The organism is Neobacillus citreus (assembly GCF_018343545.2).
Classification (GTDB): Bacteria; Bacillota; Bacilli; order Bacillales; family Cytobacillaceae; genus Neobacillus; species Neobacillus citreus.
On record NZ_JAGYPE020000029.1, the window covers coordinates 23,650 to 65,569 of the forward strand.

At 42.3% G+C, this 41,920-nt stretch carries 39 protein-coding genes and 1 riboswitch; of the genes, 8 read left to right on the top strand and 31 right to left on the bottom strand.

The window, feature by feature from the left end; translation table 11 throughout:
* Window positions 1–95: 95 nt before the first annotated feature.
* Window positions 96–923, bottom strand: a complete 828-nt coding sequence (recX, locus tag KHB02_RS16055) for a recombination regulator RecX (protein ID WP_213146693.1) — start codon at window positions 921–923, stop codon at window positions 96–98.
* 77 nt (window positions 924–1,000) lie between these two features.
* Here recX and KHB02_RS16060 point away from each other — a divergent pair, with 77 nt between their 5' ends.
* The 3 genes from KHB02_RS16060 (at window position 1,001) to KHB02_RS16070 (ending at window position 2,421) form a co-directional block, all read left to right on the top strand.
* The gene (locus KHB02_RS16060) at window positions 1,001–1,900 is read left to right on the top strand and encodes a TIGR01777 family oxidoreductase (protein ID WP_213146692.1); all 900 of its coding nucleotides are present in this window, start codon (window positions 1,001–1,003) and stop codon (window positions 1,898–1,900) included.
* Between the two features lie 95 nt (window positions 1,901–1,995).
* On the top strand, window positions 1,996–2,124 hold the full coding sequence (locus KHB02_RS16065; RefSeq protein ID WP_213118037.1) for a YfhE family protein: 129 nt from the start codon (window positions 1,996–1,998) through the stop codon (window positions 2,122–2,124).
* Between the two features lie 114 nt (window positions 2,125–2,238).
* Window positions 2,239–2,421 carry a YfhD family protein gene (locus tag KHB02_RS16070; protein WP_213118038.1) on the top strand — a complete coding sequence of 61 codons (183 nt, stop codon included), beginning with the start codon at window positions 2,239–2,241 and terminating at the stop codon, window positions 2,419–2,421.
* Window positions 2,422–2,570: 149 nt separating this feature from the next.
* On the opposite strand, the gene KHB02_RS16075 is transcribed toward KHB02_RS16070, so the two are convergent.
* From KHB02_RS16075 to KHB02_RS16180, 22 genes are all read right to left on the bottom strand, one after another.
* Window positions 2,571–3,065: a DoxX family protein gene (locus KHB02_RS16075; protein ID WP_213146778.1), complete on the bottom strand. Its 495-nt coding sequence runs from the start codon at window positions 3,063–3,065 to the stop codon at window positions 2,571–2,573.
* 492 nt (window positions 3,066–3,557) lie between these two features.
* Window positions 3,558–4,793: a homoserine dehydrogenase gene (locus KHB02_RS16080; RefSeq protein WP_213146691.1), complete on the bottom strand. Its 1,236-nt coding sequence runs from the start codon at window positions 4,791–4,793 to the stop codon at window positions 3,558–3,560.
* A 66-nt stretch (window positions 4,794–4,859) separates the two neighbouring features.
* A riboswitch (SAM riboswitch) is annotated at window positions 4,860–4,971 on the bottom strand.
* Window positions 4,972–5,047: 76 nt separating this feature from the next.
* Window positions 5,048–5,719, bottom strand: coding sequence for a GNAT family N-acetyltransferase (locus tag KHB02_RS16085; RefSeq protein ID WP_213146690.1), 672 nt, complete (start codon window positions 5,717–5,719; stop codon window positions 5,048–5,050).
* Between the two features lie 22 nt (window positions 5,720–5,741).
* Window positions 5,742–6,404, bottom strand: coding sequence for a GNAT family N-acetyltransferase (locus KHB02_RS16090; RefSeq protein ID WP_213146689.1), 663 nt, complete (start codon window positions 6,402–6,404; stop codon window positions 5,742–5,744).
* An 18-nt stretch (window positions 6,405–6,422) separates the two neighbouring features.
* Window positions 6,423–7,280, bottom strand: coding sequence for a carbon-nitrogen hydrolase family protein (locus tag KHB02_RS16095; RefSeq protein WP_213146688.1), 858 nt, complete (start codon window positions 7,278–7,280; stop codon window positions 6,423–6,425).
* Between the two features lie 188 nt (window positions 7,281–7,468).
* A complete protein-coding gene (gene argH, locus KHB02_RS16100) occupies window positions 7,469–8,845 on the bottom strand; it encodes an argininosuccinate lyase (RefSeq protein ID WP_213146687.1) in 1,377 nt (458 codons plus the stop codon).
* Between the two features lie 78 nt (window positions 8,846–8,923).
* On the bottom strand, window positions 8,924–10,141 hold the full coding sequence (locus KHB02_RS16105) for an argininosuccinate synthase (RefSeq protein ID WP_213146686.1): 1,218 nt from the start codon (window positions 10,139–10,141) through the stop codon (window positions 8,924–8,926).
* A gap of 79 nt (window positions 10,142–10,220) precedes the next feature.
* Window positions 10,221–11,189: an ornithine carbamoyltransferase gene (gene argF, locus KHB02_RS16110; RefSeq protein ID WP_213146685.1), complete on the bottom strand. Its 969-nt coding sequence runs from the start codon at window positions 11,187–11,189 to the stop codon at window positions 10,221–10,223.
* The gene (gene carB / locus KHB02_RS16115; RefSeq protein ID WP_213146684.1) at window positions 11,173–14,406 is read right to left on the bottom strand and encodes a carbamoyl-phosphate synthase (glutamine-hydrolyzing) large subunit; all 3,234 of its coding nucleotides are present in this window, start codon (window positions 14,404–14,406) and stop codon (window positions 11,173–11,175) included. Before carB ends, argF begins: the two co-directional genes overlap by 17 nt.
* On the bottom strand, window positions 14,393–15,469 hold the full coding sequence (locus KHB02_RS16120; RefSeq protein WP_213146683.1) for a carbamoyl phosphate synthase small subunit: 1,077 nt from the start codon (window positions 15,467–15,469) through the stop codon (window positions 14,393–14,395). The genes carB and KHB02_RS16120 overlap by 14 nt, the downstream gene beginning before the upstream one ends.
* 6 nt (window positions 15,470–15,475) lie before the next feature.
* Complete coding sequence (locus KHB02_RS16125; protein WP_213146682.1) at window positions 15,476–16,675, bottom strand: acetylornithine transaminase; 1,200 nt, start codon at window positions 16,673–16,675, stop codon at window positions 15,476–15,478.
* Window positions 16,675–17,472, bottom strand: a complete 798-nt coding sequence (gene argB, locus KHB02_RS16130; protein WP_213146681.1) for an acetylglutamate kinase — start codon at window positions 17,470–17,472, stop codon at window positions 16,675–16,677. The genes KHB02_RS16125 and argB overlap by 1 nt, the downstream gene beginning before the upstream one ends.
* A 15-nt stretch (window positions 17,473–17,487) precedes the next feature.
* Window positions 17,488–18,723, bottom strand: coding sequence for a bifunctional ornithine acetyltransferase/N-acetylglutamate synthase (gene argJ, locus KHB02_RS16135; protein ID WP_213146680.1), 1,236 nt, complete (start codon window positions 18,721–18,723; stop codon window positions 17,488–17,490).
* Between the two features lie 57 nt (window positions 18,724–18,780).
* On the bottom strand, window positions 18,781–19,818 hold the full coding sequence (gene argC, locus KHB02_RS16140) for an N-acetyl-gamma-glutamyl-phosphate reductase (RefSeq protein WP_213146679.1): 1,038 nt from the start codon (window positions 19,816–19,818) through the stop codon (window positions 18,781–18,783).
* Between the two features lie 213 nt (window positions 19,819–20,031).
* Window positions 20,032–20,784 (bottom strand): type I 3-dehydroquinate dehydratase, encoded by a 753-nt coding sequence (gene aroD / locus KHB02_RS16145; RefSeq protein WP_213146678.1) that lies wholly within the window; start codon window positions 20,782–20,784, stop codon window positions 20,032–20,034.
* 3 nt (window positions 20,785–20,787) lie between these two features.
* The gene (locus tag KHB02_RS16150) at window positions 20,788–21,258 is read right to left on the bottom strand and encodes a shikimate kinase (RefSeq protein ID WP_213146777.1); all 471 of its coding nucleotides are present in this window, start codon (window positions 21,256–21,258) and stop codon (window positions 20,788–20,790) included.
* A 278-nt stretch (window positions 21,259–21,536) separates the two neighbouring features.
* Complete coding sequence (gene nikC / locus KHB02_RS16155) at window positions 21,537–22,436, bottom strand: nickel transporter permease (protein WP_213146677.1); 900 nt, start codon at window positions 22,434–22,436, stop codon at window positions 21,537–21,539.
* Between the two features lie 12 nt (window positions 22,437–22,448).
* Window positions 22,449–23,456: an ABC transporter permease gene (locus KHB02_RS16160; protein ID WP_213146676.1), complete on the bottom strand. Its 1,008-nt coding sequence runs from the start codon at window positions 23,454–23,456 to the stop codon at window positions 22,449–22,451.
* A gap of 229 nt (window positions 23,457–23,685) precedes the next feature.
* Window positions 23,686–25,302, bottom strand: a complete 1,617-nt coding sequence (locus tag KHB02_RS16165; protein WP_213146776.1) for an ABC transporter substrate-binding protein — start codon at window positions 25,300–25,302, stop codon at window positions 23,686–23,688.
* A gap of 51 nt (window positions 25,303–25,353) precedes the next feature.
* Window positions 25,354–26,322, bottom strand: coding sequence for an ABC transporter ATP-binding protein (locus KHB02_RS16170; protein ID WP_213146675.1), 969 nt, complete (start codon window positions 26,320–26,322; stop codon window positions 25,354–25,356).
* The gene (locus KHB02_RS16175) at window positions 26,303–27,316 is read right to left on the bottom strand and encodes an ABC transporter ATP-binding protein (RefSeq protein WP_213146674.1); all 1,014 of its coding nucleotides are present in this window, start codon (window positions 27,314–27,316) and stop codon (window positions 26,303–26,305) included. Before KHB02_RS16175 ends, KHB02_RS16170 begins: the two co-directional genes overlap by 20 nt.
* Before the next feature lie 281 nt (window positions 27,317–27,597).
* Window positions 27,598–28,365, bottom strand: coding sequence for a MerR family transcriptional regulator (locus tag KHB02_RS16180; protein WP_213146673.1), 768 nt, complete (start codon window positions 28,363–28,365; stop codon window positions 27,598–27,600).
* Between the two features lie 188 nt (window positions 28,366–28,553).
* On the opposite strand from KHB02_RS16180, the gene KHB02_RS16185 reads away from it, so the two are divergent.
* Window positions 28,554–28,856, top strand: coding sequence for an EthD family reductase (locus tag KHB02_RS16185; RefSeq protein WP_213146672.1), 303 nt, complete (start codon window positions 28,554–28,556; stop codon window positions 28,854–28,856).
* Between the two features lie 119 nt (window positions 28,857–28,975).
* A complete protein-coding gene (locus tag KHB02_RS16190; protein WP_213146671.1) occupies window positions 28,976–29,338 on the top strand; it encodes a DoxX family protein in 363 nt (120 codons plus the stop codon).
* A gap of 45 nt (window positions 29,339–29,383) precedes the next feature.
* On the opposite strand, the gene KHB02_RS16195 is transcribed toward KHB02_RS16190, so the two are convergent.
* On the bottom strand, window positions 29,384–31,183 hold the full coding sequence (locus KHB02_RS16195; RefSeq protein WP_213146670.1) for a glycosyl hydrolase family 18 protein: 1,800 nt from the start codon (window positions 31,181–31,183) through the stop codon (window positions 29,384–29,386).
* A gap of 155 nt (window positions 31,184–31,338) precedes the next feature.
* Between KHB02_RS16195 and KHB02_RS16200 the strand changes: the two genes are divergently transcribed.
* The 3 genes from KHB02_RS16200 to KHB02_RS16210 all read left to right on the top strand — a co-directional run bounded on the left by KHB02_RS16200 (window position 31,339) and on the right by KHB02_RS16210 (window position 35,813).
* A complete protein-coding gene (locus KHB02_RS16200) occupies window positions 31,339–32,409 on the top strand; it encodes a GIY-YIG nuclease family protein (RefSeq protein WP_213146669.1) in 1,071 nt (356 codons plus the stop codon).
* A gap of 226 nt (window positions 32,410–32,635) precedes the next feature.
* On the top strand, window positions 32,636–34,126 hold the full coding sequence (locus KHB02_RS16205) for a peptide MFS transporter (RefSeq protein WP_213146668.1): 1,491 nt from the start codon (window positions 32,636–32,638) through the stop codon (window positions 34,124–34,126).
* Window positions 34,127–34,397: 271 nt separating this feature from the next.
* The gene (locus KHB02_RS16210) at window positions 34,398–35,813 is read left to right on the top strand and encodes a peptide MFS transporter (protein WP_213146667.1); all 1,416 of its coding nucleotides are present in this window, start codon (window positions 34,398–34,400) and stop codon (window positions 35,811–35,813) included.
* Window positions 35,814–35,878: 65 nt separating this feature from the next.
* Here KHB02_RS16210 and KHB02_RS16215 read toward each other — a convergent pair whose 3' ends face one another.
* The 7 genes from KHB02_RS16215 to KHB02_RS16245 form a co-directional block, all read right to left on the bottom strand.
* Window positions 35,879–36,208 (bottom strand): nitrous oxide-stimulated promoter family protein, encoded by a 330-nt coding sequence (locus KHB02_RS16215; RefSeq protein WP_213146666.1) that lies wholly within the window; start codon window positions 36,206–36,208, stop codon window positions 35,879–35,881.
* Window positions 36,209–36,449: 241 nt separating this feature from the next.
* The gene (pcaC, locus tag KHB02_RS16220) at window positions 36,450–36,830 is read right to left on the bottom strand and encodes a 4-carboxymuconolactone decarboxylase (protein ID WP_213146665.1); all 381 of its coding nucleotides are present in this window, start codon (window positions 36,828–36,830) and stop codon (window positions 36,450–36,452) included.
* 59 nt (window positions 36,831–36,889) lie between these two features.
* Window positions 36,890–37,684 (bottom strand): N-acyl homoserine lactonase family protein, encoded by a 795-nt coding sequence (locus KHB02_RS16225; protein ID WP_213146664.1) that lies wholly within the window; start codon window positions 37,682–37,684, stop codon window positions 36,890–36,892.
* 91 nt (window positions 37,685–37,775) lie between these two features.
* A complete protein-coding gene (locus KHB02_RS16230; RefSeq protein WP_213146663.1) occupies window positions 37,776–38,678 on the bottom strand; it encodes an NAD(P)-dependent oxidoreductase in 903 nt (300 codons plus the stop codon).
* Window positions 38,679–38,712: 34 nt separating this feature from the next.
* Window positions 38,713–39,363, bottom strand: coding sequence for a GntR family transcriptional regulator (locus tag KHB02_RS16235; protein WP_213146662.1), 651 nt, complete (start codon window positions 39,361–39,363; stop codon window positions 38,713–38,715).
* 208 nt (window positions 39,364–39,571) lie between these two features.
* Window positions 39,572–41,134, bottom strand: a complete 1,563-nt coding sequence (locus KHB02_RS16240; RefSeq protein ID WP_213146661.1) for an ATP-binding protein — start codon at window positions 41,132–41,134, stop codon at window positions 39,572–39,574.
* 198 nt (window positions 41,135–41,332) lie between these two features.
* Window positions 41,333–41,920, bottom strand: a 588-nt coding sequence (locus KHB02_RS16245) for an NAD(P)H-hydrate dehydratase (RefSeq protein WP_241113898.1), incomplete at its 5' end; no start/stop codon positions are given.

The window sequence follows — 41,920 nt, forward strand, 5'->3', positions numbered from 1 at the left end:
CTTATTAGACATTTTCATACTCTCCGACGACTATTTTGTCTTTAAAAAGCCTCTTAATAGACATTTTGCTTCTAAAGGAGATAGCATATTGTCTTTTACAACTCAGACAAGTACTTTTCAATCAACTCCATGGAAAAGCCTTTCCGATAAAGTGCCTGTTTCATTTTTTGCTCGAATTCAAAACCGTTATATTGCGAGTATTTCCGAACGGCCTTTTCCCCTTGATAACGGATCGCTTCAAGCTCGCTACCACCATTGCCATCATCGTCAACAGCAGCATCTGCTCTCATCGTACCCGCATCCTCAAGCGCAATCTGAATAACCTCAAACGAATATCCCTTACGAAGCAGCATTTGTTCCAGCTTTTGTTTTTGAATCCGTAGCGAATCCTTAGATCCCTTTTTGAAAAACTTCTCGCAAAGCTTCACGGCCTTTTCGATTTGCTGTTCTCGCGGAAATTCCTTTAGCGCCTCAACCAAAATTACCTCGCTAATCCCCTTTTGTTTCAGTTCCTGCTTGACCACATCTGGGCCTTTATCCGTGGTATTTGCCTGTGTCCGCACATAGGCGAAGGCAAATTCCCTGTCATTTATGTATTTCTGAGCTGTCAGCTTATGAATCACTTCATTTACAACTGGCTCTTCCATTTCTTTTTCAACAAGATAGTCTCGGATTTCTTTCTCCGACCTTATTCGCCTTGCCAGGTAATGAACTGCTAAATTGTAGGCTTTTCGGATGTCGTCTTGATATTGAATTTCTAAAAGAGAAAATTCATCCACTTCCATCCCTTTTTTTAAGCCAAATTTAATCAGAACATCACTGTCAACACTAAAGGCAAACTGTTCACCTTTGCCGTAATCCATAAAAATATTAAAACGGTCTATATTTTTTTGCTGCGTGGTGATTTTTGTAATTATAGCCATCACGGTCACCCCCACTCTAATTTACCATATTGGTCAAAAAATATAATAAAATAAAGGTAATAAGGAGGGCGGAAAAAATGAAAATAGCGATTGCAGGCGGAACAGGCTTTGTTGGTAAAGCACTTGTACATGAATTAACCAAAAACGGCCATCAGGTCATTGTTTTAACGCGAAACTCAAATCAGGATGGCCCCAGCGTTCAATATGTCCAATGGCTGCAAGCAAACTCAAACCCTGCCCCGTCCCTAGCAGGAACAGATATCATCATCAACCTAGCTGGCGAATCCATAAACAGCGGCCGCTGGACCGAACAAAGAAAGCAAACAATCTTGAACAGCCGGCTCGAAGCCGTCCATGAGCTTCTAAAAATTATGAACGAATTAAACCCAAGGCCAAAAGCATTAATCAACGCCAGTGCGGTCGGGTATTACGGGACCTCATTCAAGAAGACTTTTTCAGAAGAAAACAAAGGCAGCAGCGATGACTTCCTGTCATGTACAGTCATGGAATGGGAAAACGAAGCCGCAAAGGCCACAGAAATCGGGATTCGGACTGTTTTTTGCAGATTTGGCATCGTCCTTGATAAAGCAGAAGGTGCCCTGCCAAAAATCGCACTCCCTTATAAATCGTTTATTGGCGGGCCTATCGGCACAGGAAAGCAGTGGATGTCCTGGATTCATATTGACGATGTTGTTAAGGCTATACTCTTTATCATCGAAAATGAAAAAATTCAAGGTCCGGTTAACTTTACAGCCCCAAATCCTGTCACCATGAATGAATTCGGCAAAGTGCTAAGCGAAGTTCTCAAGCGGCCGAACTGGCTTCCAGTGCCTAGCTTTGCCTTAAAAACTCTATTAGGGGAAATGAGCACACTGGTGATCGATGGTCAAAAAGTGCTGCCAGCCAAACTCTTGGAATCCGGCTACACCTTCCAATATCCAGATTTAAAACCTGCGCTGAAAAATATATTTTCCTAAAGACAGTATCTTTCCTCATCGATAAGGCAAAAATGGTGAAGTGTACATTATGTACCATTTTTACCTAATTCAAATAGTTGAAAGGAATGAGCATGATGTCAGAAAATAAGAAGCGCAATAAGGATCGGGAAAGAACTAATTTAACAAGTATGCAGGAGGTCGCGTACGGCCATGAGTTTAAAATGGCGGACCGGGCCGGCGGCTACACGAAACGTAAAAGATAACAACTAAAAACTTTATATAATTTTTCCATTAATGGACCCCTTGCCATTTGCAAATGCTAGTAAAGGGAGCAGGCCTTTTGCTCCACTAGCGATAAAATGAAAGGGGTTTTTTTAATGGGCCGTTCACATGGACATAAGAGTCGTGACAAAAACAAAGCCTCACTTCCTCAAGTACCGAAAAATATGAAATCAGATGGACAAGATGTAGAATTCTCCAAGGAAATGGCTGATGGAGCTGACTTAGAAGCAATGGCGCGCGCAAATGCGGCAAATCAGCGCGTCAGAAATCGCAAATAATAAATGAAAACTCGCCGATTGGCGAGTCCGAGAGGACGGTTCATGAGGCGTAGTTGAATTTATACTTTTAGCTAAAAAAAGAAGAAGCAGGATTCCTGCTTCTTTAATGTATTTAAAGGGGGAGTTAACGATTATTAATTGGTACTGCCTTATTGCGTTTTTACCTCATTTACATGAGCTTTTTTGAAATAGCCTTTGATAAAAGGAACTGCATATCGGTCAAGTCCGAAGTAGTAAGCTCCTGCACCTGCGAATAACAGAATCATTGCGGCTGTATAAAGAATTGGGTTCGTGCTTGTCGTACCTGCCAGCATAAAGTTCAAGTTCATAAATGCACCGGCAATCAAGGCTGGGATTGTGGCTAAACCAACGATTAAACCAAGACCGACTAACATTTCTCCCCAAGGTATTAATGTATTAAAAATTCCCACGTTAGGCATAGCGAATTGCTGTAAGAAATCTGCATACCATGCTTGAACCGCAGGGTGTTCGCCAGTTGCTGCCGCCATTGCTCCTTTTAGGAATCCTGTAGCATCGAAACCACCAGTTAACTTATGATAACCTGCTTCTATCCATTGTAATCCAAGCCAAACACGTAATACTGTCCAAACAACCGCTGCGTAAGGAGTTTTGTACCATCTCATCATAATCATCTCCATAGTTTTATTGTGAAGTATTTCACAAATTTAACTTTAAGTTATTCCCTTATGAAAGGGATTGATCAGCTAGCTGTGTCTTGTAAGGAAGTCTTTGTGAATTGCTTCACTATCTTCTTTACACTTTTAATATACTCTCCTGCTATTGAAAAAACAACGGCTTTCACAGTTTCTTAACATATTAATGTTAGATATATGAAGAGATTGTGAACGCAATACAGCAAGTTCCCCCTCCTCTTTTGTGAACAATGTTTATAATGTAGACAACATCAGCTCCCCCCTTATAAAACCTGATTTTTACAATCAGCTTTTCTGTTAATAACTAACGGTGGATAACCGCTTTCAAAATTGTGGATAATGTGCATAACATTGTGGACTACCTATAAATACAGGATTTTAGATGTGGAAAAAACACTGGATAAATGAATGTCCATTCATAACAAAAGGAGCATCACATAAAAGATGCCCCTCAATCCAACCCTATAATGCCTTCGCTTCCTCAATACCCCTCACCAGGAATTCTTCATTACCCAGAATCGAAAAATATTGAACCGATGGTTGCCTTTGCGCAAGCTGCTCGATATCCTTTTTGGAACCCTTTAGGACAAAGATTCCCTCAGAGATTTCATCCACCAGGGTAATCGCGGGACTGCCATATTTTTGGACCAGACCCTGGACCAGCCAGTACTCCCTCTGGTGTTCATTTTTCAACTCAATGTCCTCCCCTGAGGTTTTCAAATAATTAGACTTCGGCACGTGGCTTTGACATACGTGGACCAAATCCTCGATTATGGCACTAGCCGTTGGGTACATGCCTGCGCCCGGTCCTTGAAGGGTGATTTCACCAACGATATCAGATTTTACATTTACCGCATTCTCCACTCCCTCAACATGGTAAAAAGGGTGCTCAGAGCCGACCAGAACCGGCTTCACCGATGCCTGGATGCGGGTGCCCGACTTCCAGATGCTCGCAATATGTTTAAACCGTAACCCTAAGTTTTGCGCTGCTTCAATCAATTCACTCGTAATAGACGTAATCCCAACCCGTTCAACATCACGCCAGTCAGGCTCTTCTCCAAATGCCAGCCTGCTTAAGATCATTGTTTTATAAAAAGCATCATAGCCTTCCACGTCATTGGTCGGATCCGCCTCGGCATAGCCATTTTCCTGCGCCCGCAACAAGCTTTCGGCAAATGACTGCCGTTTATCCCTCATTTCGGTCAAGATGAAATTGGACGTTCCATTGAGGATTCCCAGGATCCGCTGGACACGATTAATTTTTAAAAGCTGACCGAGCGTTTGAATGACCGGAATCCCTCCAGCCACTGTCGCCTCAAAACCAACCGACACCTGATGCTGTTCTGCCAACTCGATAAGCTCATTCCCGTGGTGGGCAAACATCTCCTTATTCGCTGTAATGATGTGGCAGCCCCGTTGGATTGCTTTTTTCAAGTAGGAAAAAGTCGGGTCTTTATCCACGATGCATTCAATCACGACATCAAGCTTCGGCAATTGCAGAATTTCTTCGAAGTCCGTTGTCAGCAGAACATTCCCGCTAATATCCCGCGGCTTTTGCTTATTTCTAACAAGGACGGCAGCAACCTCTACTTCCTTCCCTAATTCTGCCGCCAGCTCATTGCTATGTGATTGAATGGTCCGATAAACCCCTTCACCTACCGTACCGAACCCGAGAATTGCCACATTAATTACAGACATGTCTGCCACCCCTTTATTTTTTTGAAAAATAAAAACCCTCTTCATAAGAAGAGGGCTCTATTCCTCCTCTTATCTATCAGGCTACAAATAACCTGCAGGAATTAGCACCTTTTCAAGGAATACCTTGAAGGTTGCCGGGCTTCATCGGGCCTAGTCCCTCCGCCGCTCTGGATAAGAGTATTTATTTGATTTTTCATTAAATTTCAAAATATATATAAAAAGTATATTATCTGAATTTTCAAGAGTTGTCAATATTAAAGTGGCAAAAGGGCGACCGTTTCTTTTGCTGCTAATTTCTCAACCATGTCCAGCCATTCCTGTGGTTTATTGGAAAGCACAGAATAATAGGTAGTTAGAAAGTCTTTGACAAGTGATGCCGGTATTTCGGCGATTTCTTCCTTAATCGGCATGAAGCATAGATCCAGCCCGGACACAGCTTCCCCATTGTTTTCCCAAGACGGGTGAACATAGGCAAGGTCAAGACGCTTATAGCCTAAATGTGACAGAACCTCACGGCGCACGTACGGGTCCATGACCTTCACACCGCCAAATTCGTGGTGCTCTACACGGTATGGGTCATAGATTTCGGCAAACATTCCGAACAGCTCCGTACCGTTTTGGGCAGCAAGCTGTTTTAAGTCTTTTAGACGATTTTCAGCTAAAAATCGGCCAAGCGAGAGACCTGGTTTGCTGATGATCGTGAAGTCGGTCATCGCAATATTCCAGTCAGGATAATAGCGGTACTCAGTCGCACCGACGACCTGGTCCTGATCGACGGCAACGAACACGCGGATACTTGGGTCTTCTAACGGTTCTTTCCACAATTCATAATCTAGGACCTCTTCCGGTGGAAAAATCTGTCCCATTAAATCGTGAAGCTTTTTAAAATTGGGGTCTTCGATATTGGTAATGCGTTTAAATTCCATTGGTTCTGATTCCCCTTATAAATTATTTAAACGGGTTCTTCCATTCCATTAATGCCGCATTGTTAAGGGATTCTTCATCCTCTAAATAGTTTCTGGCGACACCGATTGGCACACGTCCGCAGCGAAGGAGAAAGCTGATGACAGGATCCTTCAGCTCGCCCTTTATGACAGCGTCGAGATACTCTTCCGGCGTCATTTTTTCAGCCACTTTATGATAGCCCGGCATCCGCCCGCCGCCAAGAAGACGGTCATACCCTTTTTCAATGACCACATGATACATGGCATGCATCATTAATTTTCCGAGTCCCAGCTTACGGTACTTCGGACGGACGCTGATATCGACAATGTAGAGGGTGTTGCCGTTCGGATTATGGTTGCGGATATAGCCGTGGTCGGTCACTTCTTCCCATGTATGGCTGTGATTAGACGGGTCCAACTCGACACAAACTCCGGTCAGGGAGCCCGCCAATTCTCCATTGATTTCAACGCATAATGCCCCTTCCGGAAACAGTGTCACATGATTCGTTAATTGTTCTTCATTCCACCAAAGCTCGGATGGAAAAGGAGGCGGGAAGCATTCGGACTGGATTTCGATAAGCTGATCAAAGTCCTCCATTGTGTAATTACGTATACAAACCGGCAGCGGCCGGTCCTGATCATAAACGTAAAATTCACTGCGATACATGAAAAGGCCTCCCTCGTTTTAATTCCAATCTGTATATAAATCAGTGCGGCGGTCGCGCCAGGTGGTCACAGAACCACGCTCGCGAACTTCGTATAGCAGTTCCAGGTCAAGATCGGCTGTTACGACCATGTCGTTGTTGATTTCCCCTTCTACTAAAAGCCCTTTTGGCGGGAACGGAATGTCGTTTGGAGTGATAATGACGGCCTGGCCAAAGTTTGCCCGCATGAAATCAACCGTCGGCAGCGCGCCAACCGTTCCGGTTAATACTACATATACCTGATTTTCAATCGCTCGGGCATGGCTCGTGTAACGGACGCGGTGGAAGCCGTGACGATCGTCCGTGCAGGATGGACAGAAAATAACATCGGCGCCCTTCGCCTTCGCCATCCGGACGATTTCCGGGAATTCAATATCATAGCAGGTTAACAGAGCAATTTTTCCTTTTTCTGTTTCAAAAATTTGAAACGAGTCCCCTGCTGCCATATTCCATTCGTTAACCTCGGTTGGTGTGATATGCAGTTTAGCCTGCTCGCCGACGCGGCCGTCTGGGTAAAATAAATGAGCAGTATTGTAAAGCTTGCCATCCTTTTCAAGGACATGGGTCCCCGCGATGATGTGCATGTTGGTTTCTTTTGCAAATTTGATAAATAGTTCACGGTATTGGTTAGTAAAGCTAGGCAGGTCATTGATGGTCAGGCTTTGTCCCTGGCCATTTCCAATGGAAAGTAGTTGCGTAGTAAAGAATTCAGGAAAAAGGACAAATTCAGCCCCGAATTCTTCGGCGGTTTTTATATAATGCTCACATTGAGCGGCAAATTCCGCAAATGAGTTGATTGTGTGAAGATGGTACTGAACAACAGATACTCTAAGTTTCATTTTTCGCCTCCAGGTAAGTTATTGGAAGATAGATTCCATATTGAATTATCTTATAATCTAGCACTTTATACAAATGAAATGCATTCCAAATATGAAAGTAGATAAAAAGCCAGCAGGGGCGCTGGCTTTAATGTAGATATCCTACTAATTTCTTTCCCAAAAGGTAATTTAGTTACCTATTAAACAGCTTACTGCTCTAGTTTTCCCTCAGCAAGTTTAATTTGCTCTCTTACCTGCTCTGGTGAGGTACCGCCAAAGCTATTTCGGACCGCCACCACATGCTCTGGCGCCAAAACAACGTAAATATCCTCTTCAAACAGCGTACTGAACTGCTGATATTCGTCCAGTGTTAAATCCAATAGGAATTTGCCGGATTGAATCGAGTAAAGAACAATTTTTCCAATCACTTCATGAGCCTCGCGGAATGGCAATCCTTTGCGAACGAGGTAATCGGCAATGTCAGTAGCATTAGAGAAGTCATTATTGATGGCTTTTCGCATGACATCCTTGCGAACAGTCATTGTTTCAATCATCGGTGCCAAAAGCTTCAATGAGCCTTCTAGGGTTGCCACCGTATCAAACATTCCCTCCTTGTCTTCCTGGAGGTCCTTGTTATAAGCGAGCGGCAGTCCTTTCAACACAGTCAGCAAGCCAATCAAATTGCCATACGTGCGGCCTGTTTTTCCGCGCAGCAGCTCCGGTACGTCAGGATTCTTTTTCTGCGGCATGATGCTTGATCCTGTACAGAACGAATCATCGAGCTCAACAAACTGAAATTCCTGGCTTGACCAAATAACCAATTCCTCTGAAAGACGAGAAATATGTGTCATGATAATCGAGCCAATCGACAGGAATTCAAGGATAAAGTCGCGGTCGCTGACGGCATCCATGCTATTCGGATAAATGGTTTCAAAGCCCAATTGCTCGGCAACAATCCCACGGTTAATCGGGAAAGTTGTTCCTGCCAACGCACCGGAACCAAGCGGAAGCCAGTTCACGCGTTTCAGCGAATCCAACAGTCTCTCCTTATCGCGTTCAAACATCCAAAAATACGCCATTAAGTGGTGGGCGAATGAAACAGGCTGCGCGCGCTGCAAATGGGTATAGCCCGGAATCAGCGTTTCCACATGCTCCTTCGCTTGTCCGATAATCGCCTGCTGAACCTCTTCCACCAACGTGATCAGTTCAGTTGTCTTTGTTCTTAAATAAAGATGCATATCCGTCGCCACTTGGTCGTTCCGGCTGCGGCCTGTGTGGAGTTTTCCGCCAACCGGTCCAATCTCTTCGATTAGCTGTCTTTCAATATTCATATGAATGTCTTCATCTTCAACTAAAAATTCGACCTCGCCGCGGTCTACTTTTTCCTTAATCAATAGAAGGCCATTTTTAATTTTTTCTGCATCCTCCACTGGAATGATGCCACATTCACCAAGCATCTGCACATGGGCAAGGCTGCCTGCAATATCTTCCTTGGCCAGTTTTTGGTCAAAGGAAATCGAAGCTGTAAACTCTTCTACTAGTTTGTTAGTTTCCTTCGTAAAACGTCCGCCCCATAGCTTAGACATCACTTGCTCCTCCTAAATGTAAGAAGATTGCCCCCGAAACAACTTCGAGGGCACTCCGAATTTATTTTCAATCCCAAATTATTGCTTTACAACTGATTCTTCTTTTTTATTAACCTCAGTATATACCTTTGTTGGCAGACCCCAAAGCTTAATGAAACCAACTGCTGCATTATGATCAAAAGCATCGCCTTTTGTATAAGTAGCAAGCTCTTCATTGTAAAGACTATGAACGGATTTACGGCCGACAACCGTATGGTTACCCTTATGAAGCTTCACGCGGATGGTTCCGGAAACAACCTTTTGAGTTTCGTCGATAAACGCATCAAGCGCTGGTTTTAATGGTGAATACCAAAGACCTTCATAAATGATTTTCGCCATTTGCTGGTCTACCTGTGTTTTGAATTGAGTTACTTCACGTGGTAATGTCAAGAACTCCAATTCTTTGTGAGCATTGATTAAAATAAGTGCTGCTGGGTTTTCGTATACTTCACGGGATTTAATCCCTACTAATCTATTTTCGATGTGGTCGATACGGCCGACACCATGTTTGCCGCCAAGGGCATTTAATGTTTCGATCAATTGAACAAGCGGTAAAGTTTCACCATTAAGGGCTACAGGAACACCTTGTTCAAATTCGATTTCAATATATTCAGCCTGATCTGGAGCTAATTCAATTGGGTTGGTCCAATCGTATGCTGCCTCAGGAGCTTCTGCCCAAGGATCCTCGAGAACTCCTGCTTCGCAGGCACGGCCCCAAATGTTGGCGTCAATTGAGAATGGATTGTCTAAATCAACTGGAATCGGAATCCCATGCTCCTGTGCATAGGCGATTTCTTCATCACGGGTCATACCCCATTCACGAACTGGTGCAACCACCTTTAGACTTGGGTTTAAGGCTTGCACGGAAACTTCAAAGCGGACTTGGTCGTTTCCTTTACCAGTACAACCATGGGCCACCGCTGCTGCTCCTTCCTGCTCCGCTACATCAACCAATAATTTTGAAATTAATGGTCTTGATAGCGCAGAGGATAGTGGGTACTTGCCTTCATATAAGCAGTTAGCTTTTAATGCAGGGATAATATAATCCTTTGCTAGCATTTCTTTAGCATCTACCATGATAGCTTTAATAGCGCCAACATTTAATGCCTTATTTTTAATAGCTTCCAAGTCTTTTCCTTCGCCGACATCAAGTCCTAGCGCGATGACATCATAGCCATATTTTTCTTGGATCCATTTAACCGAAACTGATGTATCTAAACCGCCTGAATAGGCTAATACGATTTTTTCCTTTGCCATTTTAAACGCTCCTTACATTACTGTGTATTTAAATTCATTCAACGGTATTATTATACAACAAATTTCAAAAAAAGAAAGTCTATTTCTCTAGTAAAAGTTTTAAAATTGCTTTTTGTGCATGAAGACGGTTCTCTGCTTCATCAAAAACAACGGAATGAGGGCCATCGATAATTTCTGCAGTTACCTCTTCGCCGCGGTGTGCAGGCAGACAATGTAAGAAAAGATAGTCGTCTTTTGCCAGCTTGCATAGTTCTGTATTCACTTGATAGCTTTGGAATGCCTCAAGGCGTTTTGCCGTTTCTTCTTCCTGCCCCATGCTGGTCCAAACATCTGTTACGATCACATCTGCATCTTTAACCGCTTCCTGTGGATTGTTTGTAATTGTAACGGTACTTCCTGTTTGTTGCCCAAACTTGAGGGCTCTTTCGTTAATTTTCTCATTTGGCATATATCCGGACGGGCTGGCGATGCTGATATCCATGCCTACTTTTGCAGCACCTTCCATTAATGAATGAGCCATATTGTTATTTCCGTCGCCCACATAGGCAAGCTTTAAGCCCGCTAATTTCCCTTTTTTCTCTAAAATGGTTAATAAATCGGCCAGGACCTGTGTCGGGTGCTGCAGGTCAGTTAAGCCGTTAATAACCGGAACGGTCGCATGCTCTGCTAATTCTTCAACCGTCTCGTGTGCAAACGTACGAATCATAATGCCGTCGACATAGCGCGATAAGACCTTTGCTGTGTCAGAAATGCTTTCCCCGCGGCCAATCTGGATATCTCTTGAACTTAAAAAAATCGCATGCCCGCCTAGCTGCAGCATTCCTACCTCAAAGGATACTCTTGTACGTGTAGATGATTTTTCAAAAATCATTCCCAGGACCTTGCCGCCCAAATGCGGGTGCGGCTTCCCTTGCTTTTGCTGGGCCTTTAATTCCTGGGCCACTTCCAGCATATAAAGAATTTCTTCTGTTGTATAATCAGCCAGCTGAAGGAAATCCTTCCCCTTCAGCTGTAATTTATTTGAATTTAATTTAACGGCTTCTAACATGAACCGCACCTTCCTTTTCCAATTGATAAAACTCACTTACAGTATGAACTGTAAAATCTGCTGCCACCGTTTTTTGCAAGTCGAGGATTGCTTTCACCGTATCAAGATGGGTGTACACCGGCACCTTATAGCGGATCGCCTGCTCGCGGATATAAAAGCCAAATTTCTGTTTGTTCCGTCCTTGATTTGGCATATTGATTACAGCTTTCATGTTTTGCTTTTTGAACAGGTCATTCACATCCTGGTCGTTTTTCACAACAGTCTCGACAACGATGCCATTGGCTGCTAAAAAGGCTGCAGTGCCTTCTGTTGCGGCAAGCTTCCATTTTCCTGCAAGCTCTTTTAGAATTGGCAGGCTTCCTGCTTTCTCACGGTCAGAAATGGAGCATAACAGGTAATCTTCTCCGGCCGTTCCACCTATGGAAGGAAGTGCCTTATTGAGAGCCTCCTGGAAAGTTCCACCCATACCAAGCACCTCACCGGTTGACTTCATTTCCGGACCAAGCACATGGTCAACACCCTTTAACTTGCTTGATGAAAAAATTGGTGCTTTTACGGAATAGTATGCCGGTTCAGGAAGCAAACCTGTTGTTTGACTAACATCCTTAAGAGTCTCTCCTAATTGAACTCGTACGGCCCATTCAATCATTGGAACGCCCGTAACCTTGCTGATAATCGGCACCGTTCTTGACGAACGCGGATTCACTTCCAAACAATAGACGATATTTTCATAGACGACGAATTGGATATTCATCATGCCGATGATGGAGGTCGCCTTGGCAATTTTGGCACCGTACTCGATTAGCGTCTCTTTCGTATCTGCTGTTAACGAAATCGGCGGGAATACGGAGATACTGTCACCGGAGTGGACCCCTGCTTTTTCAATATGTTCAAATATTCCAGGAACGACAATATCGTTACCGTCACTGATAACATCAATTTCACACTCTAATCCTGGCATATATTTATCTACTAATAATGGCCACATTTTTTCGTTTGAATTTTTTTCAAGCTGCTGAATGTAACCAATTAATTCTTCCTCTGAAAAAATGGTAAACATGGACTGTCCGCCGATTACGTAAGACGGTCTTACAAGTACCGGGTAACCAAGGTTTGTTGCCGCATTGAGCAATTCCTTAGCATTTTCAGCTGTTTTCCCTTCGATATGCGGAATTTCTAGTTCCTCTAAGAGCTGATAAAATTCTTTTCGGTCTTCGAGTTGATCGACATGTTTTACAGAAGTTCCTAAAATTTTGACTCCCTCTGCTTCTAACTCATGGGCAAGATTAATAGCTGTCTGCCCGCCGAACTGAATCAGGACGCCTTCAATCTGTTCTTTTTCAATCACATGCAGAACATCCTCGGCAGCAAGAGGTTCAAAGTAAAGGCTGTCGGCAACGGAGTAATCCGTACTGACTGTTTCCGGGTTATTATTGATAACAACCGCCTGATAGCCTTTTTTCTTGATAGCCTTAGCGGCGTGTACAGAACAATAATCGAATTCGATTCCCTGACCGATTCGGATTGGACCTGAACCGATGACAAGGATTTTCGGCAAATCTTCAGCTTCCACCTCATCAAAGCCGTGCCAAGTAGAGTAATAATATGGCGTTACGGCGTCAAATTCTGCGGAGCAGGTATCAACCATCTTATAGCCTGGTTTCAGGTTTAGTTCTTTACGCTTGCTTCTAATTTCTTTTTCAGGAACACCATAGATTTGCGACAATAGCTTATCACCAACATTGGTGCGCTTGGCTTTCTTCAGGAGTGTGTCAGGCACTTCGTTCCATTGGAAACTAGCCAATTCCTTTTCCAGGGCCACGATAGAGCTAATTTTGTGTAAAAACCACGGGTCAATCTGAGTTAGCTGCTGTACCTGTTCAAGCGTCATGCCTCTTCGGAATGCTTCGGCAATGATAAACAGGCGCTGATCATTGGCCGTTTCCAAAAGCTGTACCAGGGCAGTTTCTTCTAAAGCTTGATTTGCTTCTTTGCAAAGACCGTATACATTCATTTCCATCGAGCGGATTGCCTTGTTTAGGGCACCTTCAAAAGTACGGTCAATCGCCATGACTTCGCCGGTAGCTTTCATTTGCGTCCCTAGTGTCCGGTCTGCTTCCGGGAACTTATCAAACGGGAAGCGCGGCAGTTTTACCACAATATAATCAATTGCCGGTTCAAACGAGGCAAAGGTATTGCCTGTTATCGGATTCACAATCTCATCCAAGTGATAGCCAATTGCACATTTGGCCGCCATCCTTGCAATCGGATAACCGGTTGCTTTGGAGGCGAGTGCCGATGAACGGCTGACCCTTGGATTTACTTCGATGATGTAATATTCGTTGGATTCCGGATGGAGTGCGAACTGAATGTTGCAGCCCCCGATAATCTCTAATTCTCTGATAACCTTTATAGAAACGTCACGGAGCATTTGATACTGAACATCTGTTAATGTTTGTGAAGGAGCAACGACAATCGAGTCGCCTGTATGAACGCCGACTGGGTCCATGTTTTCCATATTACAAACGATGATACATGTATCATTGGCATCCCGCATGACCTCATATTCAATTTCCTTCCAGCCCTTGATGCTTTTTTCCACTAATACTTGATGAATCGGGCTGGCTGCCAAACCTTTCTTCAAAACGATCTCAAGGTCTTCTTCGTTATAGGCAAAACCGCCGCCATCTCCACCGAGCGTATAGGCAGGGCGGATAATAACTGGATAGCCGATTTCGTTAACGAATGCAAGGCCTTCGTCGTACGTGTGAATGATCGCTGATTCCGGAATCGGTTCGCCGATTTGCAGCATCAAGTTCCGGAACTTCTCGCGATCCTCGCCGTTTTTGATGGAGGCAACCGAAGTTCCAAGAAGCTCCACATTATATTTTTCAAGAATTTTTTGCTCAAATAATTCAACGGTTAAGTTCAAGCCTGTTTGCCCGCCTAGGGTACCAATGACCCCGTCAGGTTTTTCCTTTTGAATGATTTTTTCAATCGTTTCTACATTAAGGGGTTCAATATATACCTTATCGGCAACTGCCTCGTCTGTCATGATGGTCGCCGGGTTGTTATTGATGAGGACAACCTCAAGTCCCTCTTCCTTCAGGGCGATACACGCCTGCGTTCCTGCATAATCAAATTCTGCAGCCTGCCCGATGACAATCGGGCCTGATCCGATGACTAGTACTTTTTTCAGGTTTTTATTTAATGGCATAACGTGTCTCTCCCACTGAAGCAATCTTGCTTACGAATTCTGTTAAAATATAAGCGGTGTCGCTTGGTCCCGGGTGTGCTTCCGGATGAAATTGCACGGTTTGAATTTGATAGTTTTTATGTGTTAGTCCTTCAATGGACTTGTCATTCACATTTCGGTAGGTGACATTGAATACCTTTTCGTCGATGCTGTTGTCGACGACTACGTAGCCATGGTTCTGGGCGGTGATTTTTACCTTTCCGGTCATTAATTCTTTTACCGGGTGATTGCCGCCGCGATGACCATAGGCAAGCTTTTCTGTTTTAGCTCCGTAAGCAAGGGCAATAAGCTGGTGTCCCAGGCAAATGCCTAGTGTTGGATAGTTCTGGCTGATTTTCTTGATTTCCGGGAACCATTTTTGCAATGACATCGGGTCCCCAGGGCCGTTGCTGATGAGGACACCATCCGGATCTAAAGATTTAATTTTTTCAAAAGGTGTGTTGTAAGGAACAACCGTTACCGCGCAATTTTCTGCTAAAAGAGCGGTAAGAATTGATTTTTTATAACCGAAATCCATTAAGACCACATGCGGGCCATTGTTTTTGAAAAATTGCACCTTTTTCGTGGATACTTGGTCTACCCATAATGGTGCTTTTTCTTCTTTCGTGAAGCTTGCTTCAGCCTTTTTGCTGATGAAGCCCTTAACGGTACCGCGGCTGCGGATTGTTTTGACTAGAAGTCTTGTATCGACATTCACGATTCCGGGAACGCCGGCCTGTTTTAGTTTGTCGGAAAACTTTTGAAAGGATTGATAATGACTCGGTGTTTCACATAAGTCACCAATGACAACCCCCGCAAGTGCCGGTGAAATACTTTCATCATCCAAGGCGTTGATTCCATAGTTTCCGATAATTGGATAGCAAAATGTAATGATTTGTCCAGCGTAGGACGGGTCAGTGATAATTTCCTGATAGCCGGTCATGCTTGTATTAAAAACTACTTCCCCGAGAGATTCCTTATTTGCGCCGATTAGCACACCTTCAAATACTTCTCCCGTTTCCAAAGTAAGATATCCCTGTTCCAACTTACCTCACTCGCCTTTCTCTAAACTTTGGAACGCCTTTTTCAGTTTTATAATAAATTCGTTGATTTCGTCTTTTGTAACAGTTAACGGCGGCAGAATTCTAACCACATTCGGGCCTGCTGTTAAAATTAACAGCTGGTTCTCGATGGCTTTTTTGACTATCGCTGAAGCATCAGTGTCAACGACCAAGCCTTTTAAAAGCCCTTTGCCGCGGGTTTCTTTAATAAACGCGTATTTTGTTGACAGGTTCTCAAGCTGTTGATCGAGATACTCTGCCATTTTGTTCGCGCTGGTAAGTATGTCGTTTTCAAGTATATGTGTAACGGTTGCCAGCCCTGCTGCTGTTGCCAGCGGGTTGCCGCCAAATGTGCTGCCGTGGCTGCCTGGTTCAAATCCTTTTGCCGCTTCTTCCTTGGCAATAATGGCGCCGATTGGGAATCCAGAGCCAAGACCTTTAGCAACGCTGATAACATCCGGTTCAATGTTGTATTGTTGGTAGGCAAAAAGGGTTCCTGTACGGCCGATGCCGGTTTGGATTTCGTCAACCATCAGAAGAATCCCGTTTTCCTTACAAATCTGGTCGAGCTTTTGTACCCATTCCGGGAAGGCTGGAATAACGCCGCCCTCACCTTGGACAAGTTCGAGAAGAACAGCGGCTGGCTTTAATTCGCCAAGCTCTTCAAGTGCTTCCATGTCGTTGTAAGGCAGGTAGCTGAAACCTGGCATCAATGGCGCAAAACCGTTTTGAATTTTTTCCTGACCGGTTGCCGTTAAGGTCGCTAATGTTCGGCCGTGGAAGGATTGCTTGAAGGTCACGACTGTCGATGAGCCGCTCCCTTTTACTTTGTTTGCGTATCTTCTTGCCAACTTAATCGCTGCCTCGTTTGCTTCCGCTCCGCTGTTGCAGAAAAACACTTGATCGCCGCAGCTGTTGGCTGCAAGGAGTGCTGCCAGTTTTTCTTGGTTTGGAATATTGTATAAATTTGAACAGTGCCAAAGATTTTGCAGCTGTTCTTCGAGTGTTTCTTTTATAGCATCCGGTACATGGCCCAGGTTGCAGGTTGCGATCCCGGAGGTAAAATCTAAATATTTTGTGCCTTTATCGTCCCAGACGTAGCTTCCTTTGCCTTTTTCGAGAGTGACAGGGAAACGTCCGTAGGTTGGCATTACCGGTGAAAGTTGAGAGACGGTATTATTGGCTGTCATTACGCTATCTCCTCTTCTAAAACAATTTTTGTTCCTGTATTTTTTCCGTTCACGTAATCTAGTAAGCTGCTTTTTTCAAAACCGTTGATGATGGCCACTTCACTAATGTTATGGACAAGTCCATCGATGGCTGCTTTTACCTTTGGAATCATTCCGCCGTAAATGGTTTTGTTTTCGATTAATTCTTCGATAATTGCTTTAGAAACTTTATCAAGCTTCTTCTTGGCTCCATCTTCTTCGACCAGGATTCCTGGGATGTCGCTGATAAAGCAAAGGTTAGCCTGGAGCTCCTTGGCGATGGCAGACGCCGCGATATCGCCATTGATGTTGTAGCGCTGGCCGTTTGCGTCAATTCCGATTGGAGAAATGACTGGGATATAGCCTTGACTGACGATTCCCTCAATCACATTTTTATTTACTTCAACAACTTCCCCGACGAATCCAAGGGTTTGGGCGTCTGCTGTTGGTTCAGCTTTTAACAAGCTGCCATCTACGCCGCTGACACCAAATGCGGTGCCGCCGACTTCGGCGATATTTCTAACAACCTGCTTATTGACCATGCCGCTTAATACCATTTCCACGATGTCAAGGACATCATGGTTGGTTACTCGAAGTCCGTTCACAAATTTAGTTTCTATATTTAAACTTTTTAATAGTTGATTGATTAATGGGCCGCCGCCATGGACAATAACCGGAGTCCATTCGCCTGCTTCCTTCATTTTTATAATATCTTCATAAAATGACCTTGGCAGATTTTCTAACACACTTCCGCCACACTTAATGACTAAGTATTTCATTTTCAAAAAGCCTCCTTAAGTGCGGTAGGATGCGTTGATTTTTACGTAATCATAAGTTAAGTCGCATCCCCAGGCGGTTGCACTGCTATTTCCTTGGTTTAACTCTACAAAAATTTGTACTGTTTCTTGTTCTAGGTAACTCTTTGCTTCTGCTTCATCAAACGGACAAGGCAGCCCGTTTTCAAATACAGGAATGGAGCCTAATGAAACCTTTACCAAGTTTGGTTCAACAGGGACACCGCTGTACCCAATTGCCGTCACAATTCTTCCCCAGTTGGCATCTGTTCCGTAGATCGCTGTTTTTACAAGGTTAGAAGAAATAATCGATTTCCCAACTGCTCTCGCATCTTCTGCCTTCAAAGCACCATTTACTTGAACCTCAACAAGCTTTGTTGCCCCTTCACCGTCACGGGCAATTTTTTTAGCAAGGGTTTCACTGACAACTTTTAATCCGTTTACGAATATATCCCAATCTGGATGGTCTTTGGTAAGCTGGTCATTTCCAGCTAATCCATTTGCCATGACCAGAACCATGTCATTCGTACTTGTATCACCATCAACTGTAATCATATTGAAAGTTTGGTTGGTAACTTCTCTAAGTGCTGATAAAAGATCTTCATGGGCAATGTTTGCATCCGTTGTGACAAAGCCAAGCATGGTTGCCATGTTTGGATGGATCATGCCGGAGCCTTTTGCTGCCCCGCCGATGCTGACAGTTTTGCCGTCAATTGTAAACTGAACGCCTACGTGCTTTGCGCAAGTGTCGGTAGTTAGGATTGCCTGCAGGAAGTTCTCCTCTGCTTCAAACTCGGGTTGAAGGATTTGACTAATTCCTGTCGTTATCTTATCCATTGGCAGTAATTCGCCAATCACTCCTGTTGAAGTGACGGAGACTAGGTGCTCTTGAATATTTAATTGACCTGCAAACTCCTTTTGCATCTGGTAAGCGTCTTGAATCCCTTGCTCCCCTGTGCAGGCGTTGGCGTTACCAGAATTGACAATGATTGCTTGAGTCTTATTTTCTTTTGAGATGCTTTCTTGTGTTACTAATAATGGAGCCGCTTGGAATAAGTTGGTTGTATATACTCCAGCCACATCAGCGGGAACCTCTGACACAATATAGGCCAAATCAAGTTTTTTTCTTTTCACTCCGCAGTGCATTCCGCCTGCTTTGTATCCCTGTGGTAATGTTATTCCTGCATTTTCTAAAATAATGATTTCATTGGTTGATGTTGCTTGTGTCAATGTCATTTCCCCCTTTATGGTTCCCTTGTTCGTATTCAATCAAACTAGTTAACTATCAATTTATTATGGATACATCGGGATATCTTGAAGACCTGCCCGCTCATCCCAGCCGTTCATTATATTTGCATTTTGGATTGCTTGCCCTGCCGCCCCTTTTACTAAGTTGTCAATAACGGATATGATGGTCAGGCGGTTGGTCCGTGGGTCAACATGCAGGCCGATATCGCAATAGTTGCTTCCCCAAACTTCTTTAGTTGCTGGCACTTTTCCGACTGGCCTTACCCTTACAAATGGTTTATTTTTATAAAATTCATCATATATTTGATGAACATCTTCGGTAGTAACCTTTTCTTTTAGTTTCAAATAAATGGAACACATAATTCCTCGAGTCATTGGCACCAAATGTGTTGCAAAAGAAATCGTTATTGGTTGGCCGCTTTCGTCTGTAAGGACCTGTTCGATCTCCGGAATGTGCTGATGTGCGCCTAGTTTATATGCCTTTAGGTTTTCATTGATTTCGGCGTAATGGCTGGTGAGAGAAAGTCCCCGTCCTGCTCCGCTTACACCCGACTTTGCGTCAATTATGATAGAATCGCTGTCTGCAAGGTTTGATTTCAAGATAGGAATTAATCCCAGCGTAGATGCTGTTGGATAGCAGCCTGGATTCGAAATTAGGTTCGCATTTTTAATATTTTCTCCATAAATTTCACTTAAGCCATATACCGCTTCATTCAAATAATTTTCAGGTGCCGGTGAATGCTTATACCAAGTTTCATATACTTCCGGTGACCTCAACCTGAAATCTCCAGATAGGTCGATACATTTTATACCAGTCTCCTTCAATTGAGGGACAAGGTTACTGCTGACACCGGATGGCGTAGCTAAAAATACAATCTCATTTTCTTTAGCAATATTTTGAACATCAAACTTTTCCAAGGGTTGTTCTATAATCTCCGACAAATGCGGATAGCTTTCACTAAAGTTACTTCCTGCTTGAGAGTTAGAAATAACTGAACCAACCTCCAAATATGGATGCTTTTGGATTAATCTAATTAGCTCGATTGCTCCATATCCTGTTCCACCAATAATCGCTGCTTTCAATTCTTTCAACTCCTAAGTACCGTTAATAATGAATTATTATACATCCATATATATAATTATTCAATGCAAAAATCACATATTTTTCAGATTTAATTCTATTTTCAGGTATAAATCCGTGTAAACGCTTTCAATTTTTCTTAAATAAATATACAACTATTTATGCAATAATCCATAAAAAAAAGCCCATAAAGGGCCTGATACTATGTATTCTATTTATTGATTTAACAAGTTTAACATAGTTCTTAATTCATTAACCGCAATTTGTCCGGGGGCAGAACCAACCTTTGCCGCACCGAAAGTCAGTGCCGAACCAAATCCGGCTACACGAGTGATGGCCCCTTTTTGGCCCATCGAAATGGTAATAAACGGTCTGTCTGCATATTTTTCATACATTGTATTTGTTGCATCTAACATTGTAAGTACATCTTCATTTGTTTTAGGCATTACGGCAATTTTCGGGAGGTCCCCTCCAAGTTCCTGTGCCCTGCGTAAGCGTGATACAATTTCTTCCTTTGGGGGGGTTTTTTCAAAATCATGGTTGGAAACAATCACTAAAACATTGTGTGAATGAGCAACGTTAATTAGTGTTTTAACATCCTTTTCTTCATTAAATAACTCCACATCAACCAAATCAACCTTGCCAGTCTGCGAGATTTCCATATTTAAATTGATGTAATCTGCGTGGCTGATTTCCCTTTCTCCACCTTCCTTCGCACTTCGGAAAGTAAAGATTAAGGGGGTGTCAGTTAATACACTACGAATATTGTTAAGTGCCTCTTTTACTTGCAAGATGTCCTCTACCTGCTCGAAATAGTCAACCCGCCATTCTACAAGGTCAAGGTCTAATGTCTTTAGCAGTCTGGCTTCTTCCATTAATTGGGGTGTTGTTCTCCCTACCATTGGTACACATATTTTAGGTGCACCTTCACCTAACGTTAACCCCTTAACTTTAATTGTTCTCTTCATTACTTACACCTTCTCTAAAATTTCATCGGCAATTTGCTCAGGAGATTTGTTATCAGTACTAATTTTTAATTGATGGTTAGAATAAATTTCTCTTCTATTATTATAAAGTTGTTCCATTTCTTCGATTGTTTTTCCATGCAGGACTGGGCGGCTGTCAATGATAAGGTCTAACCGTTCTTTCCAGCATTCAAAAGAAATATCAAGTAAAATGACTGTAGCCTTGGATAAACAGACCGTGCGTATATCTTCTTGAAGAAAGGCACCGCCGCCTAACGAGAGAACTAGGTTCTTTTCTTCATTTAAGCTAGTGATTAGGCTTTTTTCCTTTTCTCTAAAAACCTTTTCGCCATATACTTTAAATATTTGCGAAGGGGGCATTTTGAATTCCTCTTCAATTAATTCATCTGTATCAATAAATTGCCGATTTAGTTTCTCTGCAACAAGTTTTCCTACAGTTGTTTTTCCTGCTCCCATAAATCCGATAAAAATGATGTTTTTATTTTCTGTGTTTTGGCGTACCGTCAAAATTTTCAACTCCTATCTTAGATGCGTAGGACATTTTCAACCTGTTCCATCTTGATTTTGTCCTCCATCGTCTCTATGAAGGATATTTTCAATCGAATAACTTCGTCTTAGCCCTTCATCCTATTATGAAAGATATTTTACCAAAACACCACAAGAAACTTAAATATTCTGCAAACTCATAAACTAGCACCCCAACAGAAAAGAGACCCCTCTAGGAGCCTCCCACGTTATTGTTTCATCTTCGGATCAAGCACATCGCGCAACCCGTCCCCCATCAGGTTAAAACCTAATACAGTCAGCATAATCGCCATACCTGGGAAGAACAATGTCCACGGTGCTTGGGTAATATAGTTCTTAGAATCAGCGAGCATTTTCCCCCATTCAGGCTCTGGCGGTTGGGCGCCTAACCCTAGGAAACCAAGAGCTGCCGCTTCAATAATCGCAGTTGCAATCGCCAAGGTTGCTTGGACAATGACCGGGGAAATACTGTTCGGCAAAATATGCCTCAACAGAATCCGGGAATCCTTCATCCCGATAGCCCTGGCTGCCATGATATACTCCTCCTGCTTGACGCTCAACACCTTCGAACGAACTAGTCGGCCAAAGTTTGGGATATTGATTACCGCAATCGCGATAAGAGCATTTCGTAAAGACGGTCCCAAAATAGACACTACTGCAATCGCTAATAGAATACTAGGAAACGCCAGCATAACATCAAAAACCCTTGAAATGATGGCATCCACCCAGCGGCCGTAATAACCGGCAACAATACCAAGTAGAGTTCCAACTACTACAGATCCTAATACGGAAAAGAATCCAACCCATAAAGAAATTCGCGCACCATATAAAATCCTTGAAAAAATGTCCCGGCCAAAGTCATCCGTGCCAAACCAATGCTTACTTGACGGGGCCTGCATCCGGTCGGCCAAAACTTGTTCTTTGAATCCGTATGGCGCCACCCAAGGAGCAATAAACGCAATAACAATAAAAAATAGCACGATACCCAAGCCAACCACGGCCAGTTTATTTTTATAGAAAGATTGCAGTGCTTCCTTCCATGGAGGTGTCAGCTTTTCTTCAGCAGGTACCACCGGGATATCTGCTGTATTTTTAGCAAGTTCAGCCACATTAACTCCCCCCTACTTATTGTATTTAATCCGTGGATCAACAAAGACATACATTAAATCCACAATTAAGTTAATCAATACGAAAATGGCGGCGATAAGCAAAATTCCTGACTGGATAACTGGATAATCTCGATACGCAATCGCGTCATATAGGTATCGTCCGATTCCCGGCCAGCCAAAGATTGTTTCTGTTAAAATTGCCCCTCCCAAGAGGAGACCAGTTTGCAAACCGATAACCGTTAAAACAGGAATAATGGCATTTTTTAAAGAATGTTTGTAAACTACCCAGAACATCCTTAAGCCTTTCGCACGTGCTGTACGAACGTAATCCGAGCGCATGACCTCAAGCATGGTGGCGCGCGTCATCCGCGCAATGATTGCCATTGGAATTGTCGCCAGTGCAAGGCTTGGAAGAATTAAATGCTGAACAACAGTCCAAAATTGATCGAATCTCCCCTGCAGCAAGGTATCAATTAAATAAAGATTCGTAATCGCTGTGATGGGATCCCTAACATTCTCCCTGCCAGTAGTAGGCAGCCAGCCTAATTCAATCGAAAAAGCCCACTGCTCCATTAGACCGAGCCAGAAAATCGGCATTGAAACACCTACTAGGGCAAGAACCATTGCCACATAATCAAACCATGATTTAGAGAACCAGGCGCTGATGATTCCTGCGTTTACGCCGACAATGACAGCGATAATCATCGCAACCAGAGTCAATTCAAATGTTGCCGCTAGATATGGCCAAATCTCCACGTTGATTGGGCCTCTAGTTCTCAAAGAGGTACCTAAATCCCCTTGAAAAAGCTGGCCAATATAATCGAAATATTGTATGTACCAAGGCCTGTCCAACCCTAATTCCCTTGTTAACGTTGCAATCGCTTCAGCAGTAGCCCTTTGTCCAAGGATCACCTGGGCAGGATTCCCTGGAATCGCATGGATAATCGCAAACACCACGAGCGTCATCCCGAATAAAACAGGGATTAAGGAAAGAATTCGGCGAACTGTGTAAGTAAACATTTGTTTCACCTCTTTTTTTCAAAAGTTCTTTTCTAAAAGATTGCTGTTTCGTTAATTCGCTAATAGAACCTCGAAATTCGCTAATAAAATGCATTAATTCGCTAATAGAACTCAAAAATTCGCTAATAGAGTGTAGTTTTACACCTTTTTCGATCCCTTAAATACGGCAAACTGTACCTTTTGTTGATAAAAGGGGAGGAAAAAAACTCCCTCCCCCATTCAAGATGGATTATTTAAAGTACACTTTTGTCAGAGCTTCAGAACCAGTTGGGTGCGGCAGATAGTCTGCTACATCCTTAGCTGCTGCTAACAGCGGTGTTGAGTGAACAAGCGGTACCCATGGAGCGTCTTCATGAATGATTTCCTGTGCTTTCTTGTAAAGCTCGTTACGCTTAGCTTGTTCTGTTTCGGTCTGCGCTGCAATCAATACATCATGAAGCTCGTCATTGCTGTATTGAGAGTAGTTGTTGCTGCCGATGCTGTCTTTATCAAGCAATGTGTATAAGAAGTTATCAGGGTCACCATTGTCACCAGTCCAGCCAAGCATGAACATGTCAAACTCGCCCTTAGCGGCCTTATCTAGGTAAGTAGCCCAGTCAACAGATTGAATCTTCGCTTTAACATTGATTTTCGCTAAGTCTGCTTGGATAACCTCTGCAACTTTTTGTGCTTCAGGCATATAAGGACGTGCTACAGGCATTGCCCATAGGTCGATTTCAAAGCCTTTCTCATAGCCTGCTTCTTTCAATAATGCTTTTGCTTTTTCTAAATCGTAATCATAATCCTTGATGCTATCGTTATAGCCTTCAATGGAAGGAGGCATAGGGTTCTTCGCTGCAAGAGCCTTTCCGCCGTAGAATGCTTTGATAATATCTTTCTTATTAACTGCATGGTTAATTGCTTGACGGACAAGCTTGTTATCAAATGGCTTACGAGTAGTTGTTAAGCCTAGGTAACCAACGTTCATAGATGGACGCTCAATTACTTGAAGCTTGTCATTTCCTTTAACTGTTGCTTCGTCAGAATTGTTCAAGCCATCCATAACATCGATTTCGCCATTAGCAAGAGCGTTTAGACGTGCAGTGTTTTCCGGAATAACACGGAAGACTACTTTGTTTAACTTAGGAAGACCCTTTTGCCAGTAGTCAGGGTTCTTTTCAAGTGTAATCGTGTCGTTTTGCTTCCACTCTACGAATTTGAATGGACCTGTTCCAACCGGATTTTTTCTAAAGTCGTCGCCGTATTTTTTCACAGCCGTTGGGCTTGCGATACCGAATGGAGACATGGCCAGGTTCTTTAAGAATGGAGCCTGTGGTCTTTTTAAAACAAATTGTACTGTGTGCTCGTCAACTGCTTTCACTTCTTTAATGACGTGCCCTTCGTCAGCTTTATAGCCGCCAAACATTGTGTAGTACGGGAATTTATCTTCGTTCCCGTTCATCCAGCGGTCAAAGTTAAAGACAACAGCGTCTGCATTGAAGTCAGTTCCGTCGTGGAATTTTACACCTTGGCGTAAATTGAAGGTATAAGTTAATCCATCATCGGATACTGTCCACTTTTCAGCAAGGCCAGGATTTACAGTCGTATCTTGGTCACCATACTGCAAAAGCGTTTCAAAAATATTCTCAGTCACTTTGAAGGCTTCCCCTTCAGTTGTAGTGATTGGGTCTAAGGATGTGGAGTCACCGCCACGGCCATAGACTAGCGTATCTTTTGCTGAACCGCCGCTAGTAGCAGGCTCTTTCTTGCCGCCTGTTTCTTTGGTCGTTTCGCCGCCGCAGCCTGCTAAGAACATGCTGAGGGCCAATAAGGAAATCAACAGCAATTTAATTGACTTTTTGCTCATAAGCGTTTTTTTACCCCCTAAAGCTTTTTTATTTATCATCAATGCCGCCTATTACTTGTTATACAAATGACAGGCAACAAAATGACCATTAAGATTGTGTTCTATTGGTCTAGTAGTTTTACAAATATCCATGCACTCCCCGCATCTTGTGTGGAAAGCACAGCCTGATGGCGGATTTGCCGGGCTTGGCAGTTCACCTTCTATTAAAATAGTCTTCTTTTTGACATCCGGGTCCGGAATCGGGACTGCGGACAGCAATGCTTTCGTATAGGGATGCTTTGGATTTTCATAGAGTTCCTCACTATCAGCTAACTCTATCAATCTTCCTAAATACATCACGCCAACGCGGTCGCTGATATGGCGAACCACACCTAGGTCATGAGCGATAAATATGTAGGTTAACTGGAACTCCTTTTGGATGTCCTTCATCAGGTTCAGGACCTGTGCTTGAATCGAAACATCGAGTGCGGATACCGGTTCGTCGGCAATAATCAGCTTTGGCTTTGTCATCAATGCTCTAGCGATGCCAATCCGCTGGCGCTGCCCGCCGCTGAATTGATGCGGATAGCGTTTCGCATGATAGCTGCTCAAGCCTACAACCTCAAGCATTTCCTTAACACGTTTTTGGCGTTCCGTTTTTGTTCCAATTCCGTGCACAATTAATGGCTCTTCAAGAATTTGCTCTACCGAATGCCGAGGGTTCAATGAAGCATAGGGATCCTGGAAAACCATCTGGATATCGCGGCGAACCTTTCTTAATTCAGATTTCGACATACTTGTAATCTCTTTATCTTCAAAAACAATTTTTCCATCACTAGCTTCAATTAAGCGCATAAGCAAGCGGCCGGTCGTTGATTTGCCACAGCCGGATTCGCCTACGATGCCTAAAGTTTCACCTTTTTTCACATAAAAAGAAACATCATCAACGGCCTTTACTTCCCCTTGTTTTTTTCCAAAAAGTCCGCCGGTGATTGGAAAGTACTTTTTTAAACCATTAACCTCAAGAAGTAACTCCGACATGATTGTCACTCTCCTCTTTCAATGTATGTAGGAAACAGCGCACTTCATGTCCGTCTTTTTCCGATTTAAATAATTGTGGAGAATCGGTATGGCATTGATCAAACGCTTCCGCACATCTGGCGGCGAAGCGGCAGCCATTGGTAACAGTGCCTGGGACCGGAACCGTTCCTGGAATGCTGTAGAGTCGTTCTTTCTTGCCTCTCAAGTCCGGGACCGATTTCAATAATCCTTTTGTGTAGGGATGCTGCGGGTCTTTTAGAATTCTTCTGACATCGCCCTGCTCAACGATTTGTCCGGCATACATGACGACGACACGTTCACATATTTCTGCGACTACGCCCAAATCATGAGTAATAAGGATGATGGATGTTTTCGTTTTTTCATTTAAATTCTTCATTAAGGCAAGGATTTGTGCCTGAATGGTGACGTCAAGTGCCGTTGTCGGCTCGTCCGCAATCAGGACTCTTGGGTTGCAGGCCATCGCCATGGCGATCATCACCCGCTGCCGCATGCCGCCTGATAATTGATGCGGATGTTCTTTTAAAATCCCTTCCGCTCTTGGTATTCCAACTAGCTTAAGTAATTCAATGCTTCGGACTCTTGCCTCTGCCTTAGAGAGGTCGGTATGTAAACGAATGGCTTCCATCAACTGATTCCCGATGGTAAACAGTGGGTTTAAGGACGTCATCGGCTCCTGAAAAATCATCGAGATTTGGTTGCCGCGGATTTTCCGCCACTCTTTTTCTGTTAAATTCGTTAAATCAGTTCCATTAAAAATAATTTCGCCCTTTTCAATTTTTCCTGGCGGTGATGGAATTAAGCCCATCGTTGCTAAGGAGGTGACACTTTTACCGCTGCCGGATTCCCCTACAATTCCTAGGATTTCGCCTTCCTTAAGTTCAAAACTAATCCCATCCACTGCAGGTAAGAGCTTTTTTCCGGATTGGAAGGATACTTTTAAATCGTTTATTCGAAGAATGGAATTTTGATCCATACTAAACACCTGCCTGACTAGACTATTATTTTCAAATGAATAGCATTCTGAAATATTATAATATAATAAATTTTAAAATTATTATGACATAAATCACCCTGTAAGCGCTATCTAAAAATGTCATTTGGGGGAAAATTTTTTAAATGAGGAAAAAATAGGGATAATACTTTAAAGCGTTAAAGTGGCAAAAAACGCAGAAAATGGCAATTTAATCCGTTAACGTAAAGAGGCCAGGCCCTTGCGTTCTCTTATATTACGCAGTGTTGGCCTGACCTCAATGGTTAGTTATTTTTTATACCAGTATATATTTGAATAGCATCTCTTAGAAACTCGGCCGTTCCCGGCTGGTCTTTATCATAGTAGGCTTTGAATCTTTCATCGTCGACGTACATTTGCGCCAATCCCGCATGGGCTTCTTTACTGTATTCCTTCCAGTAATAGGTGAGCCAGCGCTTATGGAGGTCTGCTGCTTTCTGTGCCAACTCTCCTGCCGGATTGCCAGTTTTCATAGCCTCCGCTAAGGTGGTTTTAATTTCCTCGCCTAACGCGGTGACCTCTTGATACTGCTCCTCGGTCATCTTCATGACCTTGGCATTCGATTGATTGACCACATCATCGCCATACTGGGCGCGAACTTCCTTTCCATATTTTTTCTCATTTTCATCTATCATTTTCTTCTTGAAGCCTTCGAATTTTTCTTTATTAGACATCTTGAATCTCCCTTCTTTCATCGCGATTGTCTTTTCAACATTCGCGATTAACAAGTCTAATTGTTCCCGCTTTTCGAGGAGCTTTTGGCGATGTTCCATGAGTGCTGCGGCACCATCGAAGGAAGGGTCCGTTACAATCTCCATGATTTGGTCGAGACTAACACCTAACTCCCGGTAAAACAGAATTTGCTGAAGCCGATCCACTTCTGCCTGCCCGTATATTCGGTAGCCTGATGAATTGATTCGTGCCGGCTTAAGAATCCCTATTTCATCATAATACCTTAGCGTCCGGGTGCTAATCCCTGCCAAACTCGCAAGCTTTTGCACCGTATATTCCATTCCTCTCACCTCCTCACCAACAACGATACACCTTAACGCAACGTCAATGTCAATCACTAGTATGCCTATATTTTTTAAAAATTTCTTTGCACAAATTGTCGAGCAGTTTTAATAATAATTGGTTCTTTCTCCCTTTATAATGAGAGGGTGATTGTACTATTTTTAGAGGTTGAAAGGGGAAAGCAAAGATGGCTAAATTAGTTGTTATTTATGATCAACCGAAGGATCAAGAAGGTTTCGAAAACTATTATTTCAATGTTCATATTCCTTTAGCAGAAAAACTGCCTAATATCACAGGTGCGGAGGTTCACCGCGTTTTGCAAAAGCAAAATACGAGCGATAACCAATACCTTCTTGCAGAACTTCATTTTGAAAACCCAGCCATTCTAGCTCAGTCATTAGCATCCCCTGAGGGCCGTGAAGTCCAGGCAGACGTGGCCAATATGATGCAATTTCTGAATAAGCCCCCAGTTGTTTTAATCGTGGATTAATTAATAGGGATATTAGCAAGCAGCAGGCACCAGTGCCTGCTGTTTTTTCATTCCAGAGAAACTATCTGTCATGGTTTGTCCCCATTATTGCATATGTATTACAAAGGGGGCGGACAAAAATGCATACTTCATTTTCAACTATGAATCTACTGCGCTATTCAGTCGCATACGTGTTTATCATCTCGGGTTTAATGAAACTGCTTAACACTGATTTAGCAAACTATTTTTTGAGCCTGGGCCTGCCATATCCTCAGCTCATGTTGAAGCTTGTCATCCTTCTAGAAATAGGCTGCGGGGCTTTAATCCTAGCGGGTAAAGCTGTAAAAAATGCCGTCATCCCCTTAATCGCAATTATGATAGCCGCTATTTTATTAACGAAGCTGCCTACAATTAACACAGGGCTTTTGCAATTCGCTTTTAACGCCCGCTTAGACATCGTCATGTTAGTTCTATTAATCGCTTTATACAAACGAAATCCGTAAAGATCAAAAACACAGGCCCGACAGCGGACCTGTGTTTTTTCCTATCTATTGCAAATCATTATAAACCTTCGTCAACAATACACGATTTGGGTCTTGGCTTAACTCCCACATCATCGCTCCGCCTAAGCCCATTGATTTAATAAAAGTAGTCTTGTAACCCATTGATTCTTCATCATCATAGCTGATAAATTGCGAGCCATTAAACAGCCACGGCACTTTGGAATCTGGTTCCCAATAGCGGATAAACCCACTCTTGTTCAGGTAGTTTGTGACGATATCTGCGTAACTAAGCGCTTTTCCTCCGCCAGTAAAAGTCTGATACAATCCGTAATTTGCATTTGTAACTTGATTATAGATTCTTCCGTAAAAAGGAACACCCATAACAATCTTATTAGCTGGCACACCCTTATTTAAATAGGTTTGCACCGCATCCTGAACGCTCCATTCGGAATAAAATTTCGACACAGGATCGCGGTATAATGGAGCATTCAGCCCTGTCAATGTATCCCATTCACCATGTATGTCATAGGTCATTAACTGAATATAATCGACATATTCCTGCAGCAGGTTTAACTCCGTATTGTTGGCAAAACCTTCACCGGCGCCGCCGGCAATTGTCAACAGGTATTGCTTTCCATCTTTAGCGCTTTGGGCAGCAAACGTTTCACGAATTTTTTTCAATAAAAGCGTAAAGTTCTGCTTATCCTCTGGGCGATTGATATTATCGCTTTCTCCTCCAGCGACCGGATATTCCCAGTCTAAGTCTACTCCATCAAAGCCGTATTTTAAAATAAACTCTAAACAGCTATTAGCAAAAATAGTCCGCGATTCCTCGGTCAGCGCGACATCCGAAAACTTTTCCGACCATGTCCAGCCGCCCACTGAGATCAAGGTTTTAAGCTGTGGGTACTGAGCTTTTAACTTCGTTAATTGATAGAAATTCCCTTTGTAAGGCTGGTAAGCCGTATCTCCCGGAAATGCCTTTTCCACATCAGCAAAAGAATCTCCAAGGGCAATTTTTCCATCAGTAGAAATTTTAGCAAATGCGTAATTTAGATGGGTTAGCTTTGAAGCATCAATGTTAGAAACCTGAAAATTAGAATAGGTAGACCAGCCCGCGTAATAGCCGACCTTTTTAAATGAACCCGGCATTGGCGCTGGTGTCACCGTATTTTGGACAAGAACAGTCCTCGAAACCTGGGCAACTTGGTTTGCTGTATCGTAAACGATCACTTTCAGAATTTGCTCGCCATCCGGCACCCATGGGTCAGTCGCCCAATTAGCCGTATAAGGCGCGGCAGTGGCCGTTTTGATTAGGTACCCGCCATTGCTGCTGTAGAACTCTACCTTGCTGACTCCCTTGTCATCGCTTGCATTGACTGACAAGGTGACAATTCCGCTGATGGTTTTGCCATCTGCTGCAATCGGAGAAACCTGGATGTCACTTACCACCGGCAGCTGATCGACAACAGTAGTTGCTGCCGTCGTCACCTTTAAGGTATTACTTGCAGCAGAAACATTGCCTTTAACGTCACGCGCTTTGACATAAAAGCTGTACGAAGTACTCGGATTAAGACTCTTCACAACGAATTGCACTGCCGCGGTATTTCCTATGTATCTACTATCCTGGTAAACATCATAACCGGCAACCCCAACGTTATCTGTGGAACTATTCCAAGCAAGCGACACTGTTGAATCTGTAACATTGGCGGCACGCAGGTTGGTTGGCGCTGTTGGCGCTGTGCGGTCTGGTTTGGCGGCCTCCGCAATCCCTAAATTTGTAAAAAAGCTAGCTAATAATAAAAGAATAACTGCAAAAATAGACGCCTGTTTATTCCATTTCATCCCCCTGATTTCCTTCCTCTCTATTAAAATAGTAAAGTCTTGATTTCATTTTAATATAAAGAAACATTCGTAATATACAGGAAATATTAGTCATAATTCGCCAATAACAACCTATGATAAAATAATAGAAATGAAAATTTGGGAAGGGAAAAAACATGGATTTAAAAGAAAAGGTAAAAAATCTCCCCCTCACACCCGGGGTTTATCTGATGAAGGATTCTGCCGGCCAAATCATCTATGTAGGAAAAGCCAAAAATCTGAAGAATCGCGTTCGGTCCTATTTCCAGCATTCCAAGACTCATTCCAAAAAAACGCAAAAACTTGTTTCTACCTTAAAGGATTTTGACTACATCCTGACCGACACAGAGTTTGAAGCTTTTCTGCTGGAATGCCAGTTAATCAAAGAAATCAAACCTTTTTTCAACTGGAAGATGAAAAACCCGCAGAACTATTCCTATATCGTTGTGAAAATGGACGAGCGTTATCCCTCACTTGAAGTAACGAATGTTTACATTGAAAATGACGGAAATCTTTATTTCGGACCGTTTATCAGTAAATTTGCAGTGGAAAAAGCGGTCCAGGGGATCAAGGAATTTTTTAAAATTAGCTGCAGCAGCCGTTCCTCAGGAAGTTCTCCCTGTTTGAATCATTCTCTTGGTCTCTGCATCGGTTTGTGCATTGGGAAAGTCTCGAGAGAAAAATATGATAAGATTTTAAACCGCATTATTGCTTTGATCAAAGGAAATGACTTAAGCCCATTTGCGGAAATGGAGGAAAAAATGGCTGATGCTGCGGAGCAATTGGATTTTGAACTGGCCGCAAAGTATAAAGGGTATTTGGAGGCAATCAGTTTTCTTCATTATAAAGAGGATGTCATTGATTTTGCGGAGGCCAATCAAAATATCGTCACGATTGAATTTTTGGATGACGGCACTTTTAAACTCTTTTTAATCAAAGGTAACAGGGTGTTGTTTTCTGAGAAGTATTTGCTGGAGGGAACGGATGTCGATGCAACGGTAAAGTCGAATATCTTGACCTTTTTCAAAGGTGCCAGGGATGAAACTCCCCTTATTGTCCACAAAGAAGACCTTGATGAAGCGCAAATTATTTATAACTATTTAACCGGTAATCATGGCAGGTACGTCCTAATTCCTGATGCTTGGCTTACCACGCAGGATCACACTCTCATGGATGATGCCATTCTAAAATTGCTATCAAAGCCCTAGAAATCTCGAGGGCTTTTTTATTATGGATAAATTACCTGACAAGGGTAAGGATATTATTTATTTGAAAATAATAACTATTTTAAAAACACTTTCTTTTTGATTAAGCAATTCCTAAAAACACGATAAAATCAATGTTTTTAAACAGTTTGTAAATACAATCCAGAAAAATATTTTTGACGATTCTAAACTATAAAAGTATTATAAAATAATAAAAGGAGGTAGATTTATGTCAAACATAAATAAACAGAAAATTGTGGACAGTGTACCTCAGAAGGGTTTTTTCGGTCACCCTAAAGGCTTATTCACACTGTTCTTCACAGAGTTTTGGGAACGCTTTTCTTATTATGGAATGAGAGCAATTCTTGTATACTATATGTACTATGAAGTTTCCAAGGGCGGTCTTGGCATGGACCAGACACTAGCATTGTCTATCATGTCCATTTATGGATCGCTTGTTTATATGTCTGGTATCATTGGCGGCTGGCTGGCGGACCGGATTTTCGGTACATCAAAAGCAGTGTTTTATGGCGGTATTTTGATCATGTTTGGTCATATTGCACTTGCCATTCCCGGAAGCATAGCGTTATTCTTCGTCTCCATGGTATTAATCGTACTTGGAACTGGATTACTAAAACCGAATGTTTCCACCGTGGTCGGTGACCTGTATGCAGAGAACGACAATCGTCGTGATGCAGGTTTCAGTATTTTCTATATGGGGATTAACCTTGGGGGCTTTATTGCACCATTAATCGTTGGATCCCTAATGGGTGTAAGCTTCCATTTAGGATTTGGTATCGCCGCAGTTGGTATGTTCGTAGGATTAGTAATGTTTGTACTGACAAAGAAGAAAAATCTTGGACTGGCAGGTACTACAGTAGCAAACCCGCTGTCACCTGCTGAAAGGAAAAAAGTCTTTACTTATATTGGATTAGGCATTGTCGTGATTGCCGTAATTTGCGCCATTGCGATTCCTAATGGCTATTTAACATTTGAAACATTTGTTAACCTAATTGGTATTTTGGGTATCTTAATTCCTACTATGTACTTTATTGTCATGTACCGAAGCAAAAAAACAACATCGGTGGAACGCTCTCGATTAATCGCTTATATTCCGTTATTTATCGCGTCTGTTATGTTCTGGGCGATTCAAGAACAGGGTTCAACGATTTTAGCAAACTATGCGGACAAACGTACCCAGCTTGATTTTGCAGGACTTCATATTTCTCCTGCATGGTTCCAATCCTTAAATCCATTATTCGTTATTATATTAGCTCCTGTTTTTGCATGGCTTTGGGTGAAGCTCGGTAAAAGAGAACCGAATATTCCACAGAAGTTTTCATTAGCATTATTGTTCTCTGGTTTATCATTCATCGTAATCTTGCTTCCTGCTTACTTTGGCGGAACTGATTCTTTGGTAAACCCATTATGGTTGGTGCTTAGCTATTTAATTTGCGTACTTGGTGAATTGTGCTTATCACCAGTTGGATTATCGGCAACAACGAAGTTAGCTCCTGCTGCGTTTTCTGCACAAACAATGAGCTTGTGGTTCCTATCTAGTGCTGCAGCCCAGGCCATCAATGCGCAAATCGTAAAATTCTACACTCCGGAAACAGAAATGGTCTACTTTGGTACGGTTGGAGGAGCTTCATTAGTATTAGGTTTCATCCTTCTAATGCTTGCTCCGAAAATTCAGGGATTTATGAAAGGAATTCGTTAACGATAAAAAGGAGTCTGCCCTAATGGTGCAGACACCTTTTTTAATTTTCTATGTTTTATTGAAATAGTAATTGTTGGTTAACATGTAATAAGAATTCCAATCTTCAAAATAGAAAACCGATAAGCACTTAGTTCCACAACTTTTATTGCAATATATACTTAATTGGCAATCTTTCTAATTTTGCCTTTTTCATATATTTTATTGACGTTTTAATTATTATTAAATTAAGATAATTATATTAAAATAATAATATATCAACGGAGGAAATTATATGGATGCTACAATGGATCGTCAACTGAATTCCAAGCAATCAAAGAAGCACCCCCCTGGACTATACCTCTTATTTATGACAGAAATGTGGGAACGTTTTAGTTATTACGGCATGAGAGCTATTCTTGTTCTTTATCTGACTAAATCATTAGTCAGCGGCGGATTAGGAATGAAAGAAAGCACCGCCCTAATGTTATACGGATTTTTTACCGGTGCAGTTTATTTCACACCGTTAATTGGCGGTTATTTATCTGATAGGTTTTTAGGCCAGAGGCTTGCTGTTACGATTGGCGGTATTACAATGGCCCTTGGTAACATTGTATTGTTCTCTAATCAAAGTTTCACTGCCGTTTATATTGGTTTAGGATTATTAATTATTGGTAACGGCTTCTTCAAACCGAATATCTCTACTATTGTTGGTGAGCTTTATGACGCTAAAGACAAACGCCGCGATGCTGCGTTTACGATTTTCTATATGGGCATTAACACAGGTGCATTCTTCGCTCCATTAATCATTGGTTTTATTACTGATAAGTGGTTTGCGGTACATGTACATGGCGTAATTGAATATGGTTATAAATATGGATTCCTTGCATCTGCAATCGGAATGATTATTGGCCAAATTCTATTTAATGCTTTAGGCAATCGTTTCTTAGGCGAAATTGGCAAAAAGCCAGTTGGAAAACCACAGGCTTCAAAATCTGGCACTACACAAAATCAAAAAATGACGAAGGTAGAAAAAAACAGAACAATCGTGATTTTCATTTTAGCTGCTTTTGTTGTCTTTTTCTGGGCAGGATTCGAACAGGCTGGCGGCGCATTAAGTATCTATACAGATAAGTTCGTAGACCGCACCCTTTTTGGCTGGGAGATTCCAACCTCATGGTTCCAATCTGTTAACCCGTTATTTATCATTCTTTTAGCACCTGTTGTTTCAATGTTATGGGTAAAACTTTCAAACAGCAAACGGGGAGATTTACCGGTACCAACGAAAATGGCATTTGGTATGATTCTTTTAGGAGCGGGCTTTATTGTTTTATTATTTGCCATCATGCAAACAGGCAGTGATGATAACCATATTACAACAAAAGCTAACATCCTGTTTATCGTTTTCACGTATCTGCTCCATACAATTGGTGAGCTGTTCTTATCGCCAGTTGGGCTATCCTTTGTAAGTAAGTATGCACCTGTGAAATTCGCCTCTTTATTAATGGCAGTTTGGATGGCCAGCTCTTTTGTGGCAAACCTTCTTGCCGGCCAATTAGGTGCCTTTACTGAAACAATGGGTTACTTTGAAGTATTCTCTGTCATTGGTATCGCTGTAATTGTCCTTGGCTTGATTCTCCTTACACTTTCCAAAAAGCTTGTGAAAATGCTGGGTGAAGATGAAACAAAAGAAGCGAAGCAAGCTGCATAAGCTTTTAACGCTGCGCTACTGATTAAAAAAGGACGAAGGCTCTCAGATAAAGCCTTCGTCCTTTTTTATTTTTTATTAATCAAATGTTTTACTCCATAAATAGGGTGATACAACAGCATCCACGGGCCGGAGTAGCGCATGACGGCTTTGATTTTTTGTCGGTAGGATGGTTTATAACAGTGAACTTTACAATGGGAGCAGGATGATTTCTCCTCACCAAAACGGCAGAAGGAGAGCCTTAACATACAGTAGTTTTTCAACTCCTGACATTCATTGCACAAACCATTGGGATGTTTATGCTTGCGGCGGCAATAAATCTCAATCATTTGCTTGACGATTTCTTTTTCCTTTTGGATAACTGGACCAGTGTTTGGTTCTATTAAACGCGCTCCCATGTTAAAAACCTCCTACTTTTAGATTATAAATCCTTATCTCTTACCTTTAACATATCATGGAATCTATTAAATAGATGGAATACTATTTACAATTTCCGCACATTTAGAAGCAATAGAAAAGTGGCCACTCCATTTTGGCCACCTTACCTAAAATGACAAAAAATCACTCATTTGGAGTACTTTTTGTCACTAGAATTCATGAAAAAAAGACCGGACAATTCCGATCTTTTGAGTATGAACCCTATTCCTTTTCCATCGCCGCAAATACTTCTTTTGCTGTTCTGAAGCTGTCAATTGCTGCAGGAACACCACAGTAGATAGCCGTCTGCAAGAATACCTCTTTAATCTCATCCTTTGTTAGGCCATTATTGATCGCTCCCCTAACATGCAGCTTCAGTTCATGCGGGCGATTGAGCGCCGTAATCATCGCAAGGTTAATAATGCTTCTCGTTTTTCTATCAAGGCCCGGTCTGCCCCACACTTCTCCCCAGCAGTATTGTGTCACCAATTCTTGCATTGGCATATTAAAATCATCCGCATTCTGAATGGATCCATCTACATATTCAGCACCTAATACACTTCTTCTAATTTCTAGTCCTTTTTCAAATAACTCTTTATTCATGATCATTTCTCCTATCTATTTTTATTAATGTTTTTCATGCAATGCATGGAATTAAAGCGTTAAGCGATTCTTACTGCTATACCTTCTAGCCCTTCCACTGCCGGGAACTTTTCCATTACAGCAGGATCATGGCCTGGGATGATCAGGTCCGGAGACTCGTCCAGGTCGTTGACAAAGTCAAATGCATCATACATCTGGGCAAGGTTGGCGACGATTGAACTCGGCCGGTCTTCTTGGATGTTTTTATAAAAATGGCTCACATCCGAAGCAAGAATGACTTTTCCTTTTTCCGTGGGTACCTCAACCACCTGCAGCCCCTCGGAATGCCCACCCGTTTTATGTACAGAGATTCCCGGCAGGATTTCCTTGCTTCCATTGACAAACTTGACCCGGCCTTTAAAATTTTCCTGTACCAAATGAACCACATCATCCGGTCTTACATGGTGCAGAAATTCTTTTCTGGACGCATATTTGCCTGTCCAAAAGGCCATCTCTGCTTCCTGAACGATAAATTGGCCATTCGGGATTTTATCCGCATTACCCAAATGATCGTAATGCATGTGGGTAATCACCACCTGCGAAACTGAGTCAACTTCGACGCCAAACTCCGGCAGGAGGCTGATCGGGCAGCGCAGAAACGTACGTTTTCTTTTTTTTGCTTCCTCTTCATTGAATCCTGTATCCACGACAATGGCATGCTGATCCGATTTTATAAGCCAGATGAAATAATCCATGGTCATGGAGAAATCTTCATGCGGATCGGCCGGGCCGTGGAAATAGCTGCTGCACGTAGCGTCACGGGTCGCGTATTTGATCGCATAAACCTCATACTTAGGCGCTTCATTCATTGTCATAAGAACCTCCTTCCCATCAGCATTTTATCGACAGATTGTGAAGCTGACCGACCCTAATGCGTACAACCTCTCACTTTTTCGGGTGACGTGCTTATGAAACTACCTCCTTTTTGTGCAAGCGTTCATTCGAAATCTTTTCTAAAAACTTAATAATTTCCGTATGGTCCTGCTCAGGTTCTCCCGTTCTTGCAGCGCCTTCATAGACTTGCTCGATTAAAGAAGCGAGAAGAACTGGTACTTTTGTGTCCTTGGCGATGTTATTGACCATGCCTACGTCTTTTAGTAATAAATCTAAAGAGAACCCTGAGTTATAGGTTTCCGGCAGGATAAAGGTCGGTAACTTATAATGGGTGGAGAAGCTTTGTCCTGAGCTTGTATTGATTGTTTCCAGCGCCACATTCAAATCGATGCCAAGTTTATTAAGCAGGATCATTGCTTCACATGAAGCATAAAGGGATGTCGCAGACAGGTAGTTGTTAACCGCCTTGAGTGCATGCCCTGCCCCGGACTGTCCGACTAGATTAATTGCTTTGCCTAGACATTCTAAAATTGGCAGCACCTTCGAATAATCCTTCTCCTCGGCTCCGACCATAATAGTAAGAGTTCCAGCCTTGGCTCCTTTGACGCCTCCAGATACCGGTGCATCAATTAAGGTTAAACCGAAGTTTTTCGCTTCCTCTGCCAGCTTTCTTGTGCTGAATACATAGGAACTGCTCATATCAATGATAATCCCGCCACTCTTCATGGAGTGAAACAACCCGTCTGTTCCAGCTAAAATAGCTTCTACGACGCTGGAATTTGGCAGCATCGTGATCACAATGTCATTTTGTTTTGCTAATTCAAGAATGGAAGTTGCAACGATGGCCCCCTTTTCTTGCAGAGGTTTCATTGCCTCAACGTTGGTATCATAAACGGTAAGGCAGTAGCCGGCATCCAACATATTTTCGGACATCCACCTTCCCATTTTCCCTATTCCGATAAAACCTATCTTCATAAGCTCTCATCCCTTCATTTTATTGTGCTTCACTCTACTCTGGAAATAATATTTCCAGTGACCGAAGCGAACGAATCTCCTGTTCATATATCGCTCGTTTTCCTGCACTAACGTCTTTTTCTATTAAAGCCTTTACCTGTTCCCTATGTTCATTTAAAGAAGAGGTTAAGTTGGAACCTTGAGCCATTGATAGCATTCTAAAAGGACGAGCAGATCGCCTTAAGGATAAATACATTTCACTTAAAACCTTATTGTTAGCGATGGAAAAAATTAAATGGTGGAATTCTTCATTTAATTCATAGTAAAGCTCAAGATCATAGTCCTTAACTGCTCGCTCCTGCATTTTGATAACGTTTTCAAGTTTATCAATGCCATCTTGATCAATTTTGACGATTGCTTTTTCCATCGCAATTTCTTCAAGTCGGTAAATAACATCATACAATTCATAAATATCTGTTCTCGTAAATCTTCTTACTACTACCCCTTGATGGGGAACTCTCTGCACCAGCCGATCCCGTTCTAGCATAAGGAGGGCCTCGCGAACCGGTGAACGGCTTGTCTTAAATTCCTCTGCTATAGCAGCCTCGACCAGATGTTCACCCGGGTGTAGAATTCGCTTTCCTATTCTGGCAGTAATTTCTTCAGCAATCTTAATAGCGATTGTCTTCTTTGCATTCGTTTCCATATTTCCTCCCGATCAAATCAAGCATACAACATTGTCGACAATTTAGTATGTAACCATTATGCCATTTAGCAGATAATTCGGTCAATAGTCAATTTTTATAATATTCATAAAATATCTAATTGCATTTACCCATGGAAGCATCCTCTTTATTTGTGCCCTACCAAGCGCACATAAAAAAGTACTCCTCCGAGTACTTTTTTAGATAACTTTATACCTCTTGCAAATCCTTGTGAAAAACAATATCGTTCAAGGCTAATTGCAGCGTTCCTTTAAACTCTACCTTATGACTGATATCGACTCCCGAGCTAATAAGGCTTTTGACAATTTCCGCCCGCATACCGGTGAGAATCGTTTTACAGCCCATCATCGAAAAGCCTTGGATGATTTGGACAAAGTTCCGTGCGGCTTCTTTTTCCATCGAGGCCACACCTGAAAGGTCGATAATTAACGTTTGAATTTGCCGATACTCAATTTCAGTCAGCACTTTATTCTGAATCGTTGAAATACGCAGATCATCAAGTGTTCCAATTAAGGGCAAAATGCAAATCTCTTTATTAATTGGAATAATTGGAACAGATAGGTTTTCAACAAGCTTTCTTTGGTTCTCCAGCAATTCATCCTTATATTTCGTATACGTTATAAAAAAGTGTGTCAGGAACTGATCAATTAATTCATTTATACTTTTTTCCAATGAAAAGAATGTAATTCTATCAGTCTCCAATTTATTGAAAGCATCAAAGTTATAGAGAAAATCCCAAAGTGTTCGGCGAATCGCCTGAATCCATTCCAACTTAAACGCAAGGGTCAAGGAATGCTTTGCCCAAGCCATCCCCTCCTGCTTGGCAAATGAGATTAGTTCATGTTCCCGACCTTCAACGACATATAGAACTAACTTATGGGCATTGTTAAGTAAATTAATTCCGACATTATGTATATCATCAATTTTGTCACTTACATTCGTCGCCTCAGCCAGCAAACGGTCCTCAAATAATTTTTGATTTTCCAAAAAGTATTCTTTTATTGAATATTTATCGTCAAACATAACATCCAATTTTCTCACACCCCGTTGTGTTTTTTGCTGCTGCTGAGGTAGCCTAATCGTAAAATTAGTTCCTTGATTTTTCTTGCTGTCAACCAAAATCATGCCGCCATGCTGATAAATGACTGAGAACACCTGAGCAAGTCCCATCCCTGTCCCCTGATCTTTGGTCGTAAAAAAGGGCGTGCCTAATAGTGAAAGCTTCTCCTCGGGAATGCCAACTCCTGTATCTTGAATCGTCACAATGACTTCATTATTCTTTGTGTAATGTTTTAGAGTAATGGCGCCTTCCCCGTCAATCGCTTCAATTGCATTTTTAATTAAATTAAAGAAAGCCTTTTTAAATTGATTTTTCCTGCCGTAAATAGCAGCACCAGTATCTTGAAAATCAGTTTGGATGGTAATCTCATACATCTTGTCCTGGAATAGGTTAATGATGGATTCCAATTCGACTGACAAATAAATAGTTTGGAATTCTTCGTCCTCCAGATCGGGCTTAGAAACCTGAAGGAGATTATTTAAAGTTTTCAGGGCGTTATCCAATTCGGAATGAGCAATTTCTAGGTATTCATTTTTTTGATCCTGCTGCAAAAGCTGTAAAAACCCTTTGACCGCTGTTAATGGATTTCGCACTTCATGGGCAATTCCTGCAGCAATTTGGCCAATCGATGCCAGCTGGCTTAAATGATTTGTCATTCCGCTCTCTTTGTTATCCTTTTCTTCGATGTACATTTTCATATATCTCCTTTCCTACAACAAGGAACAAAAGGACTTATTTTCATAATTGGATATTTCTACTATCTAAATATTAGTTTACTAAAAAAACAAACAAGGTAAATACTCAGAAATATGCATTCTTTTCCATTTTATATAGTAAATAAGTTGTACTCCTACCTAAAAACTAAAAGTATTTTTAGGAAGAAAGACTCATTATTTTAGTTGTTCTTTTATTCCTTCTATGATGTCAAGGGGCATGACCCCATAATGAGAGAGAACTTTTGCTTTTTCTTGTCCGGCCCTTGCATGAAGGTAACTTGCGGCTATCATGGCGTGTAAGGGTTCGGCACCTTGGGCAAGAAATGAGGCAATCAGACCAGTAAGAACGTCCCCGCTGCCTCCTTTTCCGAGGGCGTCATGACCAAGCGGGTTTATATAGACCTGTCCATCCGGTGAGACAATAATGGACCGGTGGCCCTTCAAAAGCAAAAAAACATGGCTTTCCTTCGCATATTCCCGGGCAATATCGATGCGGTTTTCCTCCACCTCTTTGACAGACTTATTGACTAGCCTTGCCATTTCACCTGGATGTGGAGTGAAAACGACAGGTCCCTTATACTGGCGGACCAAGTCCATCAAGCTTCGTATGAAATAAAGGCCATCCGCATCAATGATCAAAACCTGACCGTTCATTGACCCAATTAGTAATTTGAGCCACTCCTCTCCGCCAGTAAACCGGCCCATCCCGGGACCAATGGCTACACAGTCAAACTGCTGAAGCTGCGGAATAATTTCATGAAC

Bases quoted from the DNA above. Each gene is read 5' to 3' on its own strand.
- recX (WP_213146693.1), bottom strand. From the start codon at position 923: ATGGCTATAATTACAAAAATCACCACGCAGCAAAAAAATATAGACCGT.
- KHB02_RS16060 (WP_213146692.1), top strand. From the start codon at position 1,001: ATGAAAATAGCGATTGCAGGCGGAACAGGCTTTGTTGGTAAAGCACTT.
- KHB02_RS16065 (WP_213118037.1), top strand. From the start codon at position 1,996: ATGTCAGAAAATAAGAAGCGCAATAAGGATCGGGAAAGAACTAATTTA.
- KHB02_RS16070 (WP_213118038.1), top strand. From the start codon at position 2,239: ATGGGCCGTTCACATGGACATAAGAGTCGTGACAAAAACAAAGCCTCA.
- KHB02_RS16075 (WP_213146778.1), bottom strand. From the start codon at position 3,065: ATGAGATGGTACAAAACTCCTTACGCAGCGGTTGTTTGGACAGTATTA.
- KHB02_RS16080 (WP_213146691.1), bottom strand. From the start codon at position 4,793: ATGTCTGTAATTAATGTGGCAATTCTCGGGTTCGGTACGGTAGGTGAA.
- KHB02_RS16085 (WP_213146690.1), bottom strand. From the start codon at position 5,719: ATGGAATTTAAACGCATTACCAATATCGAAGACCCCAATTTTAAAAAG.
- KHB02_RS16090 (WP_213146689.1), bottom strand. From the start codon at position 6,404: ATGTATCGCAGTGAATTTTACGTTTATGATCAGGACCGGCCGCTGCCG.
- KHB02_RS16095 (WP_213146688.1), bottom strand. From the start codon at position 7,280: ATGAAACTTAGAGTATCTGTTGTTCAGTACCATCTTCACACAATCAAC.
- argH (WP_213146687.1), bottom strand. From the start codon at position 8,845: ATGTCTAAGCTATGGGGCGGACGTTTTACGAAGGAAACTAACAAACTA.
- KHB02_RS16105 (WP_213146686.1), bottom strand. From the start codon at position 10,141: ATGGCAAAGGAAAAAATCGTATTAGCCTATTCAGGCGGTTTAGATACA.
- argF (WP_213146685.1), bottom strand. From the start codon at position 11,189: ATGTTAGAAGCCGTTAAATTAAATTCAAATAAATTACAGCTGAAGGGG.
- carB (WP_213146684.1), bottom strand. From the start codon at position 14,406: ATGCCATTAAATAAAAACCTGAAAAAAGTACTAGTCATCGGATCAGGC.
- KHB02_RS16125 (WP_213146682.1), bottom strand. From the start codon at position 16,675: ATGACAGCCAATAATACCGTCTCTCAACTTTCACCGGTAATGCCAACC.
- argB (WP_213146681.1), bottom strand. From the start codon at position 17,472: ATGAAATACTTAGTCATTAAGTGTGGCGGAAGTGTGTTAGAAAATCTG.
- argJ (WP_213146680.1), bottom strand. From the start codon at position 18,723: ATGACATTGACACAAGCAACATCAACCAATGAAATCATTATTTTAGAA.
- aroD (WP_213146678.1), bottom strand. From the start codon at position 20,784: ATGAAGAGAACAATTAAAGTTAAGGGGTTAACGTTAGGTGAAGGTGCA.
- KHB02_RS16150 (WP_213146777.1), bottom strand. From the start codon at position 21,258: ATGGGAGCAGGAAAAACAACTGTAGGAAAACTTGTTGCAGAGAAACTA.
- KHB02_RS16160 (WP_213146676.1), bottom strand. From the start codon at position 23,456: ATGTTTACTTACACAGTTCGCCGAATTCTTTCCTTAATCCCTGTTTTA.
- KHB02_RS16165 (WP_213146776.1), bottom strand. From the start codon at position 25,302: ATGAGCAAAAAGTCAATTAAATTGCTGTTGATTTCCTTATTGGCCCTC.
- KHB02_RS16170 (WP_213146675.1), bottom strand. From the start codon at position 26,322: ATGTCGGAGTTACTTCTTGAGGTTAATGGTTTAAAAAAGTACTTTCCA.
- KHB02_RS16175 (WP_213146674.1), bottom strand. From the start codon at position 27,316: ATGGATCAAAATTCCATTCTTCGAATAAACGATTTAAAAGTATCCTTC.
- KHB02_RS16180 (WP_213146673.1), bottom strand. From the start codon at position 28,365: ATGGAATATACGGTGCAAAAGCTTGCGAGTTTGGCAGGGATTAGCACC.
- KHB02_RS16185 (WP_213146672.1), top strand. From the start codon at position 28,554: ATGGCTAAATTAGTTGTTATTTATGATCAACCGAAGGATCAAGAAGGT.
- KHB02_RS16190 (WP_213146671.1), top strand. From the start codon at position 28,976: ATGCATACTTCATTTTCAACTATGAATCTACTGCGCTATTCAGTCGCA.
- KHB02_RS16195 (WP_213146670.1), bottom strand. From the start codon at position 31,183: ATGAAATGGAATAAACAGGCGTCTATTTTTGCAGTTATTCTTTTATTA.
- KHB02_RS16200 (WP_213146669.1), top strand. From the start codon at position 31,339: ATGGATTTAAAAGAAAAGGTAAAAAATCTCCCCCTCACACCCGGGGTT.
- KHB02_RS16205 (WP_213146668.1), top strand. From the start codon at position 32,636: ATGTCAAACATAAATAAACAGAAAATTGTGGACAGTGTACCTCAGAAG.
- KHB02_RS16210 (WP_213146667.1), top strand. From the start codon at position 34,398: ATGGATGCTACAATGGATCGTCAACTGAATTCCAAGCAATCAAAGAAG.
- KHB02_RS16215 (WP_213146666.1), bottom strand. From the start codon at position 36,208: ATGGGAGCGCGTTTAATAGAACCAAACACTGGTCCAGTTATCCAAAAG.
- pcaC (WP_213146665.1), bottom strand. From the start codon at position 36,830: ATGAATAAAGAGTTATTTGAAAAAGGACTAGAAATTAGAAGAAGTGTA.
- KHB02_RS16225 (WP_213146664.1), bottom strand. From the start codon at position 37,684: ATGACAATGAATGAAGCGCCTAAGTATGAGGTTTATGCGATCAAATAC.
- KHB02_RS16230 (WP_213146663.1), bottom strand. From the start codon at position 38,678: ATGAAGATAGGTTTTATCGGAATAGGGAAAATGGGAAGGTGGATGTCC.
- KHB02_RS16235 (WP_213146662.1), bottom strand. From the start codon at position 39,363: ATGGAAACGAATGCAAAGAAGACAATCGCTATTAAGATTGCTGAAGAA.
- KHB02_RS16240 (WP_213146661.1), bottom strand. From the start codon at position 41,134: ATGTACATCGAAGAAAAGGATAACAAAGAGAGCGGAATGACAAATCAT.